A 57671-nucleotide genomic window follows, 5' to 3' on the forward strand; every position below is an offset into this window, starting at 1 on the left:
ACGGTCATTATCATTGCTCCATGCAATTGCGCAGTTTCCTGCAAAATGTCCGTTTACACAAAATTTTTTACACCCTCGTGAACTGATTAATCAGGTAAACGTCCCATCTTCTAGCCTACAATCTGGAGATCCAGAAGGCGCGTTACAAACACATCGATCGCAGTCCTAAACTTATTCTCGTCGTGCTCGATGCACAAATGATGGCACTTATCTACCAAGCATGCTATGAATCTATTACACGATCACAGACATGAACTATCACTATCTACAGCAATATAACCTGTCGCTCAATCGGATAGTCTTCTCTAGCGCAGCTCCGCATTATCGCGCTGGCTCAGCCCGCTACGCGCTTAGCGTTTCACTTTGCCACTTAGCTCAGCGTTGAGGCCTATGGCAAGACTTCTGATCGCTTTGTTAGTGACGCCGCTAATTCTCCAGTTGACCTACTTGGTACCGCCATACGGTACATTTACTGGTTGGTGGTTCCTTTTGGAGTTGGTCATCGCTTACTTGGTCATGTTTTTGTTTGGTACGCCGCTTGTTTGGCTCTTTGTTCGCAGGTGCTGGGTTGCGTGGTGGCAATCTGTTCTTGGTGGTGTGATCGCTGCCAGCTTGTTTCTCATTTTGTGGTTCGCTACTTCATCGTGGGAACACTTCCTGCTGAATGGACTCAATCTCACGTTGTATGCATGGGGCATAGCGGCAGCAGGCGGCTTGATTTTCTGGTTCGTTGGACTGTGGCGCAATCCTCGCTTCCATGAGCCTGAGGATTCGACGGGAAATCGCCGTTGATTATTTCGCTTTTATTTGCAATTGTGGCGACCATCTCGTCAAATTGACTTTAGCAGTCACAAGAATGGGTAAAATTTCTTTTCTCAGGAATCCAATTTTGGGATGCGTCCGTTGTATCCTGTATTCGGGTGCTGACGGTGTTGATGTGTTTCCATGTGCAACTGATGAAGACGGTTTTGCAACGTGTGATTATTGGTTTGGTTCGATCGAAGACGCCGAAAAATTTTGCAAAGAGGAGTATGGTATCGACACTGCAGATTGGGAAGTGGTGTCAGACCTATTGCCCGGATGCCAGCACGATTGGTTAATGCCAGTTCGCGTAAAAGGTAGTGAGGAAGGGCATCCTGATTGGGGCACGTTTGAGAGATTGGAAGACGGAAAATGGTTTTCGTTTAGCTCAAATCAAGAGAGCATTGCAGATTGATTGCTAGCATTAGATTAGTGACCGACGCACGTAGAGATTTTCTTCAATTTTTTTCTAAATGGCGCGCGCGCCGTAAAATTCAACTTTATGTGTTAATTGTAGGTAATATAGATGAAACCACATTCAGAATACTTTAAGAATAATCCACCTAGATGTTTAGACAGCTTTATAGCTAAGACAGTTGATATCGAAAATCTAGAATACGATGGGCATGGGGAAGATATAAATCCAGTTTTCGGAATCGAATGCAAGTGCGGGAACACAAGCCACGAAGTAAATGGCTTTTGTTGGACAAATCCGGACAATAAGATTGCGTTTTTTATTGGCCCATTGGGTTTAACGTGTACAAAGTGTAGTAGTCATAACGAAGTGTTTGATATTGAGCAGTATGGATATGACTCTGAGCTTGGTCATGGCTGTTGTAGCGCTTCCGGCGAAGGTGATCATTCGAGTTTCACGTGTGATCAATGTAAAGCTCATACATTTCATATACTGGCTAGATTTGAATTTACTGCCGATTTATTTGACGATGACTTTCCAGAAGCCCGTGGTAGAGAGAAGGATCTATTTACCTGGTTTAGCCTGCATGGCATTTGTGTTAACTGCTCCAATCTAACGCAAATATGTGATTATGAATGTGCCTAAAAACGCATAACAATCCAAGGTACCCGGATCTCGCTATGCTGGTCAGGTGTTTGGGGCGTTAAAAGTTTGAGTCCGCCGACGATCCTCAATGATAATGAACAAAAAAGAAAAACTTGCAGGTGAAATAGCGGTTTTCGCAAAGCAATACGAACGGCGTGCACATAAGGGGCATGATCCGAATGATCGTGGCTACGACCGAAAAATGGAAGAAAAAATGAAACGACTGAAGCCAGAAGAGTTATCAGATCTTCTTTCTGACGATCAAGAATCTGCAAAGGATGAATAAATTGATTTACTCGGCGTTCAAATTTGCCATTAATACGTCGCTCGACGCAGCCGTTTCGCGCTGTTCATTTCAACGTTGATTTTTCAACAGAGCGTATAAAATTTCCCGGATTTTTGAATGATAAAATTTCATCCGACTATTGACATTAGTGGCGAACATTTTTCACCAAGCAAAGCTAACTTAGCCTGCAAGTTAAAATTGTCAGACGTCATTGAACCAGGCAATATTTGCGCCACAGGGCGTTATAAAGGTCAACCATCACCATATGGCTCAGCTATTCTCTTTAATAACGAAGGCCTTATTCCTTTACTGCTTGAGTTTAAGGAAAATCACAGAAATTTTTTAGATTGTGGTGCCTCAAACATAGTGCTACATATTTGCTTCGCATACAAAGATCAGTGCAATCTTGAATTTTCCAAAGATGAATTGAAAGAGATCTACGAGTCTCAACTTCCGATGACCATATCTTGTTGGGAAGTGGATGAAAACGCTTCCTTTTGAACTAAACATGACAGTCGATTGCGGCACCGTGATATTGTTATCGTTTCGTGCCAACTGCAAATTGCGGCGCACATCACTTTTGCGTTAACGTCCAATGACAGAAGCCCGATATTTGAAAATTCTCTGGATCTATGTGGCACTTACGGTGTCAGCAATTGCATCAATCTTCTTTCCAACATATTCAGAGAACCTTGTTGCGGCATTCGATTCTGAGCCTGAGACATGGCTTATTAGCAACCTCTGGATTGCCATGTGTATCCTGGGTACTCTTGTCGCTACTTGGGTGGCAGGCCTTGTTGGACTTTTTTTCTTTAAGAGTTGGGCGCGCACGCTCTCTCTGTATTCAACATTTGGCAGTTTCTTCCTCTATCCGTTCGTGGGCGCATCGCTAAATTCTGGTCTAGAGACAGCTTTGTTTGAGGCATCTTCCGTAGCGTGGGGGGCTATTTTGGCGCTTTCGTACTTCTCACCAGTTAATTGCCGGTTTGAGCGTTAGCATTACTTTCGACTGGGAATCGTCGATGATGACTTCACTTTTATTTACAACCATCGCGGTGACGCTGTCAGATCTGCGCTAGCTATCAAAGGAACCCTACTTGCGAACTCTATCAACCTTAATGTTGCTCGTTATTATCAATGGATGTTCTGAAGCTTCTAAAGAGATAAAAGTGGCTCAACAAAATTCGTTAAAGCCACAATCTGAAACTTCAATTCCTGTAGAAGGCAAGAAAGCATTCCTTACGATTGAGTACTATCAAGTAGGTAAGGATGCATATTCAGATGCTACGCCAATAAATGCTGTTCTTGGAGTGCCTAAGACAGTGAAATGGAACAAGGCAAGTTGCTTCGCGGATCAAAAAGAAGACGAGAATGTCGACGACTTAGTATGTCACGCCGAGATGATGCCGCTAATAAGCAAATGCAAAAATGAGATTCAACTGCTTATGAATGAAATCCCTAAAAAGTATGAGGTATTGGATGGGCAAGGTCCGCTTGGTAGCATTGTACGGTTTAACAAATCAGGCGGGGAATTTTTTGTTATACGAAACTTTTATGGTGGTACAGGTGGAGGGCGATACGATTGGAGTCTTTATTTGTTGAAATGGGAAAATAAAGACCGTTACTCTTGTCCTTCGACGCCATTTCTTTCCGGTGTGGAGGTCGTCGCTGGCTCACTTTCGTGGCAAGAATCCAATTGCAAAAAGACTGAGTCCCCAGAGCAGTGCCTTGAGCGAATTTTTTACCCAAAAGAAAATGCATTTCGCATGGAGTTCACTGAATATGGTACGCAAGTGTCAAAACTTCCATATGGCTATTTGCCAAATTATGAATAATGCAGGACTATTTAACGAGACATCCCAACAGTCGATAATGACGTCATATTATTGTTCAACCTTCGTCCAAGTCGCAATACGCGGCGCACATCACCTTTGCTATACGTTTGGCCGTGTGTTGTAGCGGATGCGCCCAATGAAGCTCAACTTCTCACAGCTTGACTCTACTATTATAGAAGTCCTCGCTATTCGACCATCGCGGCTGGATGAAATCTTGTCAGTGGCTACCATTCGCCATGAAGCATTGCGTATCAATCGACGTCGTGCTGGAGCATCGCCAAGTGAGAGTGCTGACGTCACAGTCAATGAACGCTTGCAGACACTGCGACGGAACGGGAGGATATCTTACGATCCAGTAACAAGCCGCTGGGACGGTCAGATAGGCTTGCCGAAAGTGAGCGTGTCATGCTCAAAGTGATGACTATCCAGCAGGTTGTTCCGTTTCGGGTCGCCAAGCTACCGTATGCGGCTCAATTTTAATTTTAGCGCTCAAATGAACAGAATCGTCCTCGTCATTATTTGCCTGGTTGTGTGGCAAAGTGCATACGCTGATACTTCGCCTAGTACGTGTTATGGAACAACAAAAAATGGCCGTCTGGAGAGAGGATGGCAATTGCCGTCCTCTGGCAAAAACTTTGACGTCTATAGTTCGCTGGGTGCTGCCTTAGGAAGAAATTATGTTCACAGCAAAGTCTATGCCGTGGTTTTATCTGCGTATAAAGAATTGGAGACTTCGTCACCCGACAAGATATTTATGTATGGTGAATCGGGACTGAAGAATGGCGGGACATTTAAGCCACACAAAACGCACAGAAATGGTCTATCAATAGATTTTTTCGTGCCAGTTATGAATGAGGAAGCTGTCTCTTCTGCGCTGCCAATTAGCCCGCTCAACAAATTTGGTTATGAAATCGAGTTTGATCAGCGTGCCAAGTACAAGGGACTGAGCATAGATTTTGAGGCGATGGCACGGCACCTGCTTGCTATTAAAAAAGCGGCAGACCAACAGGGCGTTGGCATAGGGATAGTCATATTTGATAAGGCATTTCAAAAAATATTATTTTCAACGCCGACAGGCAAAACGCTCCCATTACTGATGCGTTTTTCTGTTAAGAAACCATGGGTTCGACACGACGAGCATTACCATATAGACTTTGAAGTTAAGTGCAAATGATTGTCAATAAGTCGCTCAAAGTAGTTCGCTATACTCACCGGATGGCGCCAGTCGGCGCGTGCTCCGTGTTAGATGCGCTGCCCGTGCTTGCCCATAGGCTCAAACATGATGTGTCTTGCTATCCTCCATGCAAATGATAAAAAATTTCTTCTCGATTTTCTTCAAGTATTTTAGCCCTCTTTTTTTGTTATTTTTTCCGCTAATGGCGTTCTATGGTTTCCTATATCCTTGGCCACAAGCGAAGGCAGCTCTATCCAAATACCAAGGGGAACTTGTTCTGCTTTCTGGGATGAAATCTCAATATACTGGTACTTATGAAGAACGTTCAAATACCTATTTGATTATCAAAACAAATCCGATAGCGTCTGAGACCTTGACTGTTACAACTGATTCAAATGGTCTACTTGAGGTCACTCAAGAAGATGGTGGTTTATCGAGAGTTTTAATTTTGTATGGGGTGTTCCTATTTTCATTCTGGTGGTTCTGGATCAGAAAAAGCAAGATGGCTGAACGGTCGTCAGGGAATCGCCAATAGCGGTTTAATCATTTATTAAATTGATGGTGTAGGTGATCGCGCCACTTCATGCTTTAGGAGCTTAAATTGAATGTACCAAGTCACTGTGCGATTGGCAGTTATCGCTGACCAGAAGCCCCTGGAAGCGCTTCAATGGCGAGCCTCACTTGAAAATTCTGGCGATCGCGAAGCAATGCTGGCGAATCCAGGGTTGATTGAACTACCTCTGCAACAAATCGAGTGCGGTAGTGTCTTTGTGGCTGAAATTGCGAACTCAATCAAAGGGTTCGCAGTCATACTTCGCCGCGCAGATGGTAGCGCAGAGCTTGACGGACTGTTCGTAGAGCCAGAGATGTGGCGGCAAGGTATTGGTCGGATTTTGGTTGATCGCTGTTGCAGCGCAGCCAAGACAGCAGGCGCAACCGAGATGCACGTCATAGGAAACCCACATGCCGAGGGTTTTTATAGCACATGTGGTTTTGAATTTCTTGGCACACAACAAATGCAGTTCGGCGTTGGTTTGGTAATGAAGCGAGCATTGCTGTGAGTAAAATTGTGACTTTTTCAAAGCGACGTAATCAGTCGAATGAACCGGCTCGCCTCAGCAAGCCGTTCGCGCCTCACCTCGATTTAGCGTAGGTCATGATGGAATACGCCATGGCTTTTTTAACGCTGCTCGTTAGTGTATTCTCACATCGAATTCGTGAAGCTACATGCTTACATGATTGGGGTAGACTGATTGTTTGGCCGCTACAGTTTGTTTGCGGTGAGTCATGCCAGTTCATTTTTCACCCGCTTGGCTGCTCCTGGTGCGGAAGTCAGAGTGGTTCAGCTTGACTTGCGAGGCTAGTTCAGCGCTAGAGACGATTTATTGTAATTGCGCTTCATCTTGTTATCTTGCACATGGACGTAGAGCCTAGCCTGGTCCTCATCCAGACTCATTCATAGGTTTAAAATTGGGCGTGTTGATTATTTCAAATTTGCTTACTTCAAAGCTAAATAGGTGACTGCTATGTCTATGAGAAAGTTAATTCGCATCATGGTCACTGGTGTCATCACCGGAGGGATTTGGTATTTTTGCGCCATTGTGAGTCTTCATTACTTAGGCGCCGAGTTTTTGGCTAGCATTTCAAGTGTAAGACGCCTGGCGCCTTGGTCCGGTTTCTTTTTTTTGGCGATAGATCTGCTTATGGGGATTTGGGTAATCGCCTTGTTTGCTTTAATTCGCAGCCAATTTAAAAGTCATTACGCGGCATCCTTGGTATGTAGCTTGTTTTGGTGGCTGATGAAGACCTTAGAAAGTGTCAAATGGCTGGGCTTGGGAATTCTTCCGGAGTCTTCAGTATTGGGATTAGCCGTCACGAGTTTAATTTCAATGTTTGTAGCGACCTTAGTGGGTGCTTGGCTCTACAGCCGGGCAAGTGCTTAGCATTAAATAGCTAATTAAAGAACGCTGATGGCATGCTTAGCTTCGTAGTGTGAAGGTGGCGAGATCATGCTAGGTTGTTCGTGATGTTCTAATTTAGGAGATGAGTGTTGATTCAAAATTTGCGCTTTCGTGAAGCGACGATGTCCGATATTGCTGCTATGTCAGACATCCGTCTTTCGGTTAAGGAAAATATACTGTCAAATCCGGCCAGAGTGACGCTTCAGATGTACCAAGATTATCTTGATCTTTTAGGGCGCGGTTGGGTATGTGAGATAGATAGTAAGTTGGTTGGTTTTTCCTATGCGGCGAAAGAGGATAGTTCGATATGGGCCTTGTTCGTATTGCCTGAGTATGAAGGGCTAGGTGTTGGGAAAGGCTTGCTAAAGCTTGCTGTGGCGTGGCTGTTTTCCCTTGGGAATGAGACCGTCAAGTTGGGCACATCTGCCAACACCCGTGCTGATCGTTTTTATGCAGCCCAAGGATGGATTCGAGGTGAAATGAAGGATGAGATTGAGGTATGGTATAGCTTGGCAAGGGACGCAAAATGAATCCAGTAATGAATCCAGTCACGCTGGCCGCACTGCGGTCCTTTCCGCAGCAACTCGAAGAACACTATGCTGCTTTTCCTGTGGAGTTCAAGAATTGGGCGCCTTCTTCGTGGGAGGGGGTACCTAGCGAACCGCTCACGGCCATCGAGCAGGTTTGTCATGTTCGTGATATAGAAATCGATGGTTATCACGTGCGATTTCGCCGGACACTAATTGAAGATTGTCCGAGCTTAGCGTCTATCGACACGGAAGCCTTGGTCATAGAACGTGACTATGCCCATGCCGATGTGCCAGCTATTTTTCAGGAGTTTCGTCAAGCACGCCTACAAACTCTTGCACTGATCGAAGGTTTGACAGCTGAGCAATTAGATCGTGCTGCAGTGTTTGAAGGGTATGGTTCTCTAACCTTGCGCAGTCTGGTTCATTATCTTTGCAGTCACGATCAGCAGCATCTCGCCGGACTGCAATGGTTGCTCGGCAAGGTGGAGGCTTTTCGAGTTTCAACTCGGGACTAAACTGGTTCTTTACTTCTAAATATTTGAGCAGTCGATGGTAAGAGAGTGGAACACTTGGGCCGATGCCTTGCTGCATGCTAGTTTCAGCACCCGCCAATCAATTAATCAATCAATTAATCAATCAATCCGTGAATTCACCAAATCTGATAAAGCAATCGAGTTCGTGGTTCCATTGTCGCGTAGACCTTTGACGGTACCTAGTCTATCTTCCCTCGCTTCATCCTGACTTAATTTCCATCGACCCTTAATCGCCGTGATGGGGATTTCTATGCCGACTATCGCACCTAACAATCGCTGTATGAATTCTTCTGGTGCATCTGATACTTTCCATGGTGCCGCGGCGGAAGAATTGAGTGATGTGGATGCTTCATTGCGATCGGTCAGGTTGCTGACCATTTGCAGTATCCAAGCCCGGTCTTGAATGACGGTAGGGATACCGTGGGCATGTACAACGGTGTAATTCCAGGTTGGGACTACCTCGCCAGCGATTTGTTTGCTTGGATACCAGTTGGGTGTGATGTAGGATTGCGGGCCCTGAAAAGTGACTATCGACGGCACACTTAATGACAAAGTTTTCCAAATAGGATTGGCTCGTGCAACGTGGGCGCGCAGTACGCCGAATTCACCGCGTGACTTGTCCAAAACGAAGGGAATGTGATTGGCGTCCAAGCCATCATCGGTCATGCTGACCCAAGTGCCTAATGGATGATTTTGTATCAGCGTATGCAGTACGTCGAGATCTTTTTCTTCGTGATAGCTTGGTAAGTACATCGCTGATCCTTCGATTTTTGCAGGTGGAAAAACGAAGGATTATACAAGTACGATCGCGTGGAAAATTGCTTTATTTTTTAAGCAAGAAATAAATTTTACGATGACACCTAAGTGTCTGCTGGTGTTTCGCATGTGGCGTAGTTTAGTTGTCGATTCTCCCATGTTGAAAATCGTGCTTGCCTTATTCTCTCACCGAACATAATTGCGTTTATGATGGAATGGTTTCGGTTTAATATTAATAGGCCCTAGGAGAAATGACATGATCGTTGAAGTACAGGTAAACATCAAAGGATCGAGAGCCGCTGTCTGGACAGCGATGTCTAACATCGAGAATGCCACGGACATCATCAGCGGGATTGAACACATTGAGATTCTCAAAAAACCGGCAAATGGATTGGTAGGACTGAAATGGCGCGAAACCCGGATGCTATTTGGTAAGCCAGCTAGCGCAGAGAAGTGGATCACTGACGCGATCGAAAATCAGTTCTATAAGACCAGGGCAGAGAGTGATGGGTTTATTTTCCTGTCTACCATGAGTATATCTGGGAATGATGGCGAGATCAGCTTGAGAAGTATTCATGATTCCCAAGCTCAGACGATCGCGACAAAAATAATGGCGGTGCCGATGGCGATATTTTTCAAGGGTGTTGCGAAGAAGGCGTTGTTACAAGACTTAAATGATATTAAATTGGCTGTCGAACATGGCCGAACTCGCTCGATTTAGCTGACTTTATTATGATGTCAGTCCCTTCGACCCTCCCGCTGCGCCTTCAAACAAGGGTACTAAATGACGAGTTCCTTGATACACCATATCGAACAGCATTTTGATACGCGGCACATGGCGTAGATCAGCGCGTGTCAATATCCACAAATCGCTGCGCCACTCTGCGGGCGGTGGCATGAGTCGGCATAGGGACGGCTCAGTATCTCCCAGATAGCAAGAGAGCACACCGATGCCTGCGCCAGATTTGAGCAGATTTAACATGTTGAGCCGGCTATTGGTCACCATGACGGCAGAATTAAGCAATCCTTTTTGCCTCAGCCACTTACTCGATTCAAAATGGTTCAAGCTCTCATCGGCACAAATCCACGGGTAGTCGTCTAATTTTTCTAATTTCACGCCGCGCATTTTTTTTGAATAGTAAATAGTGGATTCGACTTGGCACAAACGCCGCCCCACTAGAGGCTCTGGTGGCTTCCCGCCGGCACGTATCGCGACATCGGCTTCTCCTTTTACGATGTCTAAACGCGCTGTCGATGTATTAATATGCAGTTGAACCGCCGCTGTTTTTTGGTAGTCATTCAAAATCGGCGATAGGACCTGATGCATTAAAGTATCGGAAGTCGTAATGCGGACGATACCACCCGGCCAGGCATTGCGCTTACTTAGTTGATGCGCTGTACTTTGTAGTTTTGCATCCATTTCACTTGCTAGCTCAAACAGTTCTTTCCCAGCCTCCGTTAATATGTAACCGGCTCTAGTCCTGTCAAACACCCGTACACCCAGTTCATTTTCCAGGTCTTGTAAGTGACGAAATACCGTGGTGTGGCTCATGCCTAGCCCTTGTGCCGCTGTCGTAAGTGAGCTATCGCGGGCGATTCTCAGAAAGATGCGTAGATCATCCCAGCGTATGTTTTCCGTGCGCATAATTTAACATGAAGTAAAAAATCAATATTGTGGGTACTGCATTTTTGCAAACTATGGTTGCAAAAATGCAGTGAAGCGAGTCATGCGAATTATCTATACTTCCACTCCTCTGGTCAAACTTATTACTCAAGAAAATTCCAAGGATTTCTATATGGATCGTCGTCTTTTTTTAAACGCTACTGCAGCAATGTTAAGTACTTCTTTGTTAGCACCTGGTAAACCATATGCACAAGTTGCGCCCGCTATTATTAGTCGAGATAAAATTCGCCCACAGATGGCGCAAGGAATACAAAGCGGAGATCCTAAATCCGATGGGGCTATCATTTGGAGTCGCAGCGATCGGCCTGCCCGTATGTGGGTAGAGTGGTCGAGTACGGCTAACTTTGTGGCGGCTACCCGAGTGCGCGGTCCCGTTATGTTGGAGCCTAGTGATTTTACGGCACGCATAGATTTACGTGGATTGCCTGCCGGGGAGGAAATTTTTTTTAAGGTGATTTTGCAAGATTTGCACAATGAACGTATTTATTCAGAAGCGCAGCAAGGACATTTACGTTTACCCGAGGCGGTTGACACGAGAGCGAGGCGAGGCATACGTTTTGTCTGGAGTGGTGATACGGCTGGGCAAGGCTGGGGAATAAATGAAGCTTGGGGAGGGATGAAAATATACGAGCAGATCCGCAAAGTGAACCCCGATTTTTTCATCCACTGTGGTGACACCATTTATGCCGATACGCCTATCGAGCCTCAGGTGAATTTGGCCGACGGCACCGTATGGAATAATCTAGTGACTGAAGAGGTAAGCAAGGTAGCAGAAACCATGAATGAGTATCGGGGGCGCTATCGTTACAATTTGCTGGACCGAAACGTGAGAGCAATGGCGGCCGAAGTGCCACAAATCTGGCAATGGGATAATCACGATGTTTGGAATCTTTGGTCAGATTCAAACGATTTACGCTTTAACTCGCTGTACACCGAAAAGAGCGCAGCACTGTTAGCCGCAAGGGCATGTAAAGCCTTTCACGAATATGCTCCAATCAGAAGCGCTGGAGAAATAGAAAACGAGAGAATCTATCGCCACTTGCCACAGGGACCATTGTTGGATATTTTTGTTATCGATCAACGTAGTTATCGTGGCCTCAATAGCAGAAACCTGCAGACTCAGGAGAGCGAAAGTACGGCTTACTTGGGGCGGCCTCAGTTCGCTTGGCTGATTGAAGGCTTAAAGCAATCAAAGGCGACTTGGAAAGTGATTGCCGCCAATCAGCCCATCAGCTTACATGTAGGAGGTGGGAAAAATGCTGATGGAAAAATTGTCTATGACGGCACAGCAAACGGCGATGATCGTGAGCCATTGGGGCGGGAACTAGAGTTTTCGCGTTTGTTGCGCGAGATTAAGCGTGCTGGCATCAATAACGTGGTTTGGCTCACCGCCGAAGTCCATTACACTGCCGCTCATTACTTTGATCCAGAAGATGCGAAGTTCAGCGATTTTCTACCGTTTTGGGAGTTTATTTCGGGACCCTTGAATGCAGGAGGATATAGTCCAAACAAAGTGGATAAAACCTTCGGTATGCAAGTCATGTATCAAAAAGCACCTAAGGAAGAAAATGTCCCGCCTTCAAGCGGCATGCAATTTTTTGGTCAGGTCGACATCGATGCCAAAACAAAAGCGCTGACGGTGACATTAAAAGATCTGACTGGCATGGCGCTGTATGTGAAAACTTTGGCGCCTCAACTAGCTTAGGTTAAAGCAGGTTTAAAGATCTACTATAAAATTTGATGCGACAACTAATTCGATCAGTATGTAAATGAAAATGAAGGAAGATAAAGGATAGCCGCCTATGAAACAAATCCTCATCCGTGACGCGACGAAGGAAGATTTTGCGCGTATTGTTGCTTTGAACGAGATTGAAGTACAGCAAACCAGCGCTATGGATTTGGCTCGCTTAGATATTCTGGCACAAATGGCTAGTTATCATAAAGTGGCCTTGGTTGATGGTGTGGTGGCGGCTTTTCTCTTAGCTTTTCGTGAGAATGCGCCATATGAAAATGCGAACTATGAGTGGTTCGCGGCGAGATTTTCACAGTTTGTCTACGTTGATAGAATCGTTGTATCGAATCAATTTGCGGGACTTAAAATTGGTAGCCTGTTATATCAAGATTTGTTTGAGTATGCTGATGCGCAAGCTGTGTCGATTGTGGCCTGTGAATATAATATTCAACCACCAAATCCTGCCTCCAAAGCGTTTCATGATAAGTTTGGTTTTACAGAGTTAGGGAGTCAGTGGGCGGCGAATGGCACAAAACAGGTGAGCTTGCAGGTCGCCAAAATTTCACCGTCGTAATTTTTATTCTCATTATTTTACGAAAGTCTCAGACCTTGTTTATGTTTTATTTTTTGAAGTGCCGTATGAAAAAAACGCCGTTTATATTGTTTTCCATTTTTTTGTCCTTCATTGCTAGCCAGTCATTACATGCGCATTCCAATTCTGCGCAACAGGAATTTGCCTCAAAGGTCGCAAACTTAGAGAAACGAAATGGTGGCCGGCTTGGTGTTGCTGTGTTGTCCTTAAATGGGACACCCTTATTGCTTGCGCGTGAGACTGAACGATTTGCCATGTGTAGCACGTTTAAAGCCTTACTCGGTGCAGCGGTGTTGGCGCGAGTCGATGCGAAAAGTGAATCTTTGGGACGTTTTATTTCTTACAAAGAAAACGATCTGCTCGAGTATGCGCCTATCACCAAAGACAATTTGAATGCCGGCGGCATGACTATCGCTGAATTGAATGAAGCATCCATTCAATATAGTGATAATACCGCCGCCAATTTATTGCTTGATGCAATAGGTGGTCCCGCCGAATTGACAAAGTTCTTGCGTTCACTGGGCGATAAAATTACGCGTTTAGATCGTAATGAACCATCGCTCAACACTAACCTCGATGGCGATGATAGGGATACCAGTACGCCAGTCGCGATGGCGAGCAGTTTGCGGAAATTATTGCATGGCGATGTATTGAGTTTGACTTCAACGGAACAGCTCAAAGCATGGATGTTCGGTAATACGACGGGAGCTGCCAGATTAAAGGCGGGCTTTGATAAAGATTGGTTGATAGGAGATAAAACTGGAACAGGTCCAAACGGTGCGGCCAACGATGTAGCGATTGTGTTTCCGCGAGAATTACCACCATTTGTCATAGTCGTGTTTTATACCGGGTCTAATGCAAGTGGTGAAGTCAGGAATTCGGTGATTGCAGATGTTGCCCGTATCACGGAGTCGGTATTGATTAAACATAAGTCAGAATTGAAATGGTCTAGGGATAATCAATATCGCTCCAGAAATTGACCTGTGTTGGTGTTTCAATCGCATCAGTGTTTTTTTGCCTCAGGATAAACGAGGTTTTGATAGGCGCCCTGAAGTGCTTGTATGAAAGAGAATTTTTGTTAAATCCGTATTAAGCTACTTGACCTGTAGACATTCGTGTTTCAAGATAGCTTGCTTAATTTTCAATCGATGCTAGGTGTGCTCGCCGCGACTTTTGAATTTCAGCAAAGATCATCTCAGCATTTTTTACATATCAAGGGGAAATACAATGAAACAATATGGCGCAGAATTTTTCGGTACGTTTTGGCTAGTCTTAGGTGGTTGTGGTAGCGCGGTATTAGCTGCCGGATTTCCTGGTTTAGGAATTGGTTTTGTCGGCGTCTCGCTGGCGTTCGGTTTAACTGTTCTGACTATGGCCTACGCGATCGGTCACATTTCTGGCTGTCATCTTAATCCGGCTGTGTCAGTCGGCTTGTGGTTGAGTGGACGTTTTCCCGCGAATCAATTATTGCCGTATATTGTGGCGCAAGTAGCGGGTGGTATTGCGGGTGGTGCGATTTTGTATCTGATCGCCAGCGGCGCACCGGGCTTTGATGTTGCTAAAGGTTTCGCTTCTAATGGCTTTGGTATGCATTCACCTGGTGGCTATTCCATGACAGCGGCTTTCTTGATTGAAGCTGTGTTGACCATGTTTTTTCTGATCGTGATACTCGGCGCAACAGACCAACGCGCACCAGCAGGTTTTGCACCAATCGCAATTGGTCTATGCCTGACTTTGATTCATTTGATCAGCATTCCTGTGACCAATACTTCAGTCAATCCTGCACGTAGTACCGCCGTCGCGATTTTTGTCGGTGATTGGGCGGTGGCACAATTGTGGCTGTTCTGGATAGCACCAATCGTTGGTGCGGTCTTGGGTGCGACGGTGTATCGCTTTATCGGTGCTTCTGACGCAAAATGAGCTGCTTTTTTTAATATTTAGTTGTAAACAGACACTGGTTTAAATAAAAAAATCCACTAATAGTATTCGAGCCGTTGGGTTAAAGTGTGGAAAGCCTCAAGAGTTTATCTTTTGAGGCTTTTTTATTTGACCTCCATTCATCCAGTGAATTAAAGTTCAGCAATACTATCGTTGCAATGAACCATTCATATATCGGAGAGTTTCGGGTGGCAAAACAAAAATTACCTCGGGTTCCACCAACAGTTAATGGAATTCAAGCGAACTTTTGCAAAAACCCAAAATGCTCGAATTTTAGTATTCCGGTCGAAAATAAGAAGAAGCGAATACTTGGTGCGAAGACAACCGAGACATATCGGATTATTGGCGGACAGAAGCTAAAGCGATTGCTCACGTGTTTGGTATGTCGAAAAAGTTATATTTTGCGAAGCAATTTAGCAATTTCTCAGGAGCTAAGCAGACTCGATCATCAGAAACACAGGGAGCGTATCGCAGCGTGCTGCAATGAAGCATGTGAGTGTTTTGGTAAACCTCAATATCTAAACCCAGAGCTGTATTTTGCCCATGGCGTTACAAAAGCGGGCACGGCTCGATATCGCTGCCGCAATTGCAAAGCCACTTTCTCTGTTGGACTTCAGGTACGAAATCAACGACGTCCAGAGTTAAATTCGGAGGTTCTCAAACTATTGGTCAACAAAGTACCAATGCGTCGTATTTGCGAAATATTATCAATCAATCCATCAACACTCTACGACAAAATTAAGTATTTGTACGAAGTTACAAGCCTCTTTATCTCTGAGCGAGAATCACATTTACGCACTCAAGAACCGTCGCTTAAGAGAGCCTATGTGAGTGTAGATCGGCAAGATCACACCCTAAATTGGGGGACCCAATTTGATCGACGCAATACGATACTAGGTGCGGTTGGTGCCGTTGAGAATAAGACGGGATATGTTCTCGTTCTACAGCTAAATTTTGATCCAGACCTTAATGCGGAAGATGTTGAAGCAGATGCAATTGCGATTGGTGACTATGAAAAACCACCCGTATTTCGCGAATATGCTCGTGTTTGGCTGCGTCGAGACTATCTGGACCCAGAGCTGCGCGACGATGACGTCGCTATAGAGACTGAAGTGCAAAATATTGAGGCCCATGATGCTTCAAAAGCCCCGCAATCTGGCATGAAGGTCGACCTTGGGTATTTACAAAATGCGATATTTCTTCATCTTCGCGACTTACTTCAAAATGTTGGCATTGTTAGATTCTGCGTAGATCGAGATCCTGGCCTGGCAAATGCGTGTATTGCCGCATTCGCAGACCAGATCAAAAAAAGAAAGGCAGATGTTTTTGTGTTGAAAAATTTGAAGGAGGCTACCATGGCGGCAAAAAAGCAAATTATTGCCGCTTCAAATAGAGAAATCGATAAAGAGAAACTAAAGTTTGATAACGTCGACAATCCACGTTTTAGACTTCTGGTAGAAAAACTAAATAATTTCAGAAACAGTTCTCAAGAAAATACGTGGTTTAAGTATCCGTTTTCAGATATGGCGGAGCCTAGTAAGTCGATTCAAAATTTAACCGATTTCGGTGACTACGACATTGAAAGATTAGCGCATATATACATGCACCTTACCATGAGAGGGATTGATCGCTATTTTATGCAGATTCGTCGGCGACTCTCCCTGATGGAGCGTCCAATTACCACCGCAAATGCAAAGAAGACTTGGCACGGGTATTCTGCTTACAGCCCGCTTGTCGCTATGCAAGTGTTGTCGATTTTTAGGGTGTATTACAACTATTCGCTTGCTGGCGAAGATAAGAAGACACCAGCGATGCGAATTGGTCTTGCGGACCGCATTATTACGCTTGAAGAACTCAGTATATTAGCCGATCGTGGGTAGGTACAAATCGATCAATTGATTGTCCTTGAGCTCAATGAGTCGTCGTGTATCGTTAGGAATATCGAGGCGATGATGAATGATGAAATAACCAACGACACAAGAGCGCATTTTTGCTTTCCAAACCCAGTCACCATTTTCTTTGATCATCCCAAATTCCTTTGCGACCACCGCAGATTGATTGGGCTTTAATGTTCTCTTTGGGATAACCGTAATTTCCACGATCTGATTCCAACCGTCATCTTCAGGCATATCAGCCGGCATGTCGTTGTCCAGCGATTTCGCAGACATTATTCGTTGCAATACAAGATCAATATACTTTTTCGTCTCTAAATCGTAAGCCCGAATATGCCATCTTGCGCCACTAAAGAGCAATGCGTGAGGCCATATGCATTTCTTGGAGGGCTGTGGCCGATTCATAGACTGATAGGTGATCTCAACGCCTGAGGAAGAAGAGATGGCGCGTGTAATTGTATTGAGAACTTCTTTATCTATCGTCCCGCTTGGCGCTGGTAGTGCGTAAGTGGGTATCGCCGTCGCTAATTCTTGCACGGTTGCTGAAGACCGACTTTCTGCTTGGCTCCTGAGTATCGCTAAATATTCTTCAGCACTGCCGTTGGCGATACGGGGCTTAAAGCGCTTTGTTGGCCGATAAGCGCGCATAACTTCATCATATTGAATGTTTCCTGGGAACGCCTCTTTATAGAACCGAAAGTCTTTCGTTACATGATTTTCGCTAACAGAAAACACATTGGAGATGCGAGGTCGATCAACAATTCCCTCCCAATACGCAACGGACTCGATATAAGTCAATCGTTGTCGCTGAGCGTATTTTAATTTCTCGATGCTTAAGTTAGTAGTAGTCATAAATCTCACACTCCAATCATTTTGATTAGTGTAATTGTTTAGATTGAAGTACGCAATATGATTGCACAAAAAATGAGAGTATGCTATTCTTTAAATAATTATGAAAAATTACGCCCCACACACCGATCAATGGCTAAAGACGCTGGGTTACTCAGACTCGGCTGGGGTCGTATATCGCTCTAATAAAGAGGTGCATTCAGATCACCCTTATGCGCGTGAAATTCATGCATTGCTTGGCAAAGAAGGCGAAATCCATTCCAGTGCCATCTATGAAATTGATCGTGTTCCTGCGGTCTGTTTTATCGAGCCTACTTCAGGGCAAATTGCAGATCCTGGTTTTATTGATGAAGTGCGTCGTAAAATTTGGAATCAAAATTTGATTTCTATTGTGATCGTCTTGCAAGGCGATCAGGCGACAGCATTCCCGGCTGCCAAAATACCCAAAGCTGCAACACCATTGAGTTTGAGTACGGCAACTGCAGATGGAATATTTTCTGCATCTGACATCAATCTAGGTGGCATCCACGCGCGCTTGCCTGATTGGTTTGAAAAGAAAAATCGAGTTGATCGCGTTTTGCTTGATAATCTGTCAGAAGTGGTACGTTTGCTGTGCAGCATGAATTTCTCAACGGAGCAAGCGCAACTATTGTTGGGTAAATGTATATTTGTTTCCTATCTTGAAGACCGCGGCATTATTGGTAATCGTTACCGAGATCGTCATCAAATATCGCCGCTACTTGACCTGCTAAGCGAATCAAATGCAGCTGGGCTTGATAAATTATTCCGTCAACTTAAAAAAGACTTTAATGGTGACCTTCTGGAGATCGAGGGTGGTGCTAACGTCGATTGGCGCAAGTTAAGTGCTGACACCTTTGAATTGCTCTCGCATTTCCTTTTGCAAACACGCATGAGTGATGGACAAAGATCACTTTGGAAGTATGATTTCAAGTACATCCCTGTCGAACTCATTTCAGGGATCTACGAATCGTTTTTAAATGACCAGCAGAGACAAGAAGGTGCTGTCTATACGCCGAGAAATTTAGCAACACTTGCTGTCGACGAAGCATTCGCAGGAATCGAACGCCCTTGGGAAGAAATCGTACTTGATGGCGCTTGTGGTTCGGGCATTTTATTGACGAGCGCTTACCGTCGCATGTTGGGTGCCATGAAGGCTGCCAAAAACAGTGAATTGACCTATGTAGAACGTCAAACGATTCTGTTGCGCGGAATCAGAGGTGGCGATATATCCGCCTCTGCTTGTAAGGTCACCGTATTTAGTCTTTATTTGGTGCTATTGGAAGATCTCGCACCAACTGACATTGTCGCACTTCAAGAAGATCAGAATGTGAAGCTTCCACCTCTGATTGGTTTCTCAATCACAAAACCCGATCGCGGTGACTTTTTCGCTACTGATAATACGTTTGCGAAACCTGGTAGCGCGTCGATTATTATCTCTAATCCACCTTGGTTCGAACCAACCGATAAAGATTCAGACCGTGAATATGAAACATGGTGGCGAGAAAAGTATCATGAACGACTCCCTCGGCGCCAAATTGCATTGGCGTTTGCGCGTAAAGCGACTGACATACTCACGCCTGGCGGACGTCTCTGCTTAATCTTGCCTGCAGCAATCTTAGGTGCGGCAGATGCTGGAGATTACTTGCTGAGCTGGTTTAGAGAGTTATCACCAGAGCGTATCTATAATTTGTCGGATATTCGTCGCATTCTTTTTGATGGCGCGGTTCATCCTACCGCAGTTATTTCTGGAACCAAGCGATCCGCCGCGGGAATTGGAAAAATTCCACCCTCAGAAATATTTGATTATTTCGTCCCCAAGGTTGATTTTAGCCTGGCTTTCGGTCGACTCACCGTTCACAGCTTTGATCGAAAAAAGTTAAGTACCTATGCTGTGTGCAATGACTCTGAAATCTTACGCACTTATTTTTGGGGTAGTGAACTCGATGAGTCCTTGATCGCGCGATTAAGACTCGCTGGCACGATTCAATTTTACGCAAGGGGTGATAACGCGCGCTTTGTTGTCTGTAAGGGTTTTCATAAAACAGACAATACAAAGGCGCCAATCAGTAGTCAGCCTTTAACTAAGTATCCATTTCTGAATACAGCAATTGGGAGAAGTGACTATCCCAAAAATAGCCTATTTGTAACGAAGGCCGCATTATCGAGCTTCCCAGACGCGATTGATGTTGTTGCGGACTACGGGTCAAAGCGCGGGCAAGCTTTTGAAGGAGTACGTGTATTATTCACCGATGGTGCTGATTCCAATACCCTTGAAGTACGTGCAGCATTTACGGATCAACCTTGCTGCTTCACACAATCGGTTGCTGCCATTGTTGATCGCGAGGGGGATGCAGATTTAATGCAATTTATGGCGGCGTATCTGCGCTCCAAATTAGCACGTTACCTGCTTTTCTATACGACGTTCTCATTAACGATGGAACGCCCTCACATTAAACTGGCTGAGATCGAAAACCTGCCATTCTCTTTACCAGAAGAACATGACAATGTCGTTCAAGCAAAAGGTATTGTTTCGCAGGTAGCTCGTCTTTTGAAACCCTATCGTTCTAAGCATGATTTATCTCTGCTCACCGATTGGCCTGATGTCAGAGAACAAATTGACGAACTCATTTTCGATTACTTCGGACTTTCCCTCACCGAGCGTGTTGTCGTTAATGATACCTGCAACTACTTTATTCCAAGTAGCCAACCGGTCAAGTTGGCAACGCTCAAGCAACCCTTGTTCAAGTTGCCAAATGACGCGGAATTTCAGCCATATCGAGAGATATTGAAGTTAGAGCTGGAAAACTGGCGAGACCGGTTTCAAGGTGATGGTCATTTTAGTATTCAGGTTCTTCGCCCGACCAAACAATTGGTAGGCTCAACAGCAATTGTAAAGATCGATATCTATACAGAACCTGTTGACGATAATGAAAATACTGATTTGCTTCCGACTGCAATCAATCAGTTGCTCTCAGAGCTACAAGGAACAGACCAGTACCCATTGGTCGGCAATGAAGCCATGAGCTTGACCTCTGATTTTTTGATTCGCTTTAACGATAGCTATTACCTAGTTAAACCAATGGTAAAACGGCTTTGGATTGCCAGTGCTGCTGCTCAAGATGCTTTTCGCATAGTGCAAACAGTACGCAGTCCCAATTAGGAGCATTAATTCATGGTGGTGCGATCACGACATGCTGCGGTACTAAAGAAAGGTCAATGGGACTCTGCTTTTGGGCGCCAAATGACCGTCGAGAAAGTATTGCAGTACATGACCGACCACTGGAATGCGTCACAAAAACGACCGCCAGCTGACATGCGCTACGCGCAACCTGAACCTAAAATCACCAAGTATTTCGCAAAGTCCCTCCAAAAACATCGACTAGCGAATGGTATCGACGGAATTTTCATTCCAGAATTCATTAATCCAGAAATCGATGATGAGCTTCAAATCCTTACTTCAAGAAGCAGAACTGATCTCACCTATTACAATGAAAAAGTAGAGCCCTATATTCAGATCGATTTGGAGTTCAAGAAACTCAAAGCCTATCCAGGTGCAAAAACTAGTCGTAATCAGTACATTAAAGACGGTTTAATTCGATTTGTGAATGGTCTATACGCACAGTCGACTCAAGTCGGATTTATGGTTGGTCTCATTGAAAAAACTGAACAGGTTGAGGAAATTGTCGGAGGCATGAAACAGAGTATGCAAGAAAAATCCACAGGCCAATTTGTGCGCATTCTCGCCAAGCGCGATGGTATGACGATAGAGTCCACAGGTAAAGAATTCGCTCCTTGTGAATTTGAAACCCGACATGCCCGTGATCATGTGTCTAATCGAGACGATGTTTTGATAGGACATCTTTTCTTGGTACATGAAGCATAGAAATAGACATGTTCAAGCGAGTGCGACACTTTTCTCTCGACCATCATACAGGCAGCTCAGCAACTGCCTCAAATCATAATTGAAGAATAGTTAGCGCTTTGATGAAGCTCCTGAGAAATTCAATACGACATACATTGCTTTTCTAATGCCACTATCGCAAAGACTTCCGCATACGCACAGCTGTAATCACACCAGACAAAAACGTCAAAGCCGCAACAACCCAAATTGCGCTAGCTACCCCCAAATGCATCTGCCATCACGCCAGATAACAAGGCTCCAAATGCATATCCCATATCACGCCATAAACGATACACGCCGACCGTCGATGCGCGCCATGCGGGATTCACCACATCACCAATAGCCGCCAGCAAGGTTGGGTACACCATGAGGGACGGCCGGGATTCGTGTGAAATTCATCAAAAAATCTTGTAATTATTTGATTTTTAAAGAATTTTTGCTTCACAATCTGGCTATTTATGGCCTGTCCCTCGAAAAGGTAAAAGTTTTATTTGCTTACACTTTAAACACTAATTACCTGTGCGGCTAAACTCGTGCTTTTACGCATCAAGTCGGTACTGGACCACTAACTCTCTAGCAGTTTTTAACTCTGCTTCGTAATTTTCATTGGATGTTCGGTTGAAATTTTTCACGACTTCTTGGTGTACGTTTGCACTTATCTCAAATTCGATTGCTCCAAAACGTCCAGCAATATCCTCAATCGGAGCGATACCCCAAGCGTCTTCGCCCATCCCATTTGGGTGTACAACAATGCTATGAAAGTAACCGTCTGCCGACCGTTTAGTGCCTTCATACAATGGAGCAAATCGCTTACCCATAATGGCTACTGGCTGCAAACCAATTAATTCACACATTGCCTCGGCGTAGGCAACACAGCGGCCGAAAGTGTATCTGGCAGCATCATAGGCAGGAATACGTGACTGTGGTTTTGATGGAATTGCATTAAGGTAAAGTGGGTGTGAATTGATAACCTCAACAGCCTTACTGATTTTGTCTTCATCTGGCAAACTTCTCAAAGGCAATGTGGCAAGCATTGCTTCAGTATAAAAACGCGTGCGAACACCGCCGAATCCGAGTCCTTTCTTCTTGGCTAACCTAATGATCGTGCTTTGATTAAATTCGGCAATCGTCTTGACACCCCGCACATCAAAAATACCATCCCGGTTATCAGCCACATACACCCGCAATGGCTTCATCTCATTCTCGGAAATATCTTCTGTTGGATCGGTAACCCACCAGTCAACGTGAAGTAGCCATCCTGTCAATCTTGCCAGCGCGATGGCAAAGTTGATGCAGTCATCAGCCTCCCACTCATCAATAAGGGGTGTCGAAAAATTCTCACGTTGTTTGTTTTTTGCTTGTCCCATTTCAAACCTAATTCCTTCCTAAAATAAGCTGATCAACTTTCTTTCATTGTATGTATATTTTTTCTAACGCCATCGGCATAGTTTAATTCCAAACACGTAGGTTGGAGATCGACTATATGGCAGCATGCCGAGATAACGCCAGTAATGACACATAAGCGTTTTGGTTATTTAGGGGCCTATATTTTTCGGAATTTTTACATATAACACTTGTCGACTTTTGCACGCGAAAACCCAACTTACCAGAATCATTGAACAAAAATAAGTAACACTCCCGACGGGTCGATAACATGAAGTACGCGGGAGCCTCCGGCCGATTCTATAGGCAGGACTCGCACCATCGAAAAGCCGTCGCTGCGGGCAACCTCGGATGCTTTGTGGTGCCAGGCATCCACGTCGTCAACGCCCATGACAATCATGAAATTCTCGGCCCAAACCTTCACGTAGTAGTTCTGCAGCCGAAAGCGATAGCCGCTTAATTCGAAGTCTGCCGTGCCGTCCCACCCATCCGACATATTAAAGCCGAGTGCGAGGTAGAACCGTTTGGATATTTCAAAGTCCTTGGCGGGAACGTATGCCTTGAGATCATTGATGCTTAATGTCATCGATTCCTCCATCACAAGTTTGTTGATTCCAATGGGCTGAGATTATCATTGTCATGTCCCTTCAATCAGGGCTTGAATAATCGGGCATCCTGCGGTGCTGTCACCAGTATTGCAACGTTCGAGCATATCGACTAAGGCGGACTGGATCATACTCAAATCTGCTAGCTTCGCTTCCACCATTGCCAATTTGCGTGCCGCCAAATCCCGGGTGTCGGCGCACGCGCGTGACCCCTCCAACGCAAGGAGATTCTTGATTTCATCGAGGGTAAAGCCTAGAAGCTGCGCCCGTTTGATAAACCTGATTCTGCGCACATCGTCGCTCCCATAAGTGCGGTAGCCGGTGTACGGTCGAGCTGGTTCATCGATCAATTTACTTCTCTGATAGAAACGAACCGTCTCCACATTAACGCCTGCAGCGCCAGCCAAGCGGCTGATCGTCATTTTTTCAGTCATGTACTTGACTCCGTATATGTGTACGGAGTTTATCCTATCTCTGTAAAAAACAAAATGGGGTGAGGAATGGTATTCGGAACGAAGGGATCTTTAGTTGCGGGCGTGCTTGCAGCGCTTGGCGCGTCGGCATGTTGTGCTGGCCCGCTCGTCCTGCTATTGCTGGGTATTGGCGGCGGTTGGGCATCTCACCTTATCGCGCTCGAACCATATAGTCCTTACTTCACTGCCATGACAGTTCTGTGCCTAGGAGCTGCCTTTTACAATTTGTACGTGCGTCGACGATCATGCGAACCAGGTGATGCCTGTGTTGCTAACCGTGTTATTCGTAACCAACGCATCATCTTTTGGCTCGTTACTTTGCCGGTGATATTGCTGCTGGCGTTACCTTTGTATGCTTCACTATTTTATTGAAAGAACTTTTCGATGCGTATTTCTACCTTATTCGTCGCACTGTTTTTAAGTGGATTAGCTTTGGCAAGCACGCCAAAATCCTTCACTCTCGATGTGCAGAACATGACCTGTGCCACTTGCCCAATTACTGTCAAGAAAGCGCTGGAGCGAGTTCCCGGCGTGACCGATGTAAAAGTCGACTTTGAGCACAAAACAGCCATAGTGAATCTTGATACGGACAAAGACAACGCCTCAATGTTGACCAAAGCGACGACCGATGCCGGATTTCCTTCAACGGTTAGAAAGTAACGCCATGACTGACGCAATCCTCGAATCGATTTTGACGTGTCCGCATTGTGGTCACAACAAACAAGAAACGATGCCGACAGATGCCTGTCAGTATTACTACGAGTGTCAAGGATGTGGCGTTGTATTGCGGCCAAAGGCTGGCGATTGCTGCGTCTTTTGTTCATATGGCACGGTGAAGTGCCCGCCAATTCAACAACGCAATTGCTGTGGTTGAATCAAAGTATTGAAAAATGAGGGGAAATTGTACGCTTAGGCTAATCAATATAATTCTCATGCAATGGCAGTTTAGAATTAGTGTTGCAAACGACACCTCTTAGCCTAAAAGATGTAGTTAAAGACAGTAACCAACTCTGGCTAGTATTGTCCAACGAGCTCATGGTGCCATCCTCGATCACTACATCATTTGAATTCCCATAATCTGGAACTTTGACCTTTATTTGTCGATTGAATCCATGCCGCTCAATTAACCTCAGGACCAGTGTTTCGCTCGATTGACCGGTGGGGGTATATTGCAGATACTGGCCTGCATGAGGACAGTCTGATTCCGATTTTCCGTTCTATCTTAACGAGTGCGGGAATTGCATCCGCTGATTTGTATAGTGGTCATTCGTTACAACGCGGCTTCGCTACCTGGGCTACCGCCAATGGATGGGATTTAAAGACGCTAATGGAATATGTTGGTTGGAAAAATATTCTGTCAGCAATGCGCTATGTCCATGTGATCGATCAATTTTCTCAAAGCCTTATTGAATCAAACTTCATAAATCAAACTGCTCGATTTCAAAATTGACGATGCCGGAAAATCAGGTAAAGAGGTAAATCTAGCTGTGTAATATTCAGTAGGGTATAATGATTCTCATTCTCATTGTCCCTGTGGTCTGTTGAACAATTTTATCTACTATGTCCATCTTTCGCACTCTCATAATCGCATTAATTAGCGCTCTCACTATATCGTCAAACATTTTAGCTATGACGACCCCTGAGCAAGTGAAAACCAAACAAATTTGGCAATTGTTAGACTATCTCGCAGTGGACTATGGTGCCGCTGTCAAAGATGGAAAAATTATCAGCCCTTCAGAGTATGCCGAGATGCAAGAATTTGCCTTATCTGCTGAGCGTCAGATAGGAGAATTGCCCACCAACGACGTCAAAAAAACTTTACAGCTACGGGCGGCTCAACTTCGCGGATTAATTGAAGAAAAATCCACAGCTACAATCGTGTCAACCAATGCGCGTGAGCTTGCTGGTGCTTTACTAACAGCTTATCCTGTACCTGTATCACCTAGAAAGTCACCTGATTTAAAGCTGGGGGCGCAATTATTCAAAGCTCAGTGTGCAAGCTGCCACGGTAGCTTGGGGCGCGGCGATGGTCCTTTAGCGGCTAGTTTGAATCCGCCGCCCATCGCCTTGAGTGGGCATGAACGTGCCAGAGAAAGAAGCTTGTTTTCATTGCACCAGATTATCACTCAGGGTGTAAAGGGTACTTCAATGCCTGCCTTCGCCCAATTGTCCGAAGATGAGCGCTGGGCACTTGCCTTTTTTTCATCAAACTTGCCTTATAGTGACGCGAATCGTGAGGCTGGCAAAAAGTTGTGGGAAGCAAATTCAGCTCTACATGCATCGGTACCATCGCTGAGCATATTAAGTCAGACGTCAGAAGCGGCACTTGCCAAGAGCATGTCAGACGGGCAAGCAGGACAGGTGATGGCGTACTTGAAGAGTAATCCGCAGATATTGGAACAAAACAAACCCAATTCTTTGGTATTGTCAAAATCACGGTTGAAAGAAAGTCTTGCCGCACTCGATAAAGGTGATATTTCTGACGCATCTCGCTTAGCAATTTCTGCGTACCTAGACGGTTTCGAACCAATCGAACCGGCACTAGCTACCAAGGATAAGGTGCTATTCAATCGTATCGAAAAAAACATGGGTGAATTCCGGATAGCAGTGACTGCGGGTAAGCGGGATGAAGCTCATGCCATCGAGCAACAACTGGCGGCGCAACTCGACCAGGTGCAAACAGTTTTACAATTGAGTAATAATGACCCGATCAGCACCTTAATTAGTGCTTTAACTATCTTGCTGCGTGAAGGGATTGAGGCATTGCTGGTCGTAGTGGCGATGATTGCTTTTCTTAAACGGGCGGAACGCAAGGATGTGTTACCGTATGTTCATGCTGGGTGGATCACCGCTTTGGCCGTAGGTGGATTGACTTGGGTGGCCGCGACCTATTTTGTGACCTTTAGCGGTGCCAGTCGGGAAATGACCGCTGGCTATTCATCACTGTTCGCAGCAATAGTATTGCTCAGTGTTGGTATCTGGATGCACCAAAAGAGTCTCGCTGGACGCTGGCAGCAGTATGTCAAAGATAAATTGTCGTCCGCACTGAACAAGCGCTCGGCACTTATGCTATTCCTGCTGTCATTTGTGACTGTCTATCGAGAGGTATTTGAAACTGTGCTGTTTTACGCAGCATTATGGAGCGACGGTAATGGCGGCTATTTGTTAACAGGCCTGCTGGTCGGTATCGTAATTTTGGCTGGAGTTGCTGCAATTTTGCTCAGAACTACAGCAAGGCTGCCAATTAGTCAGTTCTTTGCTGTCAGTTCTGGCATGGTAGCAATTCTGGCTTTCGTCCTAGTAGGCAAAGGCATCAACGCGCTACAAGAGGCTGGTGTCATTAATATCACACCAATTCCAATGCCTCGTATTGATCTGCTGGGAATTTATCCAACAATGCAAAGTATCTTGGCGCAAACAGTAATTCTGGTGATTATTATTGCCAGTTTTGCTTACAATCAGCGCCTCGGGAGCCAAAGCCGTGCTTAAGCCAGTGAACATGGTGCGCCATTTACTGTATTCAAGGTGCCTCTTAGCGGTCAAGCTTCAATGGAGTTTAGAAATTACTACGCGACACTTAAAGACCTCAGAGAAATGATGGTTAAGTTCTATTTGTATGAATGGGCAGGACTGAACAAAGCTTTGTTTCAGGTCATCAATCAGAATACTCCATCAGTCCTTATCCCTTTAGCCTGGATTTTTAGCAACATACTTGGAAACTATTGGGGCGCTCCACTGGTAATATTTGGTCTGCGGGTCTCGTCAAGCTTGGTTAAGGATAATATCCGTGCTCTCACGATCCGACATCAACTCGTTCTGTTTGTTATTGCACTTGGACTATCACTAACCGTTGCTATTGTATTGAAGATGTTCTTTGATTTTCCTAGACCGCCAGCAGTTTTTGGACATTTGATGCAAGGGAGCGTTCCGGCCGATTTCCATTACAGCCTGCCCAGCGGCCATTCGACTTATGCTGTCGTGGTGGCAGGCGTTCTTTGGCCATTGGTCGATATGCGCCTACGGGCAGCTCTGGTTTTGTATGTAATTCTGGTGGGATGGTCACGCATTGCGACAGGCATGCATTTTCCTGCGGATGTTGTTTCGGGCTGGGTCATTGGTTACAGCGGATTATTGATAGCTAAGCGATTATGGCGACAATAGCAGCAATTAAAATTTTTTTACTCTTTGTCGACATACGTTGCGTGTATCTTGGCAAGTATTGTGCTATTAGAGGATCAATCGTCCTAATCTGCCGTGGCGCATCACTTCCTTATGGTGAACAAATCCAAGTCACTTCTTTCTTCAATCTAATTCATGATGCTAAAAGTGGTGCAGCACCAATTTTCTGGCGAATGTTGAGGTGGCAGCGCTATGTTCTGATACTACTAGCAGTTGGGATTTCAGCTTAGATAATCAGAAAACTCCGACAAGGCTTACCTCTGCTTGAATTAGGGGGGCTTGATTCTTGGAGCTGCCTTAGGAAATGTGGTGGATCCCATTTTGCACATTGGTCATCTTTTAATTTAATTGCCGTAGCAATTTTTGCTTGGCGCAGTCTGCATCATCACTTCAGAGATTTATCGACCGAATCATGACAAACTGAGGCAGCAAATCAAGTCTACCCCGGGAAGTTGAGACTGAAAATTAAAGACATGGATTGGCTAGCATGATGCAATAGAGAACTCGAAGACCAAAGTATGACCACTTAGTTTGAGTGTAGAACGTACTCACTTGCTTGTTGCACTTCGTGTTGAAATTTCAGAACATCTTGCTTACTCCCAGTGAAACGAAGGCACGAGGTGGCGTCGTTCCCTTCGTGCCTCTGCCTACACTAAAGTCTAGTTGTATGTCACGGCACGGCAAATATGCCACACCGACATCAAAAATGGCAGCCAATTTACCCTTTTCTCTCTCATGGGATTGCATACCGGTATCGATAAAGAAATTTAGCGATTTACTGGGGTTGTAATTAAGCGTCACGGCCATTATCCCAGTAGTAAATCGCCGGTTTTGATCATCCTCGTAGGAGGCGAACCCTACGTTGGGATTTAGCGACCACTGCGAAGAGATATCCCAATCAGCTGCGAGCCGTACATCCCCAGTGGTGTGTTGAGAGCGAAAGTCGCGAGAGCCAGAAACCGGAAAGATGCGCACAATAGCACCTAAAGAAGGTTGCGTTTCGTCATCCAAACCAAGGAATTGATATTTCATACCAAGCGATATTGGTGCAAATCCTCGATTCTGGTTTGCACCATTGTCCGGATTCGAGATTCTCTGCGATGTAAATGTATTACTCTCGATGCGCACTTCCCATTTATCGCCTATCCCCAGACGCAACAACGTTGGTGCAAATAAGCTTTGTTCAGACGCTGAACCGCTCCCGCGAAATTCCTTCTGTAGGCCTATTTCAGTTTGAAACCGACGTGCGCCAATGACTTTGCTGCCATCGGCGATGCCAGGTCTATCCGGATTAATGTACACATTATCCTGGGCGAACGCCGTAGAAGTTAGCAGTAGCGATATCACCGTTATCGGAATAGGTATCAGAGAAATCGAAAAGCTGCTTTTATTGTTGGTGTTATTGATTAACATGCTCGGCACTTCCTTTCTAAACAGGGGTGAAAGCCTGGACGCAATGCTTTCTTTACATATGCAGTTGAGATGAAGCGATGTTTGCATCATTCTAATTTTAACCGAATGTAACCTTAGCCAACCCCAGCCCATAGGCTAATCAATTGAATTAAATTAGGTTTTTTATAATATTTTAAATTCCACTAGTAGTGATAATTTGTGGGTGTTTTCCGCTACTTCTGTAGACGAACCTGAATTGTCCATAGTAAGTACGGCAAGTGGGGTTTTAGCGGAACCTTTCTCTCCAATGGCGGTGCAGTTCTTTGCAGATGACTGTTAGGATAGTCGTTGCAACTATCTTTTGCAGCCGGGCAAAAGAAGCAGCAAACGAAATGCCATTTGGAGAAGTATGTTGGCGCGTTAGCACTGAACCTAGTTCGGCAGGTCTAAGTGTCAGCGATGAAATTACTAGTATGTTCGCCATTGGAAACCCCTTTTATTCCTCAACAGAAGATATCCAATGATTCAAGCGGTGCCGCCTTTTAAAGAACATCACATAAAGTAAAGCACTTTAATTTATATCCGGACAATATCTCCAAGCCTTATCCTGATAAACCACCACCAATACCTTTGTCATAACTAAAGTCACTTCGATCGGTTTTCCGGTTCTGCCTGGCGAGTGCCATCATGTTCTTCATCCAAAGGGATGAAATTGCAACCATCATCCGTATGAGCACAAGGTACAGTTTCAAATTGTAGCGTCGTGTGATAAACAGTAAACTTGGTCGCCAATATGGTTTTCAGGACTGGCAGAAGTTGTTGTTCAGGTCTATAAGACGGGTCATACACGACATGTGCAGTCATGCTGGTCTTTCCACTGGTCAACGCCCAGAGATGGAAGTCATGCACGCTGACGACACCAGGCACTGTCAACATGGCGGCTTTAATCTCTTCTATACTTACGCCTTCAGGTACTCCTTCTAGCAGTATGTTCATGCTCTCTTTCAGTAACACCCAAGTTCTGGGTAAGACCCACAGTCCGATGGCGACTGCGATCGCAGAGTCAACCCAGGTCCAGCCGGTAAAACGGATGATGATCGCTCCGGCAATCACACCAACTGAGCCCAACATATCGCTCCATACTTCGAGATAGGCACCTTTGACATTCAGGCTGGCGTCTTTGCCGGCTGCCAGAAGTTTCATGCTAACCAGGTTGACAATCAAGCCGATGACCGCAACTAGCAACATTCCGGTTGACTGAATTTCTGCCGGTGACTTCAGTCGCTGATAGGCTTCGTACAGGATGTAAATGGCAACCAGGAACAGCATAATCGCGTTGAATGCAGCAGCTAGTATCTCAAAGCGATGGTAGCCATACGTACGTCTGGCATCCGCTGCGCGTTTGGCAATATGGATCGCTGCAATGGAAATGGCCAAGGCACTGGCATCTGTCAGCATATGAGCCGCGTCAGATAGCAAAGCCAGGCTGCCCGTGACAATGCCACCGATCACTTCAGCCACCAGGAAAGTTGACGTCAAAGCTAATGCGATCAACAGGTTTTTCTGGTTCTGTGTGGTGGGTAAGGCGTGAGAATGACCTGCGCTCATGAATATCCTTTAATGGTTAATGGCAAGTTACCGTGGCGTCGCCACGGTTACTTTTTCTACTTCAAGAAATATTAGCGAGCGACACCACATTGATCGCAAAATTTCGCATCTGGCTTTAATGCTGAGTTGCATCCGCGACATGTCGTTATTAATAGCAGTGACTTTCCACATTGTTGGCAAAAACGCGCAGACGAGTCATTTGCCATGTTACAACTGTGGCAAGCAACCGTGGTTGTGGCTACCGTTGGTGATGCTGCCCCGGACGTTCCCCATCTATTGTCTATTGGACGAGGTGCATCCTGGCGATATCGCTGATCACCATGGCTACCTCCGTGCGAACTATCGTGACTATTGCCATGCTTGTTACTGTGGCCGCGGTCATGTCCACCACTTAACAGTTTTTCAAAAAAACCCATTTCAATCTCCTCTGATGTGTTGCCAGATTTTCGCTACTCTTCATAAATTTGGTCATGTTTTACTTTAACAGCGTGCTTTTTGGTAAACCTTTGCCAGCCTGGTAAATGGTGCAATACCAGCATGCCGTAAAGCAGTGCTGTCGTTAAACCTGCCAAAACATACATCCCGAACGCGCTGGCCATGCCGATTGACGCCGTGGTCCACAGTGTTGCTGCAGTCGTGAGACCAGCTACACGCTCTTGGTACTGGAGAATGACTCCCGCACACAGAAAGCCAATTCCGGTTACCACCTGCGCCGCTATCCTAGTCGGATCACCAGCAAAAACATGCAATGACACCAAACTAAATGTACAAGCGCCAATTGAGATCGCCATACAAGTACGCACACCTGCGTCGCTGCCTTGTCGTTCTCGATCCCAGCCGATTACTGCTCCCAGAAATGCTGCAAATAAAATGCGTGCAGAAAACAGCAACTCTATCTTCCAATCCATAGGTTCGCTTCCGTCAATGGTTATCTGAATGTTTCCGCAACATTTATCAATTGTGGAATGTTAGATATGAATATTCATTCAGAATTTTAATGAGATATCCTTGGCACTTAATATGGAAGATTTCTAAGCAAATTCTCCATATCCTTAAATTCTTCTTTAACGCGATCAACTTCGTATTCGTACAAAATAGCATTTTCCATAAATTTAGCTCTTTCCACATCCAAATTAACTGTATTACCGTCTACATTGTTCATTTCTTCATTGGTATACAATAATTCGACATTTTTATTGGTTTTTCCATCACGAATTGCTTTTGTGATGTCAAAATCTCTTGCTTTGTACCCTGGCGTATCAGCATTGGCTATGTTGGAAGCAAGAACCATCTGTCGATACTCACGAAGCCCTAAAATACGCTCATGATAGTTTTCTTCGAGTTGTTTTTTTTGTAGATCAAGACCTGGAATGTAAGCTAAAAGTTCAGATTGTGGCAGCTTACTCTGTGAGTCAACTTTCTTACGCAAATTTCCTGTAGTATTTGAGAATTCAGTTTGTTGAATTGAGCTAAGCACTTGACTTAATTGCTCTTGAAATTTGGTTGATGGTGAAATGAACCCATCATTTTTTTTGTTTTCTGGGATCAGCAGTCTGAACTCCGAGCTTACTTTGAAATTGATAGCCATAAAACCTCCCTAGATTTTGGTCTTGATCAAAATTTCTTTCCATTTATTTTCTAATTCTCTATGAGTCGTTCAATTTTGGGGATCAAGTTATTTGTGCAGGTCCCGGAAGAAATTGCGACGTGATCCCTTACTTTAATAAGCATTCCAGGAGGCAACTCAGCGCTAAATATTTTTGTTTGACGTCCCACCAAGCGACGTACCTCGACAAATTTACGGTTCTCGATATCTTCAGTGGTTAAGTGTGATAAACAGCTTGGCCTATTTAGACGAAGATCATCATCGTTATAAATTTTGCTAACGTACGCAGTTCTATGCATTTGTGCGTTAGACAGAAAAGGCAGACTACACCCACTAAATAGCAACAACGAAGCCAAAAGTACAGTCACTAATCGTAAAATTTTACTCATGATGTGCTCCATATTTATTTCAACAACATTAATTGAAACACCCCTCTTAATTCGTTTTTACTACCGAGAAATAAGAGGGATTCAAAACATTTAGGCCTCAATTTCTTTCTTAAAATACGAGGGCGCAAGCTTGTACAGCAATGGCAGTACCAGTAACGTTAATAACGTTGACGAGATAATTCCACCAATAACGACGGTCGCTAGCGGCCGTTGTACCTCTGCACCGGTGCCAGTGGCGATGGCCATAGGAATGAATCCCAATGAGGCGACCAATGCGGTCATCAATACGGGGCGCAGTCTCGTTACTGCACCTTCACTGATCGCGGCATCTACATCCATGCCTTTATCGATGAGTGAACGGATATAAGCAATCATTACCAGACCATTCAATACGGCCACACCAGATAAGGCAATAAAACCGATGCCAGCTGAAATCGATAAAGGAATATCTCGCAACCATAAGGCCACAATCCCTCCTGTCAGGGCGAATGGCACGCCAGTGAAGACTAATAGGCCGTCTCGCATATTGCCAAACATCGCAAAGAGCAGCATAAAAACCAGCACCAACGCAGCTGGCACAACCACTTTCAGACGATTACTCGCTGACTGTAATTGTTCAAAGGTACCGCCCCAGGTCATCCAATAGCCAGTTGGCATGCTTACTTCTTTACGCATGCTCTCTTGGGCTTCATTCACGAAGGAACCAATATCGCGCCCACGGATATTTGCGGTGACAACCACCCGGCGCTTTCCTTCTTCTCGACTGATTTGATTAGGACTCGCCCCCATGGTGACCGCCGCTACATCGCTGAGTCGTACATAACCTGCTTTATCAGGGCTGTTACCGTCTTTGGGCAGGCGAATTGGCAGGCGTTTAATCGTATCGACATCATTGCGCAAGTGATCTGGCAAGCGAACCACGATATCAAAACGACGATCACCTTGAAACATGGTACTCACCGCCTGACCACCGATGGCGTGACTGATGACACCTTGAACATCATTCACATTGACACCTAATCGGGCGATTTTATCGCGATCAATTTGAATGTTAAGCATCGGCAATCCCGTGGTTTGCTCTACCTTTACATCGACCGCGCCATCAACTTTAGAGAGTACCTGAGAGATTTTTTCAGCTGATTTATTCATGGTGTCCATGTCATCACCAAATACCTTCACCGCCACGTCGCTACGCACACCCGAAATCAATTCATTAAAGCGCATTTGAATGGGTTGAGTGAATTCATAATTATTTCCCGGCACCTTGATAACAGCTTCTTGTATTGCCTCGATCAACTCCTCTTTACTTCGTTTTGGCTTAGGCCACTCACTCTCAGGTTTAAGCATGATAAACGTATCTGCAGCACTAGGTGGCATTGGGTCAGTGGCAATTTCTGCTGTCCCAATTTTCGAAAATACACGTTTCACTTCTGGAAACTTTTGAATAGCTAATTCTAAGTCTTCCTGCATTTGTACAGCTTGACCCAAGCCTGTGCCAGGAATGCGTAGTGCCTGCATGGCAATATCCCCTTCATTTAAACTAGGAACAAATTCACTTCCCATACGGGTCAACAACAAACCACTCAAAATGATCGTGGTACCGGCAATACTTAACACCAAGGTTTTACTATGAAGTGTCCAATCCAATAGAGATTGGTAGCGTTTTTGAATACGGCTAATGGCGCCATTTTCTTTTTCAACGATGTTATTACCGATAAATAGTGCGACGGCGGCCGGGATAAATGTCACTGAGAGAACCATCGCCGCAATCAATGCGGCAACCACCGTAAAAGCCATAGGGTGGAACATTTTTCCCTCGACACCTGTCAATGCAAAAATCGGTAAGTACACCACCATGATGATTAACTGGCCGAATAACAATGGTCTACGTGATTCTTTTGCTGCTTCAAACACTTCATTAAGGCGCTCATGCCGCGTCAATAGCCTGCCATGATGCTGTTGTGCATGCGCTAAACGCCTAACGCAATTTTCTACAATAACGACCGCACCGTCGATGATAATGCCAAAATCCAATGCGCCCAGACTCATCAGATTCGCACTCACTTTGTTGCCGACCATGCCAGTGAACGTGAATAGCATCGCTAAGGGAATCACCATCGCCGTAATGATGGCAGCGCGGATATTGCCGAGAAATAGAAACAGAATCACAATGACTAACACAGCTCCTTCGAGCAGGTTTTTCTTCACCGTATTAATCGCTTTATCCACTAATATCGTCCGGTCGTATACGGTATTAACAATGACACCTTTCGGTAAAGAGCGATTGATCTCTTCAATTTTTTCGCTCACAGCGAGCGATACCTTACGGCTGTTCTCGCCAATCAGCATAAACACAGTACCTAGCACGACTTCACGACCATTTTCAGTGGCAGCTCCTGTGCGCAACTCCTTGCCGATCTCCACGTCTGCCACATCTTCGATACGAATCGGTGTTTCATGGATGGATTTCACGATGATTTGTTTAATATCCGCCATAGAGCTGAGCTGACCTGGTGCGCGCACCAAGTATTGTTCACCTCGGCGTTCAATATAGCCAGCACCTATATTGGCATTATTCTTTTCGATCGCTGCAGCGACTTCTTGCCAGGTGACATCGTAGGCAACTAGCTTTTCTGGCCTGGGAGCAACCAAAAATTCTTTGTTATAGCCACCGATGGTATTGATCTCGGTCACACCAGCAACATTACGTAATTGCGGTTTGACGATCCAATCTTGAATCTCGCGAAGCTCGGTGGAGGAGTAAGGCTCGCCTGATGCATTTAAAGCACCAGGTTTAGCTTCGACCGTCCACATCACAATTTCACCCAGACCCGTAGAAATAGGTCCCATCGCAGGCTCGACACCTGCCGGCAATTTTGATTTCGCTTCTTGCAGACGTTCATTAACCAACTGACGCGCGAAATAGATATCGGTACCATCCTTAAATACCACTGTCACTTGCGATAAGCCATAGCGCGAGATCGAACGCGTTTGCTGTAAAGAAGGTAAACCTGCCATGACCGTTTCAATCGGAAAGGTCACGCGTTGCTCTGACTCTAAGGGCGAATACCCTGGTAACACGGTATTAATTTGTACCTGAACGTTAGTAATGTCGGGTACCGCATCGATCGGTAACCGTTGGTAGTTGACGATACCCAGTGCGGCAAAACACAAGGTCACTGCCAACACCATCCATCGATGGTCAATGGAAAAGCGAATAAGTTTCTCAAACATGATTTTTACTTTCTGAAATGAATGAAATGATTCATAAGAAGATCATCTAATTAGGTGTTAATCGTCATGACTTGCTGACGATTTACCCAATTCTGCTTTCATCAGAAAACTATTTTTTGAGACATACGTTTCACCCGCGTGCAGGCCTTTCACTACTTCAGTAAATTTACCATTAGTGCGCCCCAGTTCCACTGGTCGTACTTCGAACTGATCGCCGACTTTGATAAACACACTAGAGACTTCATTGACACTTTGAATAGCTTCGCTGGCGACAACCACCGGCGTGTTCACCGCTGCAGATTGCACGACCAGATTAACTGGCAGACCGGGATACCAAAGTCCTTTTGCATTAGACACCACCAGACGCGCCATCGCACTTAAGGTCTGATCACCGACCACTGAGCCTACATAGCTCACTTTTCCACTGGTACTCGCTTCAAATGCCGTTGCATTGATCATTGCCTTTTGCCCGACTTTGATTTGTCCTAATTCTTTTGCAGGAATAACCGCTTCAACCCACACCGTATCCAGATTGGTCACTGTAAAAATCGTGGCATCTTCTTTCAATACTTGTCCCATGGCGATATTTTTTTCCGTGATGGTGCCGTTAATGGGTGAACGAATTTCTAAACGTGTGAGTGATCCGCCAGTCGTGCCGATAGGAGAATTAGCGCCTAAAGCCGCTAATTTTTGCTCTGCACTTTGACGTGTGATATCGGCTTCTTGCAAGGCGTTTTGTGCAGCTAAATAATCCTGTTCGGCAGAAATTTTTTCTTCCCACAATTTCTTTTCTCGCTCAAAACTCTTTTTCGCTAACGCAAACCGTTTTTGTGCCGCCAGCACTTCACTGCGTTGGTCGGCTAACAGCTGACTGGAAATCACCGCTAACACTTGCCCTTGCTTAACCTTGTCACCGGCATTCACCAAAACACGTTCTACTAATCCCGTCAGACGTGGCACAACATGTACCGTGTTGTCGGCGTTCAGGCGAATTTCGCCTAAGAGTGACATTGTGCTTTGCAATAGCATCGGTCCGGCAACCTGGGTTTCTATCCCGTTATGTTTGCGTTGCTGCTCGCTCATTTGCACTCGACCTTCGATCTGCTCATAGTGAAATTCATAGGTCTTCTGATCAAATGTGGCTTTAATTTTGACATCAAAGGAATGAGGTTCTTCCAGTTCATCCGTACTGGTCAGATAATCCTGCTCTGGTATTAGTCGATACGTCTGGGCTTCCTGACCCAAGCGCTGCACCAAGACAGTGACGTCGCTGGCACCAGGTGCCATAGCTTTGCCATTTTTGTAGGGATAAAGCCGAAAGACCGGTACAGAATCCACTTCAAAAATGGTGACTTCTAACGCATAAGTGCCTTGTGTAAATAGGCGTCCGCCATGTGGACCTTTCTGATCAGGAGCAGCTTCTTCACCCGCTTTTTCTGCATGCTCTCCCGCATGACTGGCTTTATCGTGATCTTCTGTTTTAGACGTCGATTTATTTGAAAATAGGATAGCAATTGCTAAGGCAATGCTGACCACGAGAACGATGCCGACTGCAATCACCTGATTTCGGTATTTGAGCGGCGAAGATGGGGTAAGTTGAGATAAAAATTTCATGGTTATTCCTAAAATGAGTCAGTCGCTGGATAGAATTCAAACGCTTGGTCATTCAGCAGTCTTTGAATATCCGCTGCGGCAAGATGGGCATCACCACAACTACGTAAATATTGTGCTTTCGCAGCCAAGAGAGAGCGCTGCGCATCGAGTACATCTAAGAAATTGAATTTACCGAATTCAAAGCCCTTTAATGCAAGGTCAAAAGCATTTTGGGCATTGGGTAGCATATCTGTTTTACTCAGTTGTGCTTCGTCGATGGCGAAGCGTAGTCGCTGATGGGCTTGCATCAACTCATTACGAACGCGTATCTGTGTCGATTGCAGCTCATCCTTTGCCTTATCCAGACGACTAATGGTTTCCTGCACATTACCTTGATTACGATCGAACAAACTAAGCGGGATAGCGATTCCTACCATTGGTTGTTGTCGCCCGGTCAGTTGTTCCCGCTTTGCACCAAGACTTAGTGTGACATCCGGAATTTGTTTACTGCGCTCCACATCGGCCATCGCTGCGCGTTTTTCCACCTCGATTTTTGCTTTGATGATTTGTGGTGATTGCGTCAGTTGCTTTTCTAAATCCGAGCTATCGGGTAACAAAGGTAAGGTATCGAAACGTCCCAATAATTCAGTTGATTGATTTGCGTTATTGCCGATAACAGATTGCAATCGCTGGCGTGCAATCATTAATTCAGTCTCTGATTTAGCCAGCTCAAGCTGTGCGCTGGACTGCGCCACGCGCGCTTTACTTTCTTCTAACGGCGCAACTTTACCCACGGTGACTTGTTTTTTAGCTGCACTGAAAGCGCGCTGCGTCAGCTCCAGTGACGTGAGCGCCAATCGTTGACGCTCCTGTGCAATCAGTACCTCATTAAAGCGCGTTGTAACGGTGGCACGAATTTCATTTAACATCATGGTGAAGTCGATTTTAGCGATATTCAAACCGCTTTCCGCCACCGATAGTCGGGCACGTCGTTTCCCACCGAGCTCAATTGCCTGATTTACTTGCCACGTGGTACTTCGATTTTCACTGCGAGCATCTTCCATCATCGCAACCAGTTCTGGATTACGTAGTAAGCCTGCTTGACGTAAGCTGGCCTCTGTCGCCGAGATCTCCCTTTTTGCGGCAGCGATATCTGGATGATATTGCTGAGCTAAGCGTACGGCTTCGGGCAAACTTAAACGACCACTAACGACAGTACTGTGCACCATATCTGTCGAAGGACTAGTTGCAAGTATTTGGGTACTCGTTTGATCTTTTGTATGCGTATTGGTCTGTAATGTCTGTGCCACAATGTAAGTGGGTGAAGACGTCAGTAGTACCGCCGCGAGCCACGATAGCGTGGGCGGCAAAAGCAATTTTTGCATGGGACTCCCCTAAAATTATTCCTGAAACTATTCTTAAAACGAAGCAATAGGAAAAATCCGGTCGTGCGTTGTCAGTCCTTGGTATCAGAAAAAAAAGAACTAATGAAGAGTGACAATCAATTGGCGCCGGATTAGACGACGCACATCCACTTGGGACGTTCAGGCTCTGCCAAGAATGGCATGGGAGGTTGAGGGAAACTAAAGCGATCCGTATCTTGGAGTGCAGACAAATTCAAGGGATTTATCTGTAATTCGGCTGCCATTGAAGAACCATGATGGCAGGTGGCGCAATCTGGATGCGACACAGATTTTTTACTACTGGTTTTATCCTTTTGATCCTCATGACCGGATGTTTGATGTTGATGAGGATGATGCCCAAAATGTTGGGTGGATTGATCTGTTTCATGTTGACAAAATGCACTTGCCGCCGTCCAACTTAGTTGGAAGGTGAGCGCAATGACTAACATGAAGATCCATTTTTTACACATAATGCGAATTATATACCTCATCGGTTTTTCTACTAGATTACAAATTTGTTATCTAGGTTTGCGATTTAGCAGTAAGCTTGGGGACAGCAGGTAGTTTGACTAAACGTAAGCCGTTAAAAATGACCAACAGGCTTGCTCCCATATCGGCAAAGACTGCCATCCAAAGGCTGGCCGAGCCAAACACGGCGAGTACCAAGAAAATTACTTTAATCCCCAGCGCTAAACTAATGTTTTGTTTCAGAATGCGGGAGGTACGTTGACTCAATTGAATAAACTGAGGAATCTTACGCAGATCATCATCCATTAACGCCACATCGGCTGTTTCCAATGCCGTATCCGTCCCCGCAGCCCCCATCGCAAATCCAATATGGGCTTTGGCTAGCGCGGGAGCATCATTGATACCGTCTCCCACCATGCCGACGCGACCATATTGTGCTATCTCTTGATGAATGGCCGCTAACTTATCCTCAGGTAATAAATCCCCACGGGCGTCGTCGATACCGACAAGCCGGGCAATTGCCTTGGCCGTGAGTGTATTGTCACCAGTTAACATGACAGTATGTACTCCCATCGCATGCAGCTCTGCAATGGCTTGACGGCTGGTTTCACGAACCGTATCGGCAACAGCAACCATCAGTAGTGGCGTCGTCTCATTACAGAGAATTACCACCGTTTTTCCATCACTTTCGAAGGTGCGTAAAGTGTCTTCAAGGCTCGTGTTGCAGATACCCAATTCTTCGACTAAGCGGTGATTACCCAAATAAAACCATTGATCACCGATGCGTGCTTTCACTCCACGCCCCATCAAAGCTTCAAACTGAACTACTTCAGTAAGAGGTAAAGTGGTAAATTGCGTTTGCCAGTAGCGGCTGATGGCACCCGATACAGGATGGTCCGATCGTATCGCTAGGCTTGCGGCCAGCTGCAATTGGGCGTTGGTATCACCTTGAAGCAGCGTGACATCAGTGACGCTTGGCTTACCCAAGGTAATGGTGCCGGTCTTATCCAGTGCAATCACTTTTAAATTGCGCCCATCCTCCAGATAGACTCCACCTTTAATTAAAATGCCCGCTTTGGCTGCTGCCGCTAACCCGCTGACGACCGTCACCGGTGTTGACACCACTAGCGCACAAGGGCAAGCGATCACTAATAACACCAGAGCCTTATAGACCCAAACAGACCACGGTAATGCAAAAAAGACAGGCGGTACTATCATGACTGCCAATGCCAACAAGAAGATCACGGGCGTATAAATTTTAGCGAATTGATCCACGAAACGCTGGGTGGGTGCACGACTTGCTTGCGCTTCTTCAATGCGAACAATAATTCGTGCCAATGCCGAATCTGCTTTTAGGGAAGTGACACGATAAAGAAAGGAGCCGCTTTGATTAATGGTTCCAGCAAAAAGTTGATCGCCGATATTTTTCGCGACTGGCATACTTTCTCCTGTAATCGGTGCCTGATCAACAGCGGATGCCCCCTCAATCAAAATGCCATCCAACGGAATGCGCTCTCCAGGTGCCACCCGTAGAATCGCATCAATTTGAACTTGGTCGGTTTCTACGGTGAACCAGCTACCATCAGTCTGCCTTACCGTCGCTTGTTCAGGTGCCATCGCCATTAATCCCCGAATCGCATTGCGCGCACGATCTAAGGATAAGGCTTCGATCATTTCTGACAGGCTGAACAAAACCATGACCATTGCCGCCTCTGGCCATTGTCCTATGATGACGGCGCCCGTGACAGCGATTGCCATCAGAGCGTTAATGTTTAAATTGAGATTAGTGAGCGCGATCCATCCTTTTTTATAGGTGCCTATACCGCTTACCATGATGGCAAACAAGGATAAAACAATTACAGCCCAACTTGATTCATTGCCACTTACCCAGGCGATCACCTCCGCAGCTACGGCACTGGCAATTCCCAAGCCCGCTAGCCACCACGATTTATTTGAGATGGTGGGTGCATTGACATTTTGCTTAGATTGTTCCGTTGCATTAATCAGCTCGGCTTGCATGCCGATGTCTTGTAAAGCGCTTTGAATCGACTTGTCATCAACAAGATGATGCTTGACTGTGAGTTTGCGCTCTAATAAATTAAAGCTCAGTTGAGCAATGTCTTTGATGGATGCCAGCTTTTGGCGAATCAGCGCTTCTTCCGTTGGACAATCCATATTCGCTATTCTGTACACTACCGATCTTGTGCCAACAGAGGACGATGAGTCAGGTAAGATTGTGCTCACTTGTGGCGTGTCTCCGCATCCACAAGCTTGTTTATCTATGGCGCAATCGGATTGCTGTTCAGTTGCTAATGACATAAAAACTCCATGAGGCGTATAGTGCTATTTAAAACCCTGTAGTAGGTATAGGGTCAAGCGTTATTTTGCGATAAGGATGAATCAGATGGAATTAAAAATTGGAGAACTGGCGAAACGTTCAGGTTGTCAGGTCGAAACCATCCGGTTTTATGAGAAAGAAGGACTACTCCCACCGGCTGTACGCTCGGATGCTAATTATCGGTTGTATGGTGATGATCATGCTGAGAGGTTACAGTTTATCCGCCACTGCCGCTCATTAGATATGACTTTGCATGAGATTCGTCAACTTCTGCAATTTAAAGATGCACCACAAGTAACCTGTGTCGAAGTTAATCAAATTTTAGATAAACATATTGACCATGTGGCGCATCGTATTAATGAATTGACTGGGTTGCAAAAGCAACTCACGCATTTACGTAGTCTTTGCGATAATCCGACCGCTGGTAAAGATTGCGGAATTTTGCACAATCTTGCTACGACGGAAGGATTGCCAACTAAAAAATTGGGTAGCCATGGTGGAAACTGTCATTGAATAAAAGTTTTGGCTTATTTAGGGCAGATCCTCATTGGCACCGGAATTATTATCGCTAAGAACAAGTCGTAACCTATTTTAATATTGGGATTAATTCGTGATTATATTTCTTGATTTTGATGGCGTATTGCATCCAGAACCTTGCTACGACCAAAATCAGTTATTTTGTTTTTTGCCGAGATTGGAAAAAATCCTACACGAATTTCCGCACGTAAGCGTCGTGGTCAGCAGCACGTGGCGAGATACACGATCACTCGACACACTACGCGATTTCTTTGATGTTGCGATTCGCCATCGGATCATTGGTGCGACGCCTCATTGGCGTGAGCGTGCTGAATTATTTGAGGTGATTGGCTATCAACGCCAAACTGAAATTGAAGCGTGGTTACGTGATTCGGGTGAGCCATGGTTACCTTGGATAGCGATTGACGACAAGCCCTATTTATTTCGCCCATTCTTATCCAATTTAATCAAGACAGAATCATCAAGCGGATTTGACGAAAATGCGGAAATAAAGTTGCGCACTTTGTTGGCAGGCTCTTAGTAAAGCTGCATTCAATCACCAATCTCTATTTGATGAGCGCTTTTTCAAAGCTGTAAAAGCTCGCTAATTCCCCGAGATTTTTTTCTTATGATGATTTTGTTCCGCGATCGACTGAATAATAATTTCTAATCCTTCATGTGGGTCAGCATCGATGGCCTGACAATACTTGATGAATTCTACAAGTTCGATCTTCTTTCGATCCTGCTCCATTTTCCCAACACTGGTGAAGTGGGCTCCAATCATTGGTGCAAGTTCACGTAAAGTGAGCGCAGAGACGGAACGTCTTTGCTTCAACCAAGCGCGAAGCTTTTCATAATGAGGTGAGTATGAGGAAGTTTGCATGGTAGAGATATTTTCGAAGGACAAGGGCAAATAGGTGAGTGTCTTAGCTTTGCTTATGAATTATGGAAATCAGGAACTATCCGGCAAAAAACTGAAAAACAACCCGCAGAAACATGGTTTGAAAATGATGATGCGGATGGATTCGAAGTTTTAGAACATTGCGTGATGAGTGGAAATAATGCCATCATTTTGCTCTACTTGACGGACGCTGAAATGTTCGATGATAGATTTGAATATAAGGGCGTAATGCTGGCTGGTAGCTGTATAACGTATACTATCTATGAAAATTTTGAATTCTTACATTAAATCAAATAGTTACTATACTTTTTGCGGATTTTTAAGGAATCCTAGCCGCCCTCAATACCGACTTGATACATCAAAACACATGTCTAGCCCGCACAAGTAATCAGTGTTTAAAAGGTATAAGCAAAAAGAAACTTTTACCTTTTCGAGGGACTGGGCACAAATAGCCTATATGGAAATTGCCATTAAATTGCAACGACATATTACTTTCAGTGTTATGGACGGTTTTTATCCGTATCTCGGCACGCCCCCTCATTACTGGCTTTATCTCTGCGTACTCCCAACAAAGGCCGATTTAATTTTGGCACAGCGCGTGGCGAGATGGTGAGATGGTGAGATGGTGAGATGGTGAGATGGTGAGATGGTGAGATGGTGAGATGGTGAGAAAATCTTCCCCGAAAGTGTAAAAAGAGAGATCGATTCCCCATGAAAAATCACTTCAAGAACTGAACAAACTGGGCCGATTGAGAAGCGATTAGGTATCTAATTTTACAGTTTTGGGGGATGGGCAAATTTAACCAACTTTGAAAAGTACTGATTTCTTTTAAATCACATATTTGGTTGATTTTTGCTGTTTGTTAGCCGAATCCCTGCCAATCCTCTGAACTGGCTAAGTGATGCCACCTTGGTCGGAATCGCTCGCGAAGCGATCTAGACTGTACAAATCAGTTATCTCATTTCCCATCTGAAAATTTCCGAGCAAGTGGATATTCCGGCTGTTTTTCAGATTGGCAAATGCTATCCTTTGGGACACGGACTGAGTCTGGCCAACAACCACAGTTCGTCCTATTAATTGTCTAGCGTAAATGCGCCAGCTGAGTAAGAAGTCTTCGCTACACCATGGGTTATCATCAAACTACCTGAAGGAGGAAGAACTTGGAATTTAAGAGTCACAATGATTTTGATACTTTTCAACGGCACGTGCGCTTCGAACGACGGTATGTTCACACCGCGCCTGTGGTGGAATTTCTCGCTGCATTAACGGCGACGCTACCTGGACGTACACGTTCGCTATCCAAAGGTGTCGTGCTTTGTCGAGCCCAGATTGGCTATGATGAAGATCATATTGAAGGCGACGTTATCATCACCGGATTTAGCGAACAGCGTATGAAACCGAACCATGAATTCTGTGGTGAGGGTCGAGCTAATCCTCGTGGTATCGCCTATCTCTACCTTTCCAACCATTTGGATACGTGTATGGCTGAAATGCGACCACAGCGTGGACAAATGCTTTCGGTTGCGCAGTTTGAAGTTCAACGAAACTTACATTTAGTTGATTGCTATTCAGTTGAGAAGGAGTTTGGCGATATTGAACTAATCTTTTCCCCTCCAACCACGCAGGAAGGGATTAGCAATGCCATTTGGTGGCAAATCAATCAGGCATTCAGTCGTCCAATTTCGCGCGGAGACACTAGCTCGGATTACATTCCGACTCAAATTCTCGTCGAGTTTCTCCGCCATCATGGTTTTGATGGTGTATGTTTCAAAAGCGGATTAGGAGAAGGTCATAATTTCGTGTTGTTCGATTTGACCGCAGCAGAGCTGATCAATTGCGGGGTGTATGACGTCAAGGCAGTCAAATATGAATTCGGAGAATGCGCAAATAGGTATTATAAGAAGAGACACTTAGAGAATCATTCCTAATTTGCACTAGCTGTTTCGTCCGAATAGAGTCTTGAATGAGTTGACTTAAAACTCAGAGAATTAAGCAATAAATCTGGTTTGACCAATTCAAATAGTGTATCAAACTACACTTTTTGAATGTAAAAGTGTAGTTTGATACACCATCAGTGGAAAAAGTCCATCACGTCATTCTACTCAAGCAGAAGTTTACACTTCAATAAAAAAGCCAAAAGCGTTTAGACACTTTTGGCTTTTTCTACTACATGCTGCGAACAACTTAATTCCACACTTTAACCCAACGGCTCGAATAGTATTGGTGGATTTTTTTTGCCAGTTTGTTTTTGAAACCCAGACGAAAGTTCAATTTGCCTCTCTTTACTTCTGACTCAAACCATGATCAAGCGCGCCTGATAGACATGGTGAAGGCGACGCCAGAATTGATGGCGATGCTCAACGCCGCGCATCAATTGCGTTTGCCATCATGGGCTATCGCGGCCGGTGCAATACGTAATTTGGTTTGGGACGAATTACACGGTTTTGCGGTGCGAACGCCATTGCACGATGTCGACTTGGTATTTTATGATGACAGTCTGGATAGGGAAGAAGAATCTGCGCTTATTCATACCGCACGACAGGATTTGCAGCACCATTTTCCAGCGCTGGAATGGGATTTGGTAAATCAAGCGAGTGTGCATTTGTGGTTGCAACAGTTTAATGAGTCCAAGGTGCAAGCCTTTGCCAGTCTGGAGGAAGGTATCGCGTCTTGGCCCGAGACTGCAACTTGCGTTGGGGTTTATCTGGATGCGCAACAGCAAATTCAGGTGTTAGCACCGCACGGCTTAGAGGATTTATTTAGCTTGCGAGTACGCCACAATACGACAGGGGTTAGTAAGGCGACTTATTTGGCGCGTTTGCAGGCTAAGCGTTTTCTAGCAAGGTGGCCACGGTTACAGATTCTTCTCTAATTTTGTAATGAATAAAAATGTAGAGAGACTATTGCAGCATGGATCAATTATTTCGTTTTAGCCGTATCACGGTAGGATTGCATTGGATTATCGCCATCACTATGATGGCTTTGCTTGGTGTCGGCCTATACATGGTCGAGAATGAGGTTTGGCACCTCTACCATCTTCATAAGTCGATAGGCATTTTAATTTTCCCTGTGGTCTTATTGCGCGTGTTGTGGCGTCTCAAAACCGGTTGGCCAGTCGCCTTGACCGCTCAGGTCAAATGGCAGCAAACCATTGCTCAAGTAGCGCACTATATCTTGTTGATCATCACGGTTTTAATGCCAATATCAGGCATGATTTTTTCCGCCGCATCGGGCCATGGCTTTGGCATATTTTCATGGGAAATTTGGCCGTCCAATCCCTCGTTAAGCAAGCCCGGTGAGGTTGATGTGCGCAGTGTGTTCTGGAGCGATCTTGGACACGGCGGACACGAATTATTGGGCAATCTATTACTGCTAGTGCTGCTACTGCATGTACTGGGCGCTTTGAAACATCATTTGATTGATAAAGATGGTGTTCTCAAACGCATGTTGGGTATGCGCGTAGGGTAAGCAGCGATATAGGTCATGCTGCTTGCAGGTCAATGCTGCGCCAGAACTTCTTTCACGGCGGCGATGTAACGTTCACTAATCGGAACTTGATCGCCGCAACGTAACATCATTCGGTAGTTATTATCGGCAGCGACATGAATGCTGGCGATTTGATCCTTACGTATGATCGTGCTGCGATGTATGCGCAAAAAAATGGCGGGATCTAAATGTTGTTCTAAACGAGCCATTGAGGCTCGATACAGGATGGCGCGTGTCTCGGTATGGAGCTGCATGTAGTTGCCTTGCGCTTCTATCCACAATACATCTGAGAGCAACACCGTTTCTATTTTTCCGACAGAGCGTACGCTGACTTGTTGCCAGTATTTTTGTGTTGCCAGCGCTTTATTATTTTCATCTTCAACATAGTGCTGTAATGCCTTGCCATAGTTGGCTTGCTGGTGCAAGGCTAGCATACTTGCGGCACGTTCTAATGCCTGCGCGAGTCGTGTGTCATTGAGTGGTTTTAAAAGATAATCGAGTGCGTGCAATTCAAATGCTTCAATCGCATGCTCATTAAAAGCCGTCACAAAAATAATTAAGGGTGGCTCGGCGTGCTTAGATAATTCTTGCGCTAATTGTAGACCCGATTCGCGAGGCATTTGTATATCTAAAAAAATCACATCCATGTTTTGAGTGGCGAGTACGAGGCGTGCGTTGCTCACGCTTGAAGCTTGGGCTGCGATCACCCAATTCTTATGTTCTTCGATCGCATATTGTAAATTTTTTCGACCTAACTCTTCGTCATCGACAATCAAGGCACGGATAGTTTTGTTCATAGTTGAATCTCGGGTCGATGTAGCGGTATCGTGATGACGACACTGAAATTTTTATCGCTCTCCTTGATTTCCATGTTGGCGTCATCCTTATACATCATCTCTAAACGCAAGCGTGTTTGTGATAGACCCAGACCCAATCCGGGATTTTTTACTGCGTCTGCATGTAAGCGATTATCGATCTGTATTGTGACCCGATCTGCATTGAGGCTTAATTGCATGCGGATTTGACTGTGCTCTTCATGGCAATCGAGATCGTGGCGTAAGGCATTTTCTATCAAGGGTTGAAGTAGCAATGGCAGACAATCGCCATGCAAGATAGCAGGCGTAACAACGTCAATCATGACTTCTAAGCGTTCACCATAACGCAATTGTTGAAGCGCCAGATAATCGCGTATGAAATCGAGTTCATCCTTAAAGCTGACCCAATCCTTCTTGCTTGCCGTCAGGGCGTAACGCAATAAATCACTGAGCCTATGTATGCCTGACAAAGCGACAGATTTTTCATTGGTTCTGACTAAGGCACTGATGGCATTGAGGGCGTTGAAGATGAAGTGGGGTTCTAGTTGTTGACGCAGGCTGCGTAGACGTTGTTGTTCTAGCGCGAGATCTAGTTGGAGATACGCTGTCTGGGTCTGCTGCAAGATAGCATTGCGTGCTTGTGCTATATGCCAAATGCGGACGGCGATCACCACAGTAAAAGTACCAGTGAACCATGCATATTCTAAAAACCAAGTGAAATTGCTGTTTTGCGTGAATCGTACTAAAAAGCTCTGCAGTGTGTGCTCATCCGCCATTTTGAGCCACTTTGGGATCGTGATATAGAGTATGTGCAGAGGGAAGAAACTCAAAGATAGTAACAAGTACAGTCGCATAATAAGACCCGCACTGGCAATTTGTGAAGGGTATTTTTGCAAAAAGTGATGCAAGAAGCTGCTTAAGAAAAATAGTGGGACGTGCCCATTTATCCAAGACAACCAGATATTTAGAAACTGGACTTCGCTCTCATTGCGCAAGATATCTTGATAGTTTCCTGCTGCACCTATTGTGCAGATGCCCAGCCAGATCAACAAATTAATGCCAAGGATCTTGAACCAAGATGTGCTTGAGTCAATTGGTATTGCCGTGGAAGGAATGCGGGTATTCATGGCAGGAAGTATAACGTGCCGTATGACAACTGAAAATAGTGAGGCAAATTTTTAGTCACGCGCTTTTACTGCTTCATCACTCATCACTTAAATTTACCGATAAGACTTTTCATAATCATAGATATTAAAAGACGCGCAATATCGCTGTAATGAGGCGCGGAGAAGCGTTCTGTCGTTGGCGATGCTCTTGCCTATAGTATTGTGCTTGAGTTAGGGTCAGTTAGTTGGACTAAGTCCTGTGTGTCGAGGGTGATCTAATAAGGAGTCAGTGATGGCAATTGTTTTAAAAGTTAATGGACAGAGTAGAAAATTGCAGTGTGAATCTGAGAAACCCTTGCTGTGGGCTCTACGCGAAGATTTAGGACTCACTGGCACGAAGTTTGGCTGTGGTGCAGCACTATGTGGAGCATGTACGGTGCACGTTAATGGTAATGCTATGCGTAGTTGTGTGGTGCCGGTGCAAGTGGTTGCTGGTCGAGACATTACGACCATCGAGGGACTTTCGAAAAATCGTAGCCATGTATTGCAACAAGCCTGGATTACACATCAAGTGCCACAATGCGGTTACTGCCAGTCTGGTATGATTTTGGCTGCGGCCGCATTGCTGAAGCAAAACCCCCATCCTAGTGATGCCGACATAGATTTGGCGATGACGAATTTGTGTCGTTGTGGCACTTACACCCGGGTACGCGCAGCGATTCATACTGCTGCCAAAAACCTGCACGCGCTCCATCTGACAGAAAAACTGGAGGAGCGAGTATGAATTCACCGGACTCTCTCAGTCGTCGCCAATTTATCGTCAGCAATCTAGCGGTAGGGAGTTGGTTACTCGGCGTTACCGCGTTTCCTGTACCGTCCGACGCTGTTGCGCAGGGTGCTGTGAGCCCGAAGTTAAATTCGCCATTCGATTTTTATTTGAAATTTGATAAAGAGGGAGTGGTAACCGCTTATACGACGGTCACTAATTTAGGACAGGGTACGCACGTCCTTGTCGCCCAGATTGTGATGGAAGAATTAGGACTGGCAATGCATCAGGTCAAGGTTGAACATGCATCTGTGATCAAGGCATATCATCAACAATTTCCGCAAGGGATTACGACCTTTGCCAGTGTTGGGTTTCGACAAGCGCGCTTGACGACGGCACCGGCAGCGGCAGCGGCACGTGAGATGTTAATCGCCGCAGCGGCACAAATCTGGCAAGTGAGTCCAGCCGAATGTTCGGTCGAGAATGCGAGCGTTCAGCATCAAGCCAGCCAACGCTCATTGCCGTTTGTGCAGTTACTCGATTTGGCGGCAACTCAAGCGGTACCACAAAAACCGAAAGTGAAATCGCCGAAAGAATGGACGGTATTAGGAAGATCCTTGCCGCGTCCCGACATTGATGCGCGTGTCGATGGTAGTGTTAAATTCGGTATTGATATTAGTCTGCCGGGAATGCTGTATGCGACTGTGATCCATGCGCCACGTTTTGGTGAAACTTTGATAGGCGTGGATGTGAAGCCAGCGATGAAAATTAAAGGCGTTCGCAAAGTGGTTCGCCTGCCGAATGCGGTGGCGGTGATCGCGACAAGCTATTGGATTGCCCAGAAGGCTAGTCAGCAATTAAAACCTGAATGGAAGGCAGCGCCGCAAGAGCGACTGTCTAGCCCTATCATATTGGAGAGGCTGCGCGATGCTATTCGTGCTGGTGATGGCATGGCGGCGCCCGGGCAACCGACCACAGCCGCCGCTGTGGATCAGGCACTAATGCAAGCAAACCAGGTGATAGACACGGAATTTGAAGCCCCATTTTTAGCGCATGCGCCGATGGAACCATTGAATGCGACGGTTGAAGTGAGTCAGCGTGGCGCGCAAGTATGGTTATCAACGCAAAGTCAGACAGATACGCAACGTGGTATCGCGCAAGCTTTGGGGATGCAAACTGAACAAGTCACGATTCATACGCAAAATGCTGGTGGTGGTTTTGGTCGACGGCTAGAACAGGACTTCGCAGTTGAAGCGGCACTGATCGCGAGAGAAGTCAATGTGCCCGTGAAAACAATTTGGTCACGCGAAAATGAGTTGCGGTCTGGTTATTATCGACCCATCACGAGTGCGAGGATCCGTCTGGCACTCGATGCACAAGGTTTACCTAGTGCTATGCGCACCGATCTGGCTGGTCCTTCCTTGCTCGCTTACACCAAGGTGACAAATAGCCCTTTAGATGAAGGCTTTGATTGGACCACCATCATGGGCATTCATGGAAATTCGTATACACTTCCTTTGCATCATGCGCGCTGGTCGAACGTCGATTTTGCTGTGCCATGCGCTTATTGGCGTTCGGTTGGTTATTCGCAGAATGTGCATTTTATCGAACACACTTTAGAGTTAGCTGCGCGCCTGAATAAGCAAGATAGTCTTGAGTTTCGTCGTCGACTTCTACAAAATAATCTCAAAGCACTGGCATTTATGAATGCGTTTGCGGAACGTGCTCAATGGGATAGTCCAATGCCAGCCACCCATTTTCGTGGCTTCGCGATGAATGGTTATGGAAAACGTTTGTTTAGTGCCCATATCGTTGAGATCGCTGTTGTTGAACCTGGCAAGTTTCGCTTGGTGAAAATTTCTGCGGCGATTGATCCCGGCGTTGCTGGCAATCCTGCTGCGATTGAACATCAAATACAAGGTGGTACTTTATTTGGTTTAAGTGCTGCCGTGTTTGGCGAAATTACTTTTAAGGATGGACAGGTAGTACAGGGTAATTTTGATTCTTATCGCCTGATCACGATGGCACAGACACCACCGATAGAAGTTTTTGTTTTGGCGAATGGCGAAATGCCTCAAGGTGTCGGTGAAGAAGGACCACCGTCAGTCATTGCTGCGCTAGCAAATGCCTTGTTAAGGGCTGGTGGAAAGCCAGTGAATAAACTACCATTGCATCATTCTGGTTGGGAGCTACTGGACGCTTGAGATGCGTTTTGGGAATGATGCAAAACGATAACGAAAGCAGTGCATCGTGTCTACGATAAGAAGTCGGACATTTGGCAATCAAAAGTGTTTACTATAAAAGTTAAGGAAAGATGAAGTTCATGCATCTTCAGCACATGACATTCACCAGCATTTCTAATTTGACTCATATCACTAGTAAGCGAGGACGCTTTACCGAGTTTAGTTTCACTTCGATTCAGGCCAATTTCATTGGGGCGCGTGCGTTCGGCCACTTGCATCCGAAATTGGGAGATAAGCTGACACTGGTGATGCCTGGGCCGGAGCAATGGCGTGATATTTACGGTTGGTTTGACCACCACAGTAAAGCCATAGTCATGCCAATTTATGCGACGCAACTCCTGGTACTTAGCCTCATCAGTTTCTTTTCTGTCGTCATGCTATTCGTGCTCTTTGCTGCTGCTAGTCTTTTGCCCATGTCGTGGTGGCATGTGCCAATTCTCGCTGGGGTGATGCTGGTCGCTGGTACTTGGTTTGTTGTAATGAAAAAGTTTTGGCTGGTGCATCGGGCTCGTAATTTATTGCTTGAATTGAACCCAAATTTTCCATTAGGCGCACTTACAGTGCTATTTGCGTGCTGACAGCGCATTTTCGGCCATTTTTGTTGCTCTTCGTTGCCAATAGCCAGCTATTGGCGTCTCATTCGCATCAAAACTGTCTCGAAAAGTGCATCTGTCATCATCGCAAATCCTAATGGAAAATCTGGGTTGAAGCAGACCCTCAATGCTCCTGGTCGTGTAGATTAATTTGTGCGTAGTTTGCATTTCTAATTCGGGTGAATAAAATGGATCAGACCGTGAAAGATTTACTAACTGCTTTTGAAATGCATGACGTAGGTCGCATCGCGGCGATCTTAGATGCTGGCTTTGACCCCCACACCAAAGTCCAAGGCAAGTCGCTGGTCAATATCTTGATCGAGATGTATTTCAGGTCAGATCGGTTCACGTCTTGTTTGGAGATACTACTGGCACGCGGTGCGCGTTTAGACGATCCAAAAATCACGCCAGTTTTATTGAATGAACCAGATGCATTAAGCTTGGCAGTCAATCTTGACCCCAGTCTGTTGGAGCACAGAAGCTCCCTAGTATCGGCTTTTACACCCTTGACTGGTGCGACGCTATTGCATATCGCAGCGGAGTTTGGACACTTGGCAGTCGCACGTAAATTGTTGGAACTGGGCGCAGCGGTCGATGCAAGGGCGGCGTTCGATCGTCATGGTTTGAATGGCCATACTGCCTTGTTTCATACCGTCAATTCGAATGCCAATCGGTCTGCGCCCATCATGCGCTTATTATTGGATGCCGGCGCCCGGCCGGACTTACTTCTCAATGGTATTACTTGGGGCCAAGGTTTTGAATGGGAAACCACGTGCTTCGATATCACGGCAATCTCCTATGCGCAGATGGGCTTGTTGCCGCAAATGCAGCGTAAGGAATCTGATATTTATTCCAACGTGAAATGCTTGTTACAAGCGACTGGGAGATGCGTGCCTGAACTGATAAATATACCAAACCGCTATCTCAATTAGTCGCTTGTTTCTTAGTTAGAAACAGCGCGAACGAACTTAGCTTAGGTACTCACAAGAAAATCAATCACGATCTCACCTGGTTCGCGTGAGATATACGCCATTTTAATTTTGTCGCCAAAATGATCACCGATTTGATGGAGTAAAGGAATTGGGTCGTGGTCATTGCAAAAGCGCATGGTTTCTCCGGCCTGTAAGGCGGATAGGGCGCCGAAAATCGCGGCATGGCGAAAGCGCTTAGCGACACCCCGTGCATCAAATGCATAAATGCCTGCGTTGGAAATGGGGCGTGAACAATCGTGTGACATAGGTTTTCTCTTTCAATTTGCTAGAAACGGTTAGGTCTGTGATCACTATCGCGTTAAAAGTGTTGGCGAGGATCAGTTCAGGTTCCAGCTTAAAATGAAGTAGGGAAAAGCGGTGATGGAAAAACCATTTGGCCTTGGTTTTACTTGATGCGGGTCAGTTTTTTCTTGGGCGATCTGGGGGCTACGTCATCTTAAGCGATGGTTCTGCTATGTTTGCACCTACGTTTGCATTCGCGCTTTGGTTCGCGTTTGTATGGCTTCCTCCACGCATTCACTCACTGGCAGGTAAGGTGAACCAGAATACGCTGCCACCGTCATAAGAGCGTTCGTAGCCAGCATTGCCACCTAGTTTTTCAGCGATGCGTTTGACGATTGATAAACCCAGTCCATGGCCTTCGGCCGCTTGTTCATCAAAACGGACAAAACTGTTGAAGATGGCTTTTTGCTGTACATCTGTTAAGCCTTCGCCATAGTCTTTTACCCAGCATTTGACCATCCCTGGTCCTGCTGGTGCGGCACCTAGCTCTATCCTAGGATTGTCACCACCGTACTTAATCGCATTGGATAAGAAATTAGACCAGATTTCTTCTACCCATTGTTCGTAGCCATAGGCGTTCGGCCAAAATTGACCGAGTTCAATATGCGCATTGCGTTGATCGGCAAAATTTTGTAATTGTTTGCAGGCTTCAATGGCCGTTTGTTTGAGATTGAAACTCATACTTGGTATGGTTTCATTTTTTCGGATACTTGATAACAGTAATAGTGAGTCAATAATCGTATGCATTTTTTTTGCGGAATTTTGTATGCTTAAAAGCAGAACACTGCTCTTTTCCGCGCTCAATTGTAGTTTGTCTGCGCTTAATAAATTAGAGGCGCCGATTAAGTTAGTGACCGGCTGTTTTAAGTCATGGGCAACGGTATGCGCGTAGGCATCTAGCTCGTGATTTTGCTGTATCAACTCCTGTGATTGTGCTTCTAATTGAGCCGTTTTTTTCTGCAGGTCGGCAGTTCTTTCGCTGACCAATTGTTCTAATTGTTCGCGGTGTATTGCCAATTCTCTGTCCAGTCGGTTACGTTGAGCGATATCTTCGCGAATACTCGTGCGCATTTGATTGATCGCAAAAACGACGGTGTCTAGTTCATCTTGTGATGTATTCGGGCTGCGGTCTAAGGTCAGCTCTTGTTCCAGATGGCTGAGGTCAAGCTTTTGTACATAATTCGCCATATTTTTCAAATGGCGAATGATCCAAATGCGCAATAAAAACAGGATAAACAACGACGACAACATTAAGGTGATCGTGGTGGTTATTGCGATCGATTTGGCTGTTTCTATCAAGTCTTTCTGAATTTCGAGATCGAATAAATCAACTTTTAATTCACCCATGATAAATTGTTCGTCTCCTTCGGAATGGACAATTTTAAAGCTGCGACTATACAAGGCGTTTTCGAACGCAGGGTGTTGACGACTTTCGACTTGGTGAATTTCATCTTGTAAGCTGAGTCGCCCTACATCGGGTATTTTGGCGATACCATCGAGCAAGGCATTGACCCTGGCTGGATCTACCGACCACATGCCAGCAGCCAGGCTAGGTAAATAGCTCGATTCGATTTCCTTGAAATGCTGTTGTACATCTTTGAGGGCATCGCGATAAGCGCGATAGATCTGTATTCCAGAGACTGCCAGTGCCACCACTAGCGTATAGAGCAATATCGCCACGACGATGCGAGTGCTAAGACTACGAGTAGGGATAGACTGGGACGAGAAGGAAGTGGATGTGAGCATAAATTAGAGGGCGTGAATACCTTAAAAACCGCGTTCTGGTGAAAACCACAGGTCATTTTGATTAATCGGCGTAGCTTTTGTTAGCAAGGGGTTTTGCAGTCGTATCACGGCTCTGTTTGCAAAGTCTGCATGTCGAATGGCATCGCCAAAGTGATGTAAAAATAATTGGCGCATGCTGCCGTCTTGGATCGCAATTCTCAAACCTTTCTCTATCGCTGCAGCCAATTCATGTTTGTCTTTTTTGACAAAAAAATACAGTGGAGCCGGGTAGAATAAAATCCATTTTGGCGCAACGGCTAAGCCCATCGCTGGGCGGGTGGCGATTTCTATATCAATTTCACTGACAGCACGTGGAAAGTACTGAATACGATTGAGTTTAAGCATCTGAAATAGACCTTCATAGCTGGAACTGGGGCTGACTATGAAGCCATTACTCTGCAAGATGGGGAGGTCTGGCCAATCATGACCTTGGCCTGCACGCAGTTTTTTTAATTGTTCAGGGTCTTTGAGACGCGAGAATAGTTTGCTATTTTTTTCGTCTATCAGTAATAAGCGCCAGCCCAGTAATCCCCGGTCTATAGGAATGCGTATCGGTAATAAACTAGCTTCACGCTCGGGTGTGGTGAAAGTCCAAACGACATCTAAATCTAGTCCCAGTTCGACATGGCGCAGTGTGCGCCATTGCGGCATATCGCGCTTACTGGGTTTGGTTTGATACTCTGCGCCTGATTTTTGTAAGGCTAATTGCAGTAATTGAATAGGATAGAGCCCACGTTTGTCACTGGCCATTGATTCGGCCCAGGCGTAAGTGATGGTCTGACTGGCGTAGGCGTTTATGGGGTTGAAGCCGACTAACAGAAATAGGATGGCTGTGATCCAGATTCGGCGGTGTTGAACGTTCAATTTCATGTCAACTGGTAGTAAATTAAAAACGATCTTGGTGTCGTCAAACTAACAGTAGGATAAGCGTTAAAAGTGCGTCGTGTTGTCTTTAAAATATTCAGGTGACTAAGAGTTTTCATACCTGCCTGCAGGATACTTAGAATGAATACAGTATTCCCTTAGCGGTTTCGGCTGTCAAACAAAAAACGGTCTTTGAATGAAAAACCACAATCGCTTGAATTGCGAATGTGGCTCTTTTGTAGTGACATAGATTCCCTGGCCTGACGAGGCAGAGGCTTGTGTCGCTCTTACTTACGGTAATGACTTGATAAATTGCGCCAATTTATCAGCAAAAACCTTGGGTTGATCGACCATGGGGAAATGGCGTGAGTTGCTTATGCCGACAATATTTAGCTGGGGAATACCTTTGAGCAGCGTGCCATAGTAAGCATGTTTTGCGTCCTCTGCCATATTCATTGGAGTAAAATCAGGCGCATAGTAAGGCGAGATAAAAGTGACAGGTACGCTGATCTTCGGCAGATCTTGACGGATATCCATTTCCAACAATTCGCCCATGTATTCAGCGACTGCGACGCGGTCACTTTTGCTGCTGAGAGCTGCTAAAGTTTGTGCATTTTTTTCCTCAACGACCCCCATGTTGCGCATGTATTGCAACTGTTGTTCTGCAAAAACGGCCTGATTGACATTTGCCATTTGTGCTTTGGCGGCCTGTGCCATCGCTGGCCGTTGCGCTGCTGGCATATTTTCTGTGCGTGGGAAAACAGGTAAACCATCAATCGCAAATACGCCGCGTATCAGTGTTGAATGATCCTCGGCAAACCAAGTGGAGAGCAAGGAGCCCAAGCTGTGCCCAACCAGGATAGGTTTGTCGATTTGTTTGCTGGTGATTAAGTCGAGTAAAGATTGTTTAGCCTTGGCGATCTTTGGACCGGCGATCGCGGGCTTGCCATTGAACCCAGCTAATGTGATCACGTACAAACTATGCTCATTACGCAGGGCTTTGACGGTGTCGTCCCAGATATAGCCGCCACTCGACAAGCCAGGGATTAGGATGATGGGAGCGCCTTTGGCATTAGGGTTGAGGTATTCTTCTACGTACATGCTG

Annotated in this window: 60 protein-coding genes (1 of these 60 running past the window's edge); 36 read left to right on the forward strand and 24 right to left on the reverse strand. The window is 45.5% G+C overall.

All coding sequences use genetic code 11. The features are described from left to right. The first annotated feature begins 390 nt into the window (after nt 1–390). The 12 genes from AC1RR2_RS18160 (at nt 391) to AC1RR2_RS18215 (ending at nt 8162) form a co-directional block, all read left to right on the forward strand. Nucleotides 391–792: a hypothetical protein gene (locus AC1RR2_RS18160; protein ID WP_493223685.1), complete on the forward strand. Its 402-nt coding sequence runs from the start codon at nt 391–393 to the stop codon at nt 790–792. Between the two features lie 64 nt (nt 793–856). Further along, nucleotides 857–1216 (forward strand): hypothetical protein, encoded by a 360-nt coding sequence (locus AC1RR2_RS18165; protein ID WP_493223686.1) that lies wholly within the window; start codon nt 857–859, stop codon nt 1214–1216. Nucleotides 1217–1327: 111 nt separating this feature from the next. Continuing rightward, a complete protein-coding gene (locus AC1RR2_RS18170; protein WP_493223687.1) occupies nt 1328–1861 on the forward strand; it encodes a hypothetical protein in 534 nt (177 codons plus the stop codon). Nucleotides 1862–1955: 94 nt separating this feature from the next. Then, nucleotides 1956–2147 (forward strand): hypothetical protein, encoded by a 192-nt coding sequence (locus tag AC1RR2_RS18175; protein WP_493223688.1) that lies wholly within the window; start codon nt 1956–1958, stop codon nt 2145–2147. 117 nt (nt 2148–2264) lie between these two features. Beyond that, the gene (locus tag AC1RR2_RS18180) at nt 2265–2648 is read left to right on the forward strand and encodes a hypothetical protein (protein ID WP_493223689.1); all 384 of its coding nucleotides are present in this window, start codon (nt 2265–2267) and stop codon (nt 2646–2648) included. Nucleotides 2649–3265: 617 nt separating this feature from the next. Then, the gene (locus tag AC1RR2_RS18185) at nt 3266–3982 is read left to right on the forward strand and encodes a hypothetical protein (protein WP_493223690.1); all 717 of its coding nucleotides are present in this window, start codon (nt 3266–3268) and stop codon (nt 3980–3982) included. A gap of 493 nt (nt 3983–4475) precedes the next feature. Next, nucleotides 4476–5156, forward strand: coding sequence for a penicillin-insensitive murein endopeptidase (locus AC1RR2_RS18190; RefSeq protein ID WP_493223691.1), 681 nt, complete (start codon nt 4476–4478; stop codon nt 5154–5156). 127 nt (nt 5157–5283) lie between these two features. After that, nucleotides 5284–5691, forward strand: a complete 408-nt coding sequence (locus AC1RR2_RS18195) for a hypothetical protein (RefSeq protein WP_493223692.1) — start codon at nt 5284–5286, stop codon at nt 5689–5691. Nucleotides 5692–5761: 70 nt separating this feature from the next. Then, a complete protein-coding gene (locus tag AC1RR2_RS18200) occupies nt 5762–6217 on the forward strand; it encodes a GNAT family N-acetyltransferase (RefSeq protein ID WP_493223693.1) in 456 nt (151 codons plus the stop codon). Nucleotides 6218–6682: 465 nt separating this feature from the next. Further along, nucleotides 6683–7099 (forward strand): hypothetical protein, encoded by a 417-nt coding sequence (locus AC1RR2_RS18205; RefSeq protein WP_493223694.1) that lies wholly within the window; start codon nt 6683–6685, stop codon nt 7097–7099. A 104-nt stretch (nt 7100–7203) separates the two neighbouring features. Beyond that, a complete protein-coding gene (locus AC1RR2_RS18210) occupies nt 7204–7647 on the forward strand; it encodes a GNAT family N-acetyltransferase (protein ID WP_493223695.1) in 444 nt (147 codons plus the stop codon). Nucleotides 7648–7655: 8 nt separating this feature from the next. Next, the gene (locus AC1RR2_RS18215; RefSeq protein ID WP_493223755.1) at nt 7656–8162 is read left to right on the forward strand and encodes a DinB family protein; all 507 of its coding nucleotides are present in this window, start codon (nt 7656–7658) and stop codon (nt 8160–8162) included. A gap of 117 nt (nt 8163–8279) precedes the next feature. Here the strand turns inward: AC1RR2_RS18215 and AC1RR2_RS18220 are convergent, their stop codons facing one another. Beyond that, entirely contained in the window at nt 8280–8933 is a 654-nt protein-coding gene (locus tag AC1RR2_RS18220) for an FMN-binding negative transcriptional regulator (protein ID WP_493223696.1), read from the reverse strand. 259 nt (nt 8934–9192) lie between these two features. Between AC1RR2_RS18220 and AC1RR2_RS18225 the strand changes: the two genes are divergently transcribed. Next, a complete protein-coding gene (locus AC1RR2_RS18225; protein WP_493223697.1) occupies nt 9193–9657 on the forward strand; it encodes an SRPBCC family protein in 465 nt (154 codons plus the stop codon). A 9-nt stretch (nt 9658–9666) separates the two neighbouring features. On the opposite strand, the gene AC1RR2_RS18230 is transcribed toward AC1RR2_RS18225, so the two are convergent. Beyond that, nucleotides 9667–10581, reverse strand: a complete 915-nt coding sequence (locus AC1RR2_RS18230) for a LysR family transcriptional regulator (protein WP_493223698.1) — start codon at nt 10579–10581, stop codon at nt 9667–9669. A 151-nt stretch (nt 10582–10732) separates the two neighbouring features. On the opposite strand from AC1RR2_RS18230, the gene AC1RR2_RS18235 reads away from it, so the two are divergent. The 5 genes from AC1RR2_RS18235 to AC1RR2_RS18255 all read left to right on the forward strand — a co-directional run bounded on the left by AC1RR2_RS18235 (nt 10733) and on the right by AC1RR2_RS18255 (nt 16762). Next, nucleotides 10733–12325 (forward strand): alkaline phosphatase D family protein, encoded by a 1593-nt coding sequence (locus AC1RR2_RS18235; protein WP_493223699.1) that lies wholly within the window; start codon nt 10733–10735, stop codon nt 12323–12325. 97 nt (nt 12326–12422) lie between these two features. Next, nucleotides 12423–12926, forward strand: a complete 504-nt coding sequence (locus AC1RR2_RS18240; protein ID WP_493223700.1) for a GNAT family N-acetyltransferase — start codon at nt 12423–12425, stop codon at nt 12924–12926. Between the two features lie 65 nt (nt 12927–12991). Beyond that, nucleotides 12992–13924 carry a class A beta-lactamase gene (bla, locus tag AC1RR2_RS18245; RefSeq protein ID WP_493223701.1) on the forward strand — a complete coding sequence of 311 codons (933 nt, stop codon included), beginning with the start codon at nt 12992–12994 and terminating at the stop codon, nt 13922–13924. A 247-nt stretch (nt 13925–14171) separates the two neighbouring features. Then, nucleotides 14172–14864 (forward strand): aquaporin Z, encoded by a 693-nt coding sequence (gene aqpZ / locus AC1RR2_RS18250; RefSeq protein ID WP_493223702.1) that lies wholly within the window; start codon nt 14172–14174, stop codon nt 14862–14864. An 86-nt stretch (nt 14865–14950) separates the two neighbouring features. After that, nucleotides 14951–16762 (forward strand): transposase, encoded by a 1812-nt coding sequence (locus AC1RR2_RS18255; protein ID WP_493223703.1) that lies wholly within the window; start codon nt 14951–14953, stop codon nt 16760–16762. Here AC1RR2_RS18255 and AC1RR2_RS18260 read toward each other — a convergent pair. Beyond that, on the reverse strand, nt 16745–17626 hold the full coding sequence (locus AC1RR2_RS18260; protein WP_493223704.1) for a BrxR family helix-turn-helix transcriptional regulator: 882 nt from the start codon (nt 17624–17626) through the stop codon (nt 16745–16747). The genes AC1RR2_RS18255 and AC1RR2_RS18260 overlap by 18 nt on opposite strands. 397 nt (nt 17627–18023) lie before the next feature. Between AC1RR2_RS18260 and AC1RR2_RS18265 the strand changes: the two genes are divergently transcribed. Then, nucleotides 18024–20804 carry an N-6 DNA methylase gene (locus tag AC1RR2_RS18265; protein ID WP_493223705.1) on the forward strand — a complete coding sequence of 927 codons (2781 nt, stop codon included), beginning with the start codon at nt 18024–18026 and terminating at the stop codon, nt 20802–20804. A gap of 12 nt (nt 20805–20816) precedes the next feature. Beyond that, nucleotides 20817–21527: a hypothetical protein gene (locus tag AC1RR2_RS18270; protein WP_493223706.1), complete on the forward strand. Its 711-nt coding sequence runs from the start codon at nt 20817–20819 to the stop codon at nt 21525–21527. Between the two features lie 230 nt (nt 21528–21757). On the opposite strand, the gene AC1RR2_RS18275 is transcribed toward AC1RR2_RS18270, so the two are convergent. The 4 genes from AC1RR2_RS18275 to merR all read right to left on the reverse strand — a co-directional run bounded on the left by AC1RR2_RS18275 (nt 21758) and on the right by merR (nt 23967). After that, nucleotides 21758–21913: a hypothetical protein gene (locus AC1RR2_RS18275; protein WP_493223707.1), complete on the reverse strand. Its 156-nt coding sequence runs from the start codon at nt 21911–21913 to the stop codon at nt 21758–21760. A 171-nt stretch (nt 21914–22084) separates the two neighbouring features. Beyond that, a complete protein-coding gene (locus AC1RR2_RS18280; protein ID WP_493223708.1) occupies nt 22085–22912 on the reverse strand; it encodes a hypothetical protein in 828 nt (275 codons plus the stop codon). A gap of 245 nt (nt 22913–23157) precedes the next feature. After that, entirely contained in the window at nt 23158–23514 is a 357-nt protein-coding gene (locus tag AC1RR2_RS18285; RefSeq protein WP_493223709.1) for a VOC family protein, read from the reverse strand. Nucleotides 23515–23565: 51 nt separating this feature from the next. Then, nucleotides 23566–23967 carry a mercury resistance transcriptional regulator MerR gene (gene merR / locus AC1RR2_RS18290; RefSeq protein WP_493223710.1) on the reverse strand — a complete coding sequence of 134 codons (402 nt, stop codon included), beginning with the start codon at nt 23965–23967 and terminating at the stop codon, nt 23566–23568. A 66-nt stretch (nt 23968–24033) separates the two neighbouring features. Between merR and AC1RR2_RS18295 the strand changes: the two genes are divergently transcribed. From AC1RR2_RS18295 to AC1RR2_RS18320, 6 genes are all read left to right on the forward strand, one after another. Continuing rightward, nucleotides 24034–24378: a mercuric transporter MerT family protein gene (locus tag AC1RR2_RS18295; protein ID WP_493223711.1), complete on the forward strand. Its 345-nt coding sequence runs from the start codon at nt 24034–24036 to the stop codon at nt 24376–24378. A 12-nt stretch (nt 24379–24390) separates the two neighbouring features. Beyond that, nucleotides 24391–24666 (forward strand): mercury resistance system periplasmic binding protein MerP, encoded by a 276-nt coding sequence (gene merP / locus AC1RR2_RS18300; RefSeq protein WP_493223712.1) that lies wholly within the window; start codon nt 24391–24393, stop codon nt 24664–24666. A gap of 4 nt (nt 24667–24670) precedes the next feature. Further along, complete coding sequence (locus AC1RR2_RS18305; RefSeq protein ID WP_493223713.1) at nt 24671–24880, forward strand: GDCCVxC domain-containing (seleno)protein; 210 nt, start codon at nt 24671–24673, stop codon at nt 24878–24880. Between the two features lie 264 nt (nt 24881–25144). Then, nucleotides 25145–25456 (forward strand): tyrosine-type recombinase/integrase, encoded by a 312-nt coding sequence (locus tag AC1RR2_RS18310; protein ID WP_493223714.1) that lies wholly within the window; start codon nt 25145–25147, stop codon nt 25454–25456. A 110-nt stretch (nt 25457–25566) separates the two neighbouring features. Continuing rightward, the gene (locus tag AC1RR2_RS18315) at nt 25567–27495 is read left to right on the forward strand and encodes an FTR1 family protein (RefSeq protein ID WP_493223715.1); all 1929 of its coding nucleotides are present in this window, start codon (nt 25567–25569) and stop codon (nt 27493–27495) included. A gap of 105 nt (nt 27496–27600) precedes the next feature. Further along, the gene (locus AC1RR2_RS18320; protein WP_493223716.1) at nt 27601–28167 is read left to right on the forward strand and encodes a phosphatase PAP2 family protein; all 567 of its coding nucleotides are present in this window, start codon (nt 27601–27603) and stop codon (nt 28165–28167) included. Between the two features lie 597 nt (nt 28168–28764). Here the strand turns inward: AC1RR2_RS18320 and AC1RR2_RS18325 are convergent. From AC1RR2_RS18325 to AC1RR2_RS18370, 10 genes are all read right to left on the reverse strand, one after another. Continuing rightward, on the reverse strand, nt 28765–29598 hold the full coding sequence (locus AC1RR2_RS18325) for a transporter (RefSeq protein ID WP_493223717.1): 834 nt from the start codon (nt 29596–29598) through the stop codon (nt 28765–28767). 624 nt (nt 29599–30222) lie between these two features. Then, nucleotides 30223–31185 carry a cation diffusion facilitator family transporter gene (locus tag AC1RR2_RS18330; protein WP_493223718.1) on the reverse strand — a complete coding sequence of 321 codons (963 nt, stop codon included), beginning with the start codon at nt 31183–31185 and terminating at the stop codon, nt 30223–30225. Nucleotides 31186–31256: 71 nt separating this feature from the next. After that, a complete protein-coding gene (locus AC1RR2_RS18335) occupies nt 31257–31601 on the reverse strand; it encodes a zinc ribbon domain-containing protein (RefSeq protein ID WP_493223719.1) in 345 nt (114 codons plus the stop codon). A 33-nt stretch (nt 31602–31634) separates the two neighbouring features. Further along, the gene (locus tag AC1RR2_RS18340; RefSeq protein WP_493223720.1) at nt 31635–32093 is read right to left on the reverse strand and encodes an MgtC/SapB family protein; all 459 of its coding nucleotides are present in this window, start codon (nt 32091–32093) and stop codon (nt 31635–31637) included. Between the two features lie 107 nt (nt 32094–32200). Next, a complete protein-coding gene (locus AC1RR2_RS18345; protein ID WP_493223721.1) occupies nt 32201–32773 on the reverse strand; it encodes a flagellar basal body rod protein FlgB in 573 nt (190 codons plus the stop codon). 497 nt (nt 32774–33270) lie between these two features. Continuing rightward, entirely contained in the window at nt 33271–36414 is a 3144-nt protein-coding gene (locus AC1RR2_RS18350) for an efflux RND transporter permease subunit (protein WP_493223722.1), read from the reverse strand. 57 nt (nt 36415–36471) lie between these two features. Then, nucleotides 36472–38028, reverse strand: a complete 1557-nt coding sequence (locus tag AC1RR2_RS18355) for an efflux RND transporter periplasmic adaptor subunit (protein WP_493223723.1) — start codon at nt 38026–38028, stop codon at nt 36472–36474. An 8-nt stretch (nt 38029–38036) separates the two neighbouring features. After that, nucleotides 38037–39392: a TolC family protein gene (locus AC1RR2_RS18360; protein ID WP_493223724.1), complete on the reverse strand. Its 1356-nt coding sequence runs from the start codon at nt 39390–39392 to the stop codon at nt 38037–38039. A gap of 131 nt (nt 39393–39523) precedes the next feature. Then, nucleotides 39524–39859, reverse strand: a complete 336-nt coding sequence (locus AC1RR2_RS18365) for a hypothetical protein (RefSeq protein WP_493223725.1) — start codon at nt 39857–39859, stop codon at nt 39524–39526. Nucleotides 39860–39932: 73 nt separating this feature from the next. Continuing rightward, nucleotides 39933–42197 (reverse strand): heavy metal translocating P-type ATPase, encoded by a 2265-nt coding sequence (locus AC1RR2_RS18370; protein WP_493223726.1) that lies wholly within the window; start codon nt 42195–42197, stop codon nt 39933–39935. Between the two features lie 76 nt (nt 42198–42273). On the opposite strand from AC1RR2_RS18370, the gene cadR reads away from it, so the two are divergent. Together cadR and AC1RR2_RS18380 are read left to right on the forward strand one after the other, a co-directional pair. Next, entirely contained in the window at nt 42274–42729 is a 456-nt protein-coding gene (gene cadR / locus AC1RR2_RS18375; RefSeq protein WP_493223727.1) for a Cd(II)/Pb(II)-responsive transcriptional regulator, read from the forward strand. A gap of 97 nt (nt 42730–42826) precedes the next feature. Then, complete coding sequence (locus AC1RR2_RS18380) at nt 42827–43273, forward strand: HAD domain-containing protein (protein ID WP_493223728.1); 447 nt, start codon at nt 42827–42829, stop codon at nt 43271–43273. A gap of 63 nt (nt 43274–43336) precedes the next feature. On the opposite strand, the gene AC1RR2_RS18385 is transcribed toward AC1RR2_RS18380, so the two are convergent. Then, nucleotides 43337–43615 (reverse strand): helix-turn-helix domain-containing protein, encoded by a 279-nt coding sequence (locus AC1RR2_RS18385; protein ID WP_493223729.1) that lies wholly within the window; start codon nt 43613–43615, stop codon nt 43337–43339. Between AC1RR2_RS18385 and AC1RR2_RS18390 the strand changes: the two genes are divergently transcribed. The 4 genes from AC1RR2_RS18390 to AC1RR2_RS18405 all read left to right on the forward strand — a co-directional run bounded on the left by AC1RR2_RS18390 (nt 43610) and on the right by AC1RR2_RS18405 (nt 47102). Further along, entirely contained in the window at nt 43610–43921 is a 312-nt protein-coding gene (locus AC1RR2_RS18390; protein ID WP_493223730.1) for a hypothetical protein, read from the forward strand. The genes AC1RR2_RS18385 and AC1RR2_RS18390 overlap by 6 nt on opposite strands. An 873-nt stretch (nt 43922–44794) precedes the next feature. Then, on the forward strand, nt 44795–45562 hold the full coding sequence (locus AC1RR2_RS18395; protein ID WP_493223731.1) for an RES family NAD+ phosphorylase: 768 nt from the start codon (nt 44795–44797) through the stop codon (nt 45560–45562). A gap of 344 nt (nt 45563–45906) precedes the next feature. Then, entirely contained in the window at nt 45907–46506 is a 600-nt protein-coding gene (locus AC1RR2_RS18400; protein ID WP_493223732.1) for a nucleotidyltransferase family protein, read from the forward strand. A gap of 38 nt (nt 46507–46544) precedes the next feature. Continuing rightward, nucleotides 46545–47102, forward strand: coding sequence for a cytochrome b (locus tag AC1RR2_RS18405; protein WP_493223733.1), 558 nt, complete (start codon nt 46545–46547; stop codon nt 47100–47102). 29 nt (nt 47103–47131) lie between these two features. Here the strand turns inward: AC1RR2_RS18405 and AC1RR2_RS18410 are convergent, their stop codons facing one another. After that, nucleotides 47132–47917, reverse strand: coding sequence for a LytR/AlgR family response regulator transcription factor (locus AC1RR2_RS18410; RefSeq protein WP_493223734.1), 786 nt, complete (start codon nt 47915–47917; stop codon nt 47132–47134). After that, nucleotides 47914–49062 (reverse strand): sensor histidine kinase, encoded by a 1149-nt coding sequence (locus tag AC1RR2_RS18415; protein ID WP_493223735.1) that lies wholly within the window; start codon nt 49060–49062, stop codon nt 47914–47916. The genes AC1RR2_RS18410 and AC1RR2_RS18415 overlap by 4 nt, the downstream gene beginning before the upstream one ends. 277 nt (nt 49063–49339) lie before the next feature. Between AC1RR2_RS18415 and AC1RR2_RS18420 the strand changes: the two genes are divergently transcribed. From AC1RR2_RS18420 to AC1RR2_RS18435, 4 genes are all read left to right on the forward strand, one after another. Next, nucleotides 49340–49825: a (2Fe-2S)-binding protein gene (locus AC1RR2_RS18420; protein WP_493223756.1), complete on the forward strand. Its 486-nt coding sequence runs from the start codon at nt 49340–49342 to the stop codon at nt 49823–49825. Beyond that, nucleotides 49822–52011, forward strand: a complete 2190-nt coding sequence (locus AC1RR2_RS18425) for a xanthine dehydrogenase family protein molybdopterin-binding subunit (RefSeq protein WP_493223736.1) — start codon at nt 49822–49824, stop codon at nt 52009–52011. The genes AC1RR2_RS18420 and AC1RR2_RS18425 overlap by 4 nt, the downstream gene beginning before the upstream one ends. A 119-nt stretch (nt 52012–52130) precedes the next feature. Further along, nucleotides 52131–52628 (forward strand): hypothetical protein, encoded by a 498-nt coding sequence (locus tag AC1RR2_RS18430; protein ID WP_493223737.1) that lies wholly within the window; start codon nt 52131–52133, stop codon nt 52626–52628. Nucleotides 52629–52843: 215 nt separating this feature from the next. After that, nucleotides 52844–53575, forward strand: a complete 732-nt coding sequence (locus tag AC1RR2_RS18435) for an ankyrin repeat domain-containing protein (protein WP_493223738.1) — start codon at nt 52844–52846, stop codon at nt 53573–53575. A gap of 41 nt (nt 53576–53616) precedes the next feature. Here the strand turns inward: AC1RR2_RS18435 and AC1RR2_RS18440 are convergent, their stop codons facing one another. The 4 genes from AC1RR2_RS18440 to AC1RR2_RS18455 form a co-directional block, all read right to left on the reverse strand. Further along, entirely contained in the window at nt 53617–53880 is a 264-nt protein-coding gene (locus tag AC1RR2_RS18440; protein WP_493223739.1) for a DUF2249 domain-containing protein, read from the reverse strand. Between the two features lie 271 nt (nt 53881–54151). Then, the gene (locus AC1RR2_RS18445) at nt 54152–55663 is read right to left on the reverse strand and encodes a sensor histidine kinase (RefSeq protein ID WP_493223740.1); all 1512 of its coding nucleotides are present in this window, start codon (nt 55661–55663) and stop codon (nt 54152–54154) included. Between the two features lie 21 nt (nt 55664–55684). After that, complete coding sequence (locus tag AC1RR2_RS18450) at nt 55685–56572, reverse strand: hypothetical protein (RefSeq protein ID WP_493223741.1); 888 nt, start codon at nt 56570–56572, stop codon at nt 55685–55687. 285 nt (nt 56573–56857) lie between these two features. Then, nucleotides 56858–57671 carry the 3' portion of an alpha/beta fold hydrolase gene (locus AC1RR2_RS18455; RefSeq protein WP_493223742.1) on the reverse strand. 206 nt of this gene lie beyond the right edge of the window, so the window shows 814 of its 1020 coding nt (coding positions 207–1020); its start codon lies off the right edge, out of view — the gene reads right to left on this strand; its stop codon occupies nt 56858–56860.

This window comes from Undibacterium sp. GW821-FHT11H02, from assembly GCF_058808015.1.

Bases quoted from the DNA above. Each gene is read 5' to 3' on its own strand.
- AC1RR2_RS18370 (WP_493223726.1), bottom strand. From the start codon at position 42,197: ATGTCATTAGCAACTGAACAGCAATCCGATTGCGCCATAGATAAACAA.
- AC1RR2_RS18425 (WP_493223736.1), top strand. From the start codon at position 49,822: ATGAATTCACCGGACTCTCTCAGTCGTCGCCAATTTATCGTCAGCAAT.
- AC1RR2_RS18305 (WP_493223713.1), top strand. From the start codon at position 24,671: ATGACTGACGCAATCCTCGAATCGATTTTGACGTGTCCGCATTGTGGT.
- AC1RR2_RS18430 (WP_493223737.1), top strand. From the start codon at position 52,131: ATGCATCTTCAGCACATGACATTCACCAGCATTTCTAATTTGACTCAT.
- merR (WP_493223710.1), bottom strand. From the start codon at position 23,967: ATGACTGAAAAAATGACGATCAGCCGCTTGGCTGGCGCTGCAGGCGTT.
- bla (WP_493223701.1), top strand. From the start codon at position 12,992: ATGAAAAAAACGCCGTTTATATTGTTTTCCATTTTTTTGTCCTTCATT.
- AC1RR2_RS18240 (WP_493223700.1), top strand. From the start codon at position 12,423: ATGAAACAAATCCTCATCCGTGACGCGACGAAGGAAGATTTTGCGCGT.
- AC1RR2_RS18335 (WP_493223719.1), bottom strand. From the start codon at position 31,601: ATGGGTTTTTTTGAAAAACTGTTAAGTGGTGGACATGACCGCGGCCAC.
- AC1RR2_RS18230 (WP_493223698.1), bottom strand. From the start codon at position 10,581: ATGCGCACGGAAAACATACGCTGGGATGATCTACGCATCTTTCTGAGA.
- AC1RR2_RS18235 (WP_493223699.1), top strand. From the start codon at position 10,733: ATGGATCGTCGTCTTTTTTTAAACGCTACTGCAGCAATGTTAAGTACT.
- AC1RR2_RS18280 (WP_493223708.1), bottom strand. From the start codon at position 22,912: ATGGGACAAGCAAAAAACAAACAACGTGAGAATTTTTCGACACCCCTT.
- AC1RR2_RS18320 (WP_493223716.1), top strand. From the start codon at position 27,601: ATGATGGTTAAGTTCTATTTGTATGAATGGGCAGGACTGAACAAAGCT.
- AC1RR2_RS18340 (WP_493223720.1), bottom strand. From the start codon at position 32,093: ATGGATTGGAAGATAGAGTTGCTGTTTTCTGCACGCATTTTATTTGCA.
- AC1RR2_RS18275 (WP_493223707.1), bottom strand. From the start codon at position 21,913: ATGGTGTACCCAACCTTGCTGGCGGCTATTGGTGATGTGGTGAATCCC.
- AC1RR2_RS18385 (WP_493223729.1), bottom strand. From the start codon at position 43,615: ATGCAAACTTCCTCATACTCACCTCATTATGAAAAGCTTCGCGCTTGG.
- AC1RR2_RS18355 (WP_493223723.1), bottom strand. From the start codon at position 38,028: ATGAAATTTTTATCTCAACTTACCCCATCTTCGCCGCTCAAATACCGA.
- AC1RR2_RS18285 (WP_493223709.1), bottom strand. From the start codon at position 23,514: ATGACATTAAGCATCAATGATCTCAAGGCATACGTTCCCGCCAAGGAC.
- AC1RR2_RS18195 (WP_493223692.1), top strand. From the start codon at position 5,284: ATGCAAATGATAAAAAATTTCTTCTCGATTTTCTTCAAGTATTTTAGC.
- AC1RR2_RS18190 (WP_493223691.1), top strand. From the start codon at position 4,476: ATGAACAGAATCGTCCTCGTCATTATTTGCCTGGTTGTGTGGCAAAGT.
- cadR (WP_493223727.1), top strand. From the start codon at position 42,274: ATGAATCAGATGGAATTAAAAATTGGAGAACTGGCGAAACGTTCAGGT.
- AC1RR2_RS18180 (WP_493223689.1), top strand. From the start codon at position 2,265: ATGATAAAATTTCATCCGACTATTGACATTAGTGGCGAACATTTTTCA.
- AC1RR2_RS18410 (WP_493223734.1), bottom strand. From the start codon at position 47,917: ATGAACAAAACTATCCGTGCCTTGATTGTCGATGACGAAGAGTTAGGT.
- AC1RR2_RS18350 (WP_493223722.1), bottom strand. From the start codon at position 36,414: ATGTTTGAGAAACTTATTCGCTTTTCCATTGACCATCGATGGATGGTG.
- AC1RR2_RS18200 (WP_493223693.1), top strand. From the start codon at position 5,762: ATGTACCAAGTCACTGTGCGATTGGCAGTTATCGCTGACCAGAAGCCC.
- AC1RR2_RS18360 (WP_493223724.1), bottom strand. From the start codon at position 39,392: ATGCAAAAATTGCTTTTGCCGCCCACGCTATCGTGGCTCGCGGCGGTA.
- AC1RR2_RS18325 (WP_493223717.1), bottom strand. From the start codon at position 29,598: ATGTTAATCAATAACACCAACAATAAAAGCAGCTTTTCGATTTCTCTG.
- AC1RR2_RS18345 (WP_493223721.1), bottom strand. From the start codon at position 32,773: ATGGCTATCAATTTCAAAGTAAGCTCGGAGTTCAGACTGCTGATCCCA.
- AC1RR2_RS18330 (WP_493223718.1), bottom strand. From the start codon at position 31,185: ATGAGCGCAGGTCATTCTCACGCCTTACCCACCACACAGAACCAGAAA.
- AC1RR2_RS18220 (WP_493223696.1), bottom strand. From the start codon at position 8,933: ATGTACTTACCAAGCTATCACGAAGAAAAAGATCTCGACGTACTGCAT.
- AC1RR2_RS18215 (WP_493223755.1), top strand. From the start codon at position 7,656: ATGAATCCAGTCACGCTGGCCGCACTGCGGTCCTTTCCGCAGCAACTC.
- AC1RR2_RS18405 (WP_493223733.1), top strand. From the start codon at position 46,545: ATGGATCAATTATTTCGTTTTAGCCGTATCACGGTAGGATTGCATTGG.
- AC1RR2_RS18205 (WP_493223694.1), top strand. From the start codon at position 6,683: ATGTCTATGAGAAAGTTAATTCGCATCATGGTCACTGGTGTCATCACC.
- AC1RR2_RS18315 (WP_493223715.1), top strand. From the start codon at position 25,567: ATGTCCATCTTTCGCACTCTCATAATCGCATTAATTAGCGCTCTCACT.
- merP (WP_493223712.1), top strand. From the start codon at position 24,391: ATGCGTATTTCTACCTTATTCGTCGCACTGTTTTTAAGTGGATTAGCT.
- AC1RR2_RS18225 (WP_493223697.1), top strand. From the start codon at position 9,193: ATGATCGTTGAAGTACAGGTAAACATCAAAGGATCGAGAGCCGCTGTC.
- AC1RR2_RS18270 (WP_493223706.1), top strand. From the start codon at position 20,817: ATGGTGGTGCGATCACGACATGCTGCGGTACTAAAGAAAGGTCAATGG.
- AC1RR2_RS18170 (WP_493223687.1), top strand. From the start codon at position 1,328: ATGAAACCACATTCAGAATACTTTAAGAATAATCCACCTAGATGTTTA.
- AC1RR2_RS18175 (WP_493223688.1), top strand. From the start codon at position 1,956: ATGAACAAAAAAGAAAAACTTGCAGGTGAAATAGCGGTTTTCGCAAAG.
- AC1RR2_RS18260 (WP_493223704.1), bottom strand. From the start codon at position 17,626: ATGACTACTACTAACTTAAGCATCGAGAAATTAAAATACGCTCAGCGA.
- AC1RR2_RS18365 (WP_493223725.1), bottom strand. From the start codon at position 39,859: ATGTTAGTCATTGCGCTCACCTTCCAACTAAGTTGGACGGCGGCAAGT.
- AC1RR2_RS18160 (WP_493223685.1), top strand. From the start codon at position 391: ATGGCAAGACTTCTGATCGCTTTGTTAGTGACGCCGCTAATTCTCCAG.
- AC1RR2_RS18415 (WP_493223735.1), bottom strand. From the start codon at position 49,062: ATGAATACCCGCATTCCTTCCACGGCAATACCAATTGACTCAAGCACA.
- AC1RR2_RS18445 (WP_493223740.1), bottom strand. From the start codon at position 55,663: ATGCTCACATCCACTTCCTTCTCGTCCCAGTCTATCCCTACTCGTAGT.
- aqpZ (WP_493223702.1), top strand. From the start codon at position 14,172: ATGAAACAATATGGCGCAGAATTTTTCGGTACGTTTTGGCTAGTCTTA.
- AC1RR2_RS18185 (WP_493223690.1), top strand. From the start codon at position 3,266: ATGTTGCTCGTTATTATCAATGGATGTTCTGAAGCTTCTAAAGAGATA.
- AC1RR2_RS18440 (WP_493223739.1), bottom strand. From the start codon at position 53,880: ATGTCACACGATTGTTCACGCCCCATTTCCAACGCAGGCATTTATGCA.
- AC1RR2_RS18165 (WP_493223686.1), top strand. From the start codon at position 857: ATGGGTAAAATTTCTTTTCTCAGGAATCCAATTTTGGGATGCGTCCGT.
- AC1RR2_RS18295 (WP_493223711.1), top strand. From the start codon at position 24,034: ATGGTATTCGGAACGAAGGGATCTTTAGTTGCGGGCGTGCTTGCAGCG.
- AC1RR2_RS18450 (WP_493223741.1), bottom strand. From the start codon at position 56,572: ATGAAATTGAACGTTCAACACCGCCGAATCTGGATCACAGCCATCCTA.